Below are 55326 nucleotides of genomic sequence, written 5' to 3' on the forward strand. Positions count from 1 at the left end.
TGCACGCCGGCCACAAGGCGGGCATCGTCGGCTCCAACGGGGCCGGCAAGTCGAGCCTGTTCAAGCTGCTGCTCGGCGAGCTGGCGCCGGATCGCGGCGAGGTGGAGATGAGTGGCGGCCAGCGCATCGCCCATATGGCCCAGGAGGTGGAGGCGCTGGACCGCTCGCTGCTCGATCATGTCCTCGATGGCCACGCCGAGCTGCGCCGGGCCGAGGCGGCCCTGGCGGCCGCCCGGGAGGCCGGCGACGACCATCGCGAGGCGGAGCTGCACGGCGTCATCGAGGCGCTGGACGGTTACAGCGCGCCGGCCAAGGCCGCCCAGCTGCTGGTGGGGCTGGGCTTTTCACAGGGGGATCTCGAGCGTCCACTGTCGTCCTTCTCCGGGGGCTGGCGGATGCGCGTCAATCTGGCGCGGACCCTGTTCATGCCCTCCGACCTGCTGCTGCTCGACGAGCCCACCAACCACCTCGACCTCGATGCCCTGCTGTGGCTCGAGCAGTGGCTGACGCGCTACCCGGGGACCCTGCTGCTGATCTCCCACGACCGCGACTTCCTGGACGCGGTGTGCGACTGCATCGTGCACTTCGATCGCCGTGCCCTGGTGCTCTATCGCGGCAACTACACCACCTTCGAGCGCACCCGGGCCGAGAAGCTGGCGCTGCAACAGGCCGAGGCCGCCAAGCAGCAGGCGCGTCGCGAGGAGATCGAGCGCTTCGTGGCGCGCTTCCGCGCCAAGGCCACCAAGGCGCGCGCGGCCCAGAGCCGCCTGAAGATGCTCGAGCGCATGGGCGATATCGCCGTGGCCCACGCCGACTCGCCCTTCCACTTCACCCTGCCCGCCGCGGAGAAGACCTCCCACCCGCTGCTGGTGCTGGACGAGGCGCGGTTGGGCTATCGCACCGGGGGGGGCGAGCCGGGTGTGGAGAAGGTCCAGCTCGACAACGTCAGGCTGACCCTGCTGCCCGGGCAGCGCATCGGCCTGCTGGGCCCCAACGGCGCCGGCAAGTCGACCCTGATCAAGTCGCTTATCGGCGAGTTGCCGCTGCTCGCCGGGAAGCGGGTGGCGGGCGAACACCTCAAGGTCGGCTACTTCGCCCAGCACCAGCTGGAGGGGCTGGACCTCGCCGCCACACCCTTCATGCATGTGCAGCGCCTCTCGCCTACCGCCAGCGACCAGGAGATCCGCAACTTCCTGGGCGGCTTCGGCTTCCCGGGTGACGACGTCTTCGGCGAGGTGGGGCGCTTCTCGGGCGGCGAGAAGGCGCGCCTGGCGCTGGCCCTGGTGGCCTGGCAGAAGCCCAACCTGCTGCTGCTTGACGAGCCCACCAACCACCTGGACCTGGAGATGCGCGAGGCGCTCACCGAGGCGCTGGCGGCCTTCGAGGGCACCGTGATCCTGGTCTCCCACGACCGCCACCTGTTGCGCGCCACCGTGGACGAGTTCTGGCGCGTCGCCGACCATCGGGTGGAGCCCTTCGACGGTGACTTGGAGGACTACCGGGCCTGGCTCAAGGCGCGCCTCGAGGGGGCGCGCCGCGAGGCCCGTGACGACAAGGCCGAGCAGGGGGCGCCGAAGGAGGATCGCAAGGCGTCGCGCCGCGCCGCCGCCGAGCTGCGCGAGAAGCTGCGCCCGCTGAAGAAACAGCGCGATCGCGCCGAGCAGGCCATGGAGAAGATCCAGGCCGAGCTGGCCGGGGTGGAGGAGGCGCTTGGCGATGCCGAGCTCTACACCGACCCCGCCCGCAAGGAGGCGCTCACCGCGACCCTGGCCCGCCAGGGCGAGCTCAAGTCGCGCCTCGACGACCTGGAGGCGGAGTGGCTCGCCGCCGAGGAGGCGCTGGAAACCATGGCGGCCGAGCTCGGCGGCTAGCTCTCCAGCAAGAAGGTCACCGGCCCATCGTTGACCAGCGCGACCTGCATGTTGGCGGCGAACTCGCCGCTGGCGACCTTCGGCCAGGCCGCTTCGGCGCGCGCCAGCAGCCTATGGAAGAGGCGGTCGCCATCGGCGGGCGGGGCCGCGCTGGAGAAGCTGGGGCGCAGCCCCTTGCGGGTATCCGCGGCCAGGGTGAACTGGGAGACCAGCAGCAGGCCGCCTTCCACCTGCTGCAGGTTGAGGTTCATCTTGCCCTCGGCATCGCTGAACACCCGGTAGTGCAGCAGCTTGTGCAGCAGGCGTTCCACGGCGGTCTCGTCGTCTCCCTTCTCCACCCCGACCAGGGCCAGCAGGCCGTGGTCGATGGCGCCCACGGTGCGCCCCTCCACCTCCACGCTGGCGCGGGTCACGCGCTGGATCAGTGCCTTCATGCTGGGTCTCCCGGCGATCTCGAACGCGGCAGGGTAGCATGCTCGCGGCTCAGCGGCGCCCCAGCAGGGCGTCGCGGAACGCCTCCTTGAGCGGTGAGTCACCCAGCCAGATGGCGAAGAGCGCGTTGGCCAGCTCGGGATCGTCGCCTCGATAGAGCGTCTCGCCGTTCAGCGCCAGGCTCAGGCCGTCGCCACTCCAGGTGAGGGCGTAGCGGTCACCGGGCTCGACGCTGCGATAGGCGCGGGTGAAGGCGTTGAGGGAGGGCAGCAGCTCGCGGTAGGCCGACTCGCCCCGGGCCTCGCGGACCCGGTCTCGGGTCACCCCGGCGAAGTCGTCGGCTGCGATGGCGTGGAAGTACTCCAGCTCCAGGCGCCGCGGGATCTCCTCGAGGGGCGCGGGCGTCGAGGCGCCGGGCGCCTGGTAGTAGGCCCCGGCGTAGGCGTCCCAGATCATGTAGCGGAACAGGCCGTGACCGACCAGGCGGAAGGCCTGATCCTGTGTCTCCAGCTCGCCGGCGAAGCGTGCGCCGTTGACCTCCACAGGCTCGCTGGCCTGGGCGCTGGCCGCGGGGGCAAGCAGCAGGATCATCAGCAGGGGGATAAGGGGAAACAGACGCATGGCAGTGCCTCCACAGGAGAGAATCCTCCTGTACAGACAATGCCATCACGTATAGGTTCTGTCTACTTATTGTCCGCTACGCCTGGTTCGCTACTTTTTGTTTCGCTACCAGGCACGGCACAGCATGATGTCGCAGTGAGGCTCGGCCAGCAGCGATTCGGTGATCTGGCTGTGGCGGCCCAGCTGGCCGCGGCTGCCCAGCGCCAGCAGGTCCGGCGGCTGACGCCGCAGGCGGTTCATCAGCACCTCCAGAGGCGCGCCCTGCTCCAGCACCAGCTCCACCTCCGGCACGTCGTCCAGCTCGGCCATCAGGCGCTCCACCTCGGCCTCCAGCTGGCTCTGCAGCCGCGCCACCTCGCGGTCGCGCCAGCGGGCGAAGTCGCCGCGGGAGCCCAGCTCGCGCTCGCCGGGGATGTCCCAGGCGTGGAGCAGGGTCAGGCGGGTGTCGGGGAAGCGGCGCAGGGTCTCGCGCAGGGTATGGCGGGAGGTGAGCGAGAAGTCCATGGGCAGCAGGATCTCCTCCCAGCCCTGGTTGGCGGTGTGGCTTACCGAGAGCACCGGGCAGGGGGCGCTGCGCAGCACCCGGGCCAGGGTGGTGCCGGACACCAGGTCGGGCTGGCCCCGCTTGCGGTGGGCCCCCAGCACGATCATGTCCACCTCGCGCTCGTGGGCCTCGCGGATGATCTCGGCATAGGGAGAGCCGGTGACCGTCTGCATCAGCACCCGCGGTTCGGGCAGGGCATAGTCCTCGCGGATATCGGTGAGGGTCGCCTGCATGTCGGCCACCACGGCCTCCTCCAGGTCGTGGAGCACCCGGCGCGGCAGGTAGGGGTCGAGCACATGGATGACGTCGAGACGGGCGCCCTGCTCGGCCGCCAGGCGCACCGCCCTGGCGAAGGCGGCGCGGTTCTCGGCCGAGAGGTCGCAGGCGAACAGCAGGGTCGGTGTCATGACGGCTCCTTGGCGTGGCGCCACGGCGGTGTAGATCTTCAGCATGGGAGGCGCCGGCCGGGGCTGCAAGGCGAGATGCGCGAAAGGCCGCTACCACCAGGCATGGAAGTGGTGCACCGGCCCCTGGCCACGCCCCACGTCCAGGCGTCGGCTGGCGGCGAGCGCCGCGCCCAGCCAGCGCTTGGCCGCGGCCACCGCCTGCTCCAGGCTGTCGCCCCGGGCCAGGCGTGCGGCGATCGCCGAGGAGAGGGTGCAGCCGGTACCGTGGAGGTTGGTGGTATCCACCCGTGCGCCCTCGATCCAGCTGGCCGCCTCGGCGGTGATCAGCAGGTCGGGGCACTCCTCGCCGACCAGGTGCCCGCCCTTGAGCAGGGTGGCCCCGGCGCCCAGCTCGCGCAGCGCCGGGGCCAGTGCCAGCATGCCGGCGCGGTCGGTCGGGGCCGGAGCGCACAGCAGTACCGCCGCTTCGGGCAGATTGGGGGTGATCAGATCGGCCTGGGGCACCAGCACCTCGCGTACCGCGCGGATGCCGGCGTCGTCCACCAGGATATCGCCGCTCTTGGCCACCATCACCGGGTCGAGCACCACCCAGCGCGGCCGGCGTCGCGCCAGGGCGTCGCGGATCACCTCGGCCACGTCGCGGCTGGCCACCATGCCGACCTTCGCCGCATCGAGGTGCACATCATCGAGCAGGGCCTCGAGCTGGGCGGCGATGAAGTCGGCGGGCACCGGATGAACCCCGCTCACGCCACGGGTATTCTGTGCGGTCAGCGCGGTGATCACGCTGGTCGCGTAGGCGCCGAGTGCCGAGAAGGTCTTGAGGTCGGCCTGGATGCCGGCGCCGCCGCTGGGGTCGGAGCCGGCGATGGTCAGGGTGTTGGGTATGGGACGGGAGTGGGCCATCATCGTCACGTCATTGCGGTCGAAGGAGGCCGACAGCCTACTGCAGGGAGGGGGACGGTGCCATGCTGATGCTATTCCTCGTGGCGCTGGCCAGCGCCACCCTGCTGCCCGGTGGCTCCGAGGTATGGCTGGCCCGGCTGTGGTGCCTGGAGCAGCCCGCCCAGGCATTGTGGGCGGTGGCCACCGTCGGCAATACCCTGGGCAGCCTGGTCAACGTGGCGCTGGGACGCTATGCGCGGCACTTCGAGGGGCGGCGCTGGTTTCCCGCCTCCCGACAGGGGCTGGCGCTTGCCGAGCGCTGGTACCTGCGCTTCGGCGAGTGGAGCCTGCTGGCCAGCTGGGTACCGGTGGTCGGTGACCCGCTCACCGTGCTGGCCGGCGTCCTGCGCCTGCCGTGGTGGCGCGCCATCCTGCTGATCACCCTGGCCAAGGCGGCGCGCTATGCCCTGGTGCTGTGGCTCGCCGAAGCCTGGCTGGCGCCGCTATGCCAGTGACCGCCAGTCCCTGGGTGCTGCAAACGCAAGGGGGGCCGCCCGAAGGCGGCCCCCCTTGTCGGAGTAGCAACGGCCTCAGTTGCCGGTGCTCTCCTCCGGGTTGCGGGCGTTGTAGTAGGCCTGCTCGGAGATGGTGTGGTAGTTGACCACCTTGTCCTGGAAGGCGCGGTAGGACTCGTGGATGCGCGTGGAAAGCTCGCTCTCCTCGGCGAGTTCGGCGACCACGTCGGCGGAGTGCTCCTTGGCTTGGGCCAGGACGTCGTCCGGCAGACGGCGCAGCTCAACCCCATGCTCGTTGACTAGGGTCTCCAGGGCATCGTTGTTGCGGGCGGTGTACTCGTCCAGTACATCGGCATTGATGTCGCGCACCGCGGTGCGCAGGATCGCCTGCAGGTCGGCGGGCAGCGAGGCATAGGCCTCCTCGTTGATGATCGCCTCGAACATCACGGTCGGCTCGTGCCAGCCCGGATAGTAGTAGTAGTCGGCGGCCTGGTGCAGGCCGAAGGCCAGGTCATTGTAGGGGCCAATCCACTCGGTGGCGTCGATGGCACCGGACTGCAGCGACGTGAAGATCTCGCCACCGGGCATGTTGACGATGGCCACGCCCATGCGCTCCATCACCTCGCCGCCGAGGCCCGGCATGCGCATCTTCAGGCCGTCCAGGTCGGCGGCGGAGTTGATCTCCTTGTTGTACCAGCCGCCCATCTGCACGCCGGAGGCACCGGCGACCAGCACATCTACGCCGAAGTCGTCATACAGCTCGTTCCACAGCTCGAGGCCACCGCCGTAGTGCAGCCAGGCGTTCATCTCCTGGGCATTCATGCCGAAGGGCACGGCGGCGAAGAACTGGGCGGCCGGGGCCTTGCCCTTCCAGTAGTAGGAGGCGGAATGCCCCAGCTCCGCGGTCCCCTCGGAGACGGCGTCGAACACCTCGAAGCCCGGCACCAGCTGGCCGGCCCCGAACACCTCGATGGTCAGGCGTCCGTTGGACATCTCCTCGACCAGTTCGGACAGGCGCTCGGGTCCCTGGCCAACGCCCGGAAAGTTCTTCGGCCAGGAGGTGACCATCTTCCACTCGAAGGTGTCCTGGGCCTGGGCGGTGTTTTCCAGCGCGGATATGGCGACCAGGCCGCCGGCGGCGGTGGTCATGGCGATGGCGGTAGTGAGCGTTCTGAGCTTCATGCATTGCCTCGTTGTGGCGTTATGTTGGCGTTGTATCGGCCCGGCAGGCCGAGTGGCGGCACGGGGCCGTCACGGACCGGGTGACTATAGCCCTCCGGCCATCGGGGGGAATAACGCTGCACTCACGCTCGTGTTCAGAACGCCTCGGGTAGCCAGGTAGCCAGCTCCGGGAACCAGGCCAGTGCCAGCAGCATGCACAGCTGCAGGACGATGAACGGGATCACCCCCTTGTAGATCGCCGAGGTGGGCACCGATTCCGGCGCCACGCCGCGCAGGTAGAAGAGCGCGAAGCCGAAGGGCGGTGTCAGGAAGGAGGTCTGCAGGTTGATGGCGATCATGATGCCCAGCCATATGGGGTCGAGCCCCATGGCCAGCAGGATCGGCCCGACGATGGGCACCACCACGAAGGTGATCTCGATGAAGTCGAGGATGAAGCCGAGCAGGAAGATCACCAGCATCACGATGAGGGTTGCCCCCACCACCCCGCCGGGCATGCCCTCGAACAGCTCGGTGACCAGTTCTTCGCCGCCGTAGGCACGAAACACCAGCGAGAAGAGCGCGGCACCGATCAGGATCATGAACACCATGGTGGTGACGTGGGTCGTCGAGCGCAGCACCTCCTTGAGGGTCTGCAGGTCCAGGCGGCGATAGGCCAGGGCCAGGATCATCGCCCCGAAGGCCCCCACCGCCGAGGCCTCGGTGGGGGTGGCGAAGCCGCCGAGGATCGAGCCCAGCACGGCCACGATCAGCACGATGGGTGGCACCAGTCCCTTGAGCAGCAGCCACCCCAGGCCGCCCTCGTGGCCCAGTTCCGCCATCAGTTCCTGGCGATCGGCGGGTGGGGCGGATTGCGGCCTGAGCCAGGCGACCACCGCGACATAGGTGATGTAGAGAACCACCAGGATCAGCCCCGGCACCAGGGCACCCATGAAGAGGTCGCCCACCGAGACGGTCTTGGGGCTGAAGATGCCCATCGAGAGCTGGGCCTGCTGATAAGCGGAGGAGAGCACGTCACCGAGCAGCACCAGGGCGATGGAGGGCGGGATGATCTGGCCCAGGGTGCCGGTGGCACAGATGGTGCCGGTGGCCAGCGGCATGCTGTAGCCGCGCTTGAGCATGGTCGGCAGCGACATCAGGCCCATGGTCACCACGGTGGCGCCGACGATGCCGGTGGAGGCGGCCAGAAGCATGCCCACCAGGGTCACCGAGATGCCCAGGCCGCCGCGCAGCGAGCCAAACAGCATGGCCATGGCGTCGAGCAGGGTCTCGGCGACCTTGGACTTCTCCAGCAGCACGCCCATCAGCACGAAGAGTGGCACTGCCAGCAGGGTCTGGTTGGTCATGATGCCGTAGAGGCGGTTGGGGAAGGCGCCCAGGTAGCCGCTGTCGAAGGGGGCATCTATCCCCAGCGACTCGAGGCCCAGCCCCAAGCCGGCGAAGGCCAAGGCGGTGCCGGCCAGTGACAGGGCGACCGGATAGCCAGCCATCAGCACCATGCAGATGACCAGGAAGAGCACCAGGGGCATGAACTCCAGCATTACAGGCGCTCCTCGGCATGGTCGTGGTCGTTAGCAGGGGGATTCATGCGCCCGGTGAGGTCCAGGAAGTGGCGGCTCGCCTCCACCAGCGCCTGGAGGATCATCAGTCCGGCGAAGAGCGGGATCAGCGTCTTGAGCAGGAAAACGCCGGGGATGCCGCCCGAATCGGGAGAACCCTCGAGGATGCGCCAGGAATTGCCCACATATTTCGTGCTCGACAGGAGCACGAAGATCATCACCGGCAGCAGCAGGAAGAGGGTGCCGCAGAGGTCGACCAGTGCCTTGCGTTTCGGCGTCATGGCGCGATAGAAGATATCCACGCGCACATGGCCGTCGTGCTTGAGGGTCCAGGCCGCGGCCAGCATGAACACCACGGCATGCATGTACATCACCGACTCCTGCATGGCGATGCTGTTGAAGTTGAAGACGTAGCGCAGCACCACGATCAGGAACTGGATGAGCATCATCGCCAGGACAAGCCAGGAGAGGCTCCTGCCGAGCCATTCGGAAGCACGGTCGAGCCATACGATGGCGCCTGGCAGCGCGCGGGATTGGGCCATGGGGTAGGTCTCGTTGTTCAGTCTTCGCGTCTGATGGGTCGGTATGGTCGCACATCGGTGCCCCGGCGGCAGCCACCCGGTCCAACGTTGACTATACGCTCTGCCCGTGTGGCGGTGGTCAGCGCTGGCGTCGGGTCTCGCCCCGGTTAGTCGCCAGGCAGGCGTCCAGGCAGGCCGGTGGCAGGCGAATATCCACGGCAATCGGCAGGTGGTCGGAGAACAGGTGGTCGAGCACGCGGACCTCGTCGGCCTCCAGCGAGTCGGAGAGCAGGATATGGTCCAGGGCGCGGCGCGGCTGCCAGGAGGGATAGCTGAGTGGCGGCCGTACCGGGTGCAGCGGCAGCGCGGCGCTGAAGCGCTGGTGGCCGTGGAGCTGCTCGGGGGTACAGTTGAGGTCGCCCATCACCACCACGTGACGTAGCGGCTGGATGATCTCCGAGAGGTAGTCGAGCTGGCGCACCCGGCCGCGATGGCTCAGCGCCAGGTGGGCGACGAACAGGTGGAGGGCGTCGGGGCCCTCTCCGAAGCGGGCATGAATGGCGCCACGCCCGGGCAGCGTGCCCGGGAGCTGGTACTCATCGATGCGTGCTGGGGGGAGCCGCGACAGCAGGCCATTGCTGTGCTGGGCGATGCGGCCCAGGTTGCGATTGAGTTGCTGGAAGTGGTGAGGGAAGCCGCCGTGGGTGGCGAGGTACTCCACCTGGTTGACGTGGCTGGAGCGGAAGCTGCCACCATCGGCCTCCTGGAGGCCGACGATGTCGAAGCGTCCCAGCACCTCGCTGACCATGTCCAGGCGGTGCTGTCGCCGCGGGTGAGGCAGCAGATGCTGCCAGCTACGGGTCAGGTAGTGGTGGTAGGCCGAGGTCTGGATGCCCACCTGCAGGTTGAAGGTGAGCAGCTTGAGGTGGCCGCCCTCCAGGGGCGGCATCCTTGCCTCGGCCAGGTGAGACATCTCAGTCCTCACGCTCCTCGCGGACCTTCCCGACCAGCGCCTCGGCGATCTGCGGCATGTTCGCCAGGCTGCCGGCGCTGCTCGGACTCACCAGGTAGCGGCCGTCGACGATCAGCGCGGGCACGCCCATCAGGCGCATCTTGCGCATGCGGGAGTTGGCCTGGTTGACCTGGCTCTTCACCGCGAAGGAGCCCAGCGCCTGCTGCGCCTCCTCCTCGCTCACGCCGTAGTCGCTGAAGAACTCGGCGATGGCGCCGTTCTCGGTCAGGCTGCGACCCTCCTCGTGGATGGCGTGGAAGAAGTCGTCATGGATGGCGTCGAGGATGCCGAGCTCCTCGGCGGCGTAGAAGGCCAGGGCGTGCTGGTTCCAGTCGCCGCCCATGGTGGCCGGCATGCGCTGGAAACTGACGTCCTCGGGCTGCTCGGCGACCCAGGCATTGAGCGGCTCCTCCAGGTTGTAGCAGTGGGGGCAGCCGTACCAGAAGGCCTCGGTGACCTCGATCTGGCCGTCGTCGACGCGGGTCTCCACGGGCTCGGGCAGCACCTCGTAGTGCTCACCCTCCACCAGGTTCTGGGCGCTGGCCAGGCCCGGCAGGGCGAGGCCGGCGAGCACGAGCATCAGGGGCTTCAACATGGGCATCTCTCTCCTTGGGATGAATCGCGTCCCGGCGAGTCCGGGTGTCGCTGCCTTTGAGCGCGTCGTCGGGCTCGGGTTCCCCGCGCACGCTACGGCAAATATGCCAGGGGCGGCCCGAAGGCCGCCCCGACTGAGTGCAGGTACGCTGACCGAGAAGGACTCAGTGCAGGCCCAGCACGTAGTTGGCTACGGCTTCCATGTCGGCATCGCTCATCTTGGAGGCGATATCGCGCATGATATTGGCCGGGTCGTTGGCCCGCTCGCCGGCGGCGAAGGCCTGCAGGGTGGCCACGGTGTACTGGGCATGCTGGCCGGAGAGCGCCGGATAGACGGCGCTGCCGATGCCCTGGCCGGTCGGTGTGTGGCAGGCGGCACAGGCCGGGATGCCCTTGGCCATGTCGCCGGCGCGATAGAGTTCGCGACCGCGCTCGACCAGCAGCTCGTCGGGGTCCGCCTGGCCCAGGGCCGCGTCCTTGTCGGCATAGAACTTGGCCACGTCCCAGGCGTCCTGGTCGGAGAAGTTGTCGACCTGACCGGCCATCTGGGGAACCATGCGGTTGCCGTCGCGGATATCCATGATCTGCTTGGCCAGGTAGGAGGCCTGCTGGCCCGCCAGGTTGGGGAAGGCGCCGGTGGGGCTGATGCCCTCCTGGCCGTGGCATGCCGCGCAGGCGGCGGCCTTGTCACGGCCCGCTGCCGCATCGGCATCGGCCTCGAGGTCTGCGTGGGCGGCGCCGACGGCGCCCATGGTGATTGCCAGGCTTGCCAGTAACTTTCTCATCGCTAATCCACTATGCCGTTACGTTGTTGACCGGTACGTACCCTGGGTGTCGCCCGGATCGCGACGCCGGCCAGCCTCTGGGTTCTCGAGCGGGCCAATCGCGGACGTCGTGGGCGCGGTGGTACACTAGCGTGCCCCGGGTCGCAGACAAAAGACACTGTATTATACCGAATCACCCTGCCGGCGGGAATGCAAGCCGCCAGCCCCTTGTTCAATGTCAGGAATCCTCGCCCATGGCGCGACTCGACTCTCGTCTCAACTATCAGACCGCCCGCTTCCTTATCAGCGCTCCGACCCTGGCCAAGTGCCCGGAGGACGACGGTGCCGAGGTGGCCTTTGCGGGCCGCTCGAATGCCGGAAAATCAAGCGCGATCAACACCTTGACCCGGCAGAACGCGCTGGCGCGGATCTCCAAGACGCCCGGGCGCACCCAGCTGATCAACTTCTTCACGCTGGGTGACAACCTCGACCGGCGCCTGGTGGACCTGCCCGGTTATGGCTATGCCAAGGTGCCCGAGGCGGTCAAGCTGGAGTGGCAGCGCCACCTTTCCGACTATCTGCAGCGCCGCTCCTCGCTCAAGGGCCTGGTGCTGGTGATGGATGTGCGCCACCCGCTCTCCGAGTTCGACCAGACCATGCTGGGCTGGGCCGATGCCCAGGAGATGCCGGTGCATATCCTGCTGACCAAGGCCGACAAGCTCAAGCGCGGCCCCGCGGCGAGCGCCCTGCAGCAGGTGCGCTCGCGGCTGCGCGAATGGGAGGACCTGGTGACCATCCAGCTCTTCTCGTCGCTCAAGGGGCAGGGCGTCGAGGAGTTGGAGGCACGCCTGGATGGCTGGCTGCTAGGGCCCACAGAAGCGTAACTTTCGATCGGAACTTTCCCGTGGACAGCCCTCTTCGGCTCGTCCACGGCGCCCCTTGCCGGGGGTCAGCTCCGTGCTTCCAGCCAGCGAATCAGCTCCGGCAGCTCGCGCACATGCGCCAGGCGATGGATGCCCTGGGGCATCGGGCGGTCGTCGGGGCCGATCCATGCCGCCAACATGCCCAGGCGACGGGCGGGCAGGGCATCCTCCTCCCAGGAGTCGCCCACGTGGAGGGATCGCGCGGGGTGCGCGCCAAGGCGCGACAGCGCCAGCAGGAAGGGGCGCGGGTCGGGCTTGGGGGCGAGCAGCTCGCCGGCGGCGACGGCCACCGGGAAGTGGCGCCCCAGCGGCAGCCGGGCGACCTCGACGTTGCCGTTGGTGATGCTGGCCAGCCGATAGCGCCTGCCCAGCGCCTCCAGCAGCCCCTCCACCTCCGGATGGGGCTCGACCTCGTGGCGCAGCGCCATGAAGCGCTCCATGGCTCGCGCCGCCCACTGCTCGGCGTGTTCATTCGCCAGTCCGTACTCCCCCAGCAGCTCGGCCAGCGCCCGGCGGCGCAGCCAGGTGAAGTCGCCGCGCCGCGGCGGGTGGGCGGCGGCCAGTGTCTGGCGGCGTGCCACGAAGGCTTCCAGCGGGAAGCGAGCGGCGAAGCGGCCGGCGGGGGCCACGGCCGCCCGCTCGGCCAGCGCCGCGTCGAGCCAAGCGTAGTGGTCGTGCTCGGTGCGGCGCATGACGCCGCCGTTGTCCCACAGGGTATCGTCCAGATCGAAGGTGATCGCCGCGAGGTTCATGTCGGGGTCTCGTCGCTGGGTCGACGCCGCGCCCGCGGGTGGGCGGCGTCGTAGCTGGCCGCCAGGTGCTGCCAGTCGAGGTGGGTATAGACCTGGGTGGTGGAGAGATTGGCGTGGCCCAGCAGCTCCTGCACGGCGCGCAGGTCCTGGCTCGACTCCAGCAGGTGGCTGGCGAAGGAGTGGCGCAGCCGGTGCGGGTGGAGATGCTCGTCGAGCCCGCGGCGCCGGGCGATCAGCGCCAGGCGCTGCTGGATGGCGCGATGGCCCAGCCGCGTCCCGCGGTTGCCGACGAACAGCGCGGACTCGCCGGGGGCGGCCATGGCCGCGCGCACGCCGATCCAGGCCTGCAGTGCCTGGCGGGCCCGCGACCCCACCGGGACCTGGCGCGGCTTGCCGCCCTTGCCCAGCACCCGCACCCGCTCGTCGCGCAGGTCGGCGAGGTCCAGCCCGGTCAGCTCGGCGAGGCGCAGGCCGCTGGAGTAGAAGAGCTCGAGCATCGCCTGGTCGCGCACCGCCAGGGGCGAGCCGTCGTGGGGCGTGTCCAGGAAGTTCGCCAGGCGGTCCACGTCCACCGGGCGCGGCAGGTGGCGGGGCTGACGCGGGCTGCGCACCAATGCCACCGGGTTGTGGTCGAGGTGGCCCGCGGCGAGCAGGTGGTCGGCCAGGCGCGAGCAGGCCGAGCGGCGCCGGGCCAGGCTGCGTGGCGCCAGGCCCCGGGCCCGCTCGCCGCCCAGGAAGCGGCGCATCAGGCCGGCATCCAGCTGGCGCCATGCCGTCACCTCCTGCTCCTCCAGGAAGTCGAGCAGGCGGGTCAGGTCGCGCCGGTAGGCGTCCAGGGTGGCGAGACTGGCGGTGCGCGCGAGCCTGGCCAGGAAGGCCTCCACCTCGGCGACGAGCGGTCCGGGGCTAGGCATGCTCGGGGCCGAGGCGTATCAGCAGCCGTGCCACCACGTCGCCCACATATTCGGTGAACAGGGTGTCCATGCTGGCCCGGAAGTGGTCGGGATCGGGGCTGGCCAGGACCAGGTACCCCAGCGGCTCGCCCAGGCTCAGCCGGGTAATGGCACAGGAACCCGAGCGACGCGGTGCGCTGGTGTGAGGCAGCAGGCGCTTCCAGTCGGTAGGTGTCAGTCGGGTACAGCGGCTGGTGCGGCCGTCCAGCAGCGCCGCCAGGCGTGACCCGGCATGCTCGTCGAGCACCTGGCGTGGCGCCTGAGGCGGGTGCGGCTCGGGGTCGGAGAGGCTGGGCGGGCACCACAGCGCCACCGCGGGCGTGGCGAAGTGCTCGGCGAGGTGGGTGGCCAGCGCCTGCCCCAGGGCGTCGCGGTCCTGGGCCTCCACCAGCGCCAGTACCAGCTCGCGGGTGCGCCGGTACTGGGCCTCGTTGTGGCGCGCCGACTCCAGCAGCTGCTCCAGGCGCCACTCGGCCTGCTCGGCGCGGGTTCTCAGGTCGTGGACCAGGCGCTCGAGCAGCGAGGTGGCGCCGCGCGCCTCGGGGTGGGGCACCTTGAGCTGCTGCAGCAGGCCTTCGCGGCCGACGAAGAAGTCGGGATGGGTGGCCAGCCATTCGGCGACCCGGTCCGGGTCGAGGGTCTTGCGCGGTTCTGGGGCGGCTCGTGACATGCCATCTCCTCGCGGGGTCGCGAAATCGGGTTAGCTCTCTCAGTAAAGCACCAGGCGGCCATCGAAGACGCGCTCGGCGGGGCCGGTCATGAACAGGGGGTGGCCAGGGCCGGCCCACTCGATGGTCAGCTCGCCCCCCGGCAGATGCACGTTGACCGGGCTCTCCAGCACTCCCTGGCGGATGCCGCTGGCCACCGCGGCGCAGGCGCCGGTGCCGCAGGCCAGGGTTTCGCCGCTGCCCCGCTCGTAGACGCGCAGGCGGATCTCGTGCGCCGACACGACCTGCATGAAGCCGGCGTTGACGCGTCTCGGGAAGCGCGGGTGGGCCTCGATGGCCGGCCCCAGACGCTCGACGGGAGCCATGTCGACGTCGTCGACCCGCAGCACCGCATGGGGGTTGCCCATGGAGACCACACCCACCTCTAGGTGCTCTCCGTCCACGTCCAGGGCGTGCAGCACGCGGTCTTCGGTCGCCTCGAAGGGCAAGGCCTCGGGGGCGAAGCGTGGCTCGCCCATGTCGACGCGGATGCGGCCGTCGTCCTCCACCTTCAGTACCAGGGGGCCACCGGCGGTCTCGACGTGGATCTCGCGCTTGTGGGTGAGGCGCTGGTCGCGTACGAAGCGGGCGAAGCAGCGCGCGCCGTTGCCGCAGTTCTCCACCTCGCTGCCATCGGCGTTGTAGATGCGGTAGCGGAAGTCCATGTCCGGGTCCCGGGGCGGCTCCACCACCAGCAGCTGGTCGAAGCCGACGCCGAAGCGGCGGTCGGCCAGGCGGCGCACCTGGTCCTCGGTGAAGTGGGCGCGCTGGGTCACCAGGTCGACCACCATGAAGTCGTTGCCGAGACCATGCATCTTGGTGAAGTGCAGCAGCATCAGCGGGGGTCCTCCGCCAGCGGTGCAGCCGGATGTGAGTCTGCCGGCAGCAGGGCCTCGCCCGCCCAGAGGTCGGCCAGCCGCTCGCGGCGACGCACCAGGTGGGTCTTGTCGCCGTCCACCATCACCTCGGCGGGGCGGGGGCGGCTGTTGTAGTTGGAGGCCATCACGAAGCCGTAGGCCCCGGCGGAGCGCACCGCCAGCAGGTCGCCGGGGGCGATGGCCAGTTCGCGCTCCTTGCCCAGGAAGTCACCGGTCTCGCAGACCGGGCCCACCACGTCGTAGACGGCGCTCTGGCGCGGGTGGCGCGTGTCCACCGGCAGGATCGCCTGCCAGGCCTGGTAGAGCGCGGGGCGGATCAGGTCGTTCATGGCGGCGTCGACGATGGCGAAGTTCTTCGTCTCGCCGGGCTTGAGGAACTCCACCCGGGTCAGCAGCACCCCGGCATTGGCGGCGATGGAGCGGCCCGGCTCGAAGAGCAGGGTCAGCCGCTCGCTGCCGGGCCAGCTCGAGAGCCGCTCGAGCAGGGCGGTGGCGTAGTCGAAGGGTGCCGGCGGATGCTCGTCGCGATAGGGCACGCCGAGGCCGCCGCCCAGGTCCAGGTGCTCCACCTCGATGCCGCGCTCGCGCAGGGTCTCGAGCAGCACCAGCAGGCGGTCCAGGGCGTCCAGGAAGGGCGCGAGCTCGGTGAGCTGGGAGCCGATATGGCAGTCCAGCCCGGCCACGCGCACGTTGGGAAGCGCGGCGGCCAGCTCGTAGACGGCCAGCGCCTCGTCCACCGGGATGCCGAACTTGTTGTCCTTGAGCCCGGTGGAGATATAGGGGTGGGTGCCGGCATCCACGTCCGGGTTGACCCGCAGCGACACCGGGGCGACCTTGCCGAGCCGGCCGGCCACCTCATTCAGGCGCTCGAGCTCGGGGCGCGACTCCACGTTGAAGCACTTGATGCCCACTTCCAGCGCCCGGGCCATCTCCGCCTCCTGCTTGGCGACGCCGGAGAACACCACCTTGGCCGGGTCGCCGCCGGCGACCAGCACCCGCTCCAGCTCGCCCACCGAGACGATATCGAAGCCGGCGCCCAGCCGGGCGAGAAGCCCCAGCACGGCGAGGTTGGAGTTGGCCTTGACCGCGTAGCAGATCAGGTGCGGATGGCCGCCCAGCGCCTCGGTGTAGGCGCGGAAGTGGCGCGCCAGGGTGGCCTTGGAGTAGACGTAGCAGGGCGTGCCGAACTGCTCGGCGACGCGGGTCAGCGGGACCTCCTCGCCATACAGCACGCCGTCGTGGTAGTTGAAGTGGTCCATGGCTACTCTTCGTCCTCCCGGGGTTCGGCGTCGTCGCGTTCGGTACTCTCCTGCTCGCTCTGCTCTTCACCCTGCTGGGCATCGCGGGGGCCATACTGCTCGGCGGCCTGCTCGTCGTCGGGCAGGTAGAGCGGCCCCTTCTGGCCGCAGCCGGCCAGCCCTTGCGCCAGGCCCAGGGCAAGCATCAGGGCCAGGGCGACGGGAACCAGACGCTCCATCAGGCGCCTCCCGCCAGGGCGGCGAGGGCCTCGCGGGCCCGCTGGGCCGCGGCGCGCACCTGGTCCGGGGCGGTGCCGCCGATATGGTTGCGTGCGGCCACCGAGCCCTCCAGGGTCAGCACCTCGAAGACATCCTGCTCGATGGTGTCGGAGAACTGTCGGAGCTCGTCGAGGGTCATCTCGGAGAGGTCCTTGCCTTCGCGGAGACCGAAGGCCACCGACTCGCCGACGATCTCGTGGGCGTCGCGGAAGGCCACCCCCTTGCGCACCAGGTAGTCGGCCAGGTCGGTGGCGGTGGAGAAGCCGCGGCGGGCCGCCTCGGCCATGCTGGCCTTCTTCGGCTCGATGGCCGGCACCATGTCGGCGAAGGCCTTGAGGCAGTCCTTGACCGTGTCCACGGCGTCGAACAGCGGCTCCTTGTCCTCCTGGTTGTCCTTGTTGTAGGCCAGCGGCTGGGACTTCATCAGGGTCAGCAGGCCCATCAGGTGGCCGTAGACCCGGCCGGACTTGCCACGCACCAGTTCCGGCACGTCGGGGTTCTTCTTCTGCGGCATGATCGAGGAGCCGGTGCAGAAGCGGTCGGGCAGGTCGATGAAGTCGAACTGGGCACTGGTCCACAGCACCAGCTCCTCGCTCATGCGCGACATGTGCATCAGCAGCAGGCTGGCGAAGGCGGTGAACTCGATGGCGAAGTCGCGATCGCTGACCGCGTCGAGGCTGTTCTCGGCGGGGCGCTCGAAGCCCAGCAGCTCGGCGGTGACGTGGCGGTCGATGGGGTAGGTGGTGCCGGCCAGCGCCGCGGCGCCCAGCGGCATCACGTTGACCCGCTTGCGGCAGTCGAGCAGGCGCTCGTGATCCCGGGCCAGCATCTCCTGCCAGGCCAGCAGGTGGTGGCCGAAGGTCACCGGCTGGGCGGTCTGCAGGTGGGTGAAGCCGGGCATGATGGTGTCGGCCTCGCGGTCGGCGAGCTCGATCAGCCCCGCGCGCAGGCGGGCGAGCTCCAGGGCCACCTGGTCGATCTCGTCGCGCAGGAACAGGCGGATATCGGTGGCCACCTGGTCGTTGCGCGAGCGACCGGTGTGCAGCTTCTTGCCGGTGATGCCGATCTTCGCGGTCAGCCGCGCCTCGATGTTCATGTGCACGTCCTCGAGCTCCACCGACCAGGGGAACTCGCCGCGCTCGATCTCGCCGCGCACCTCGTCGAGACCCGCGACGATGGCGTCGCGCTCCTCGTCGCTGAGCACGCCGACCCTGGCCAGCATGGTGGCGTGGGCGACGGAGCCCTGGATGTCGTGGAACGCCAGGCGGCGGTCGAAGGCCTCCGAGGCGGTGAAGCGGGCGACGAAGGCGTCGGTGGGCTCGCTGAAGCGGCCACCCCAGGACTGGTTGGTGCCGGGGTTGGAAGAGTTCGAGGTCATCGGCTTGGGATCCTGCATGACGGGTTGCGGTTGGCTGGGGGCGGGTGCCCCCCGCGGCCGCCGGGCTCGCGGCGGCAGGCGCGACATGGCAGGAGTGTACCAGAGTCGCCGGGGCAGGCGAGGGGCGCCTGGCCGCCCGGGGCGTGGATTTTTCCTCCCTGGCCGGGTGCTTTATGATGAGGGCAACCGTGCGTCCACGCATGCCAACTTCGCCGGGTGTCGGCGCTGGCTCGCCGCCAGCAAGGGAACCGGTACAGGGAGAACTTCGTGCAACCCATCACCAAGCTGCGTATCGCCACGCGCAAGAGTCAACTGGCCATGTGGCAGGCCGAATATGTCCGCGACCGTCTGCTGGCCCTTCATCCCGGTCTCGAGGTGGAACTGGTGGCCATGGCCACCCGCGGCGACAAGATCCTCGACACCCCGCTGGCCAAGGTGGGCGGCAAGGGGCTCTTCGTGAAGGAACTCGAGGAGGCCATGCTCGACGGGCGCGCCGATATTGCCGTCCACTCCATGAAGGATGTGCCCATGCACTTCCCCGAGGGGCTGGGCCTCTCGGTGATCCTGGCCGGTGCCGAGCCCACCGATGCCTTCGTCTCCAACCACTATACCCGCTTCGATGAGCTGCCCGAGGGGGCCCGGGTAGGCACCTCCAGCCTGCGCCGCGGGCTGCAGGTCAGCGAGGCCCGCCCGGACCTCGAGATCCTTAGCCTGCGTGGCAATGTCCAGACCCGTCTGGGCAAGCTCGACGACGGCGAGTTCGATGCCATCATCCTGGCCACCTCGGGCCTGCGTCGCCTGGAACTGGATGCGCGCATCGCCCAGGAGCTGCCGCCCGAGGTGTGCCTGCCGGCCTGTGGCCAGGGCGCCCTGGGCATCGAGTGTCGCCTCCACGACCCCGAGCTGATCAACCTGCTGGCGCCGCTGGATGACCCCGATACCGCCACCCGGGTGCGCGCCGAGCGCGCCATGAATACTCGTCTCGAGGGCGGCTGTCAGGTGCCCATCGGTGGCCATGCGGTGTTCGAGAACGATGGCCAGACCCTGTGGCTGCGCGCCCTGGTGGGCACCCCGGACGGTGCCCGGGTGCTGCGCGCCGAGGGCCGCGGCTCGATCCACGAGCCCGAGGCGCTGGGCATCCGCGTCGCCGAGGAGCTGCTGGAGATGGGCGCCGGTGAGATCCTCGCCGAGGTCTACGGCGCCGGCTGATGGCCAACCCGATGGCGGTGATCATCACGCGTCCCGGAGGGCGCGGTGATGTGCTTGACGCGGCCATTACCGCGCGCGGCTTGCCGGTAGCGCGCCTCGAGGCGATGCGCCTCGAGGCGCTGCCCGAGACGCCCGAGCAGCGCGCCGCCTGGCTCGATTTCGACCACTTCCGTCGCGTGGTGGTGGTCAGCCCCTTCGCCGCCGAGTGCCTGGCCGAGGCCCTCGACCGATTCTGGCCCCAGCTGCCGCTGGGCATCGACTACTACGCCGTGGGGGCGGCCACCGCCGCGGTCCTGCATCAACGACTCGGCGTGCGGGTCCATGTGCCGCCGGCGGCCGCCGGCGAGGACACCAGCGAGGCGCTGCTGACCCTGGGCTCCCTGCGCGCGCTTCACGACGAGAAGATCCTGCTGGTGGCCGGCGAAGGCGGACGCACCCTGTTGGCCGAGACGCTCGCCGAGCGCGGTGCCCGGGTGACCCGCCTGGCCCTCTACCGACGCACCCTCCAGCCCCCCGAACCGGCCATGGCCGAATGCCTCGCGGCGGGCGACTTCCGTGCACTGGTGGTCAGTAGCGGAGAAATCCTCGAATATCTGGCAAGATGGTGTTCAGGGGCCGCCTTGAACCAACCGCTAATCGTTTCCAGCGCCCGGTTGGCTACACTGGCCGGCAAGCTGGGGTTTCGCGACTCCGTTGTGGCGCGTGGCGCCACCCCCGCGGCGCTGGCAGCGGCCGTGGCCGAGGCCTGTGACCAGCAGGAAGCCGATGTCGATCAAGACGATCTCGAAAAGGGCTAGCGACAAGATGAGCAAGCAACCACACGAGCAGGAAGAGCAGAAGGCGTCTGACGGCGCACAATCGGCGACCTCGGGCGACGAGGCGAACAGAGGCAGCGCCTCCGGCAGGCGCCGTTCACGCCGGCATGACAAGTCCAGCCAGGGCGGCGGCACCGCCGGGAGCGAGGCCGCCAAGCCCGCCGCGAGCCAGGCGCCCGCCGAGCCGCCGGCCTCAGGCCAGGCCTCGGGGGGCACGCAGGCGGCCGCCAAGCCGTCTGCCGACAAGCCCGTGGGAGCCAAGCAGGAGGCCGCCAAGCCGTCTGCCGACAAGCCCGTGGGAGCCAAGCAGGAGGCCTCCAAGTCGGCTGCCGACAAGTCAGGGTCGAGCCAGGCACAGTCGCCCCCCTCCGGGAACGGCAAGTCCCGGCCGGCCGGGTCGTCTGGCGCCGGCGGCGCCTCCCGCCCGACCGGCGGCGACGACGACGGCGGCAAGGGCGGCGTGGTGGCGATCGTGCTGGTCATCCTGCTGGCCATCGCTGCCGGCCTGTTCGGCTGGCAGGCGTGGCAGAAGCTAGATGCCCAGCAGGCGCGCATCGCCGAGCTGGAGGCCCGCACCAGCCAGGCCGCCACCGCCAGCGACCTGAACCAGCTTCAGTCACGCTTCGAGGAGGCCGAGGCCGAGCGCCAGGCGGCCCTCGAGGAAGCCGTCGCCTCCCTCGAGGGCGACTTCACCGACTATCGCAGTGAGGTCGACGAGACCCTCGACCGCGTGCTGGCCGAGCTTGCAAGCGAGCAGGAGACCGATGAGCGCGACTGGCTGCACGCCGAGGCCGCCTACCTGCTGCGCCTGGCCAACCAGCGCCTGCAGCTGGAGCGTGACGTGGAGGGTGCCGCGGCGCTGCTGCGCACCGCCGATGCGCGCCTGAAGGAGGCCGACAACCCGGCGCTGGTGCCGGTGCGTCGCGAGATCGCCAGCGAGCTGGGCGCCCTGGAGTCGGTGCCCGAGGTCGACCGTACCGGCCTGTGGCTGGCGCTCAACGCCCAGCAGGAGCAGATCGCCGGGCGTCCGCTCTCCCAGGATGTGGACGAGATCACCGCCAGCTCCGGCATGCAGGAGGCGCCCAGCGGCTCCTGGCAGCAGCAGCTGTCGAGCTTCGGCCAGGAACTCAAGGACCTGGTCACCGTGCGCAAGCACGACGAGGCCCTGGAGGCGCTGATCTCGCCGGAGCAGGAGTCCTACCTGCGGCAGAGCGTGCGCCTGGTGATCGAGCAGGCCCAGCTGGCCCTGCTCAAGGAGGAGGAAGCGCTCTTCGAGGCCAGCCTCGACAAGGCGATCACCCTGATCGAGGGCTACTACGACACCGACGACAGCGGCGTGCAGTCGGTGCTCGCGCGTCTGGGCGAGCTGAAGGGTGAGGCGGTGCGTCCCGAACTGCCCGATATCAGCGGCTCCCAGCAGGCCCTGGCCACCTTCATCGAGCGGCGCTTCGAGTCGCGCCAGGGAGATGAGGCATGAGAAAGCTGATACTGATCATCGTCCTGGGCCTGGCCGTCGGTGCGCTGTTCGGGCAGCTGATGATGTCGGTGCCCGGCTACTGGCTGGTGCGTGTCGGGGACACCTCCTTCCAGACCTCCTTCTGGTTCGGCCTGGTACTGCTGCTGGCGGCCTTCCTGGTGCTGCACTTCGCGCTGCGCCTGCTGATGCGGCTGTCGCGCCCGGTGTCCCGCTTCAAGGTGTGGAACAGCCGCTCGCGCAACCGCAATGCCATGAAGCGCACCGTGCGCGGCCTGGTGGCCCTGGCCGAGGGGCGCTGGAAGAAGGCCGAGAAATCGCTGGTCAAGGCGGCGGACGACTCCAGCACCCCGCTGGTCAACTACCTCTCCGCGGCGCTGGCGGCCCACTATCAGGGTCGCTTCGAGCAGGCGGATACCCTGCTCAAGCGGGCCCATCTGAGCACCGAGGGCGCCGATACCGCGGTGGGCATGATGCAGGCTCAGCTGATGCTGGACCGCCAGCAGTACGAGGAGGCGCTGGCCATCCTCACCCGCCTCGACCGCCAGCTGCCCAACCACCCCCAGGTGCTCAAGCAGCTCAAGCAGGCCTACCTCAGCGTCAGTGACTGGGATGGCCTGCGCCGCCTGATGCCGCGTCTGGGTGCCCAGCAGCTGATCTCCCGCGAGGAGCGCGACCAGCTCGAGCGTCGCGCCTATCGCGAACTGATCGTGCGCGAGGCCCGCGAGGGCAGCGATATCGAGACGGTACGCAGCCTGTGGGCCGACATGCCCGACCATCTGCGTGGCGACGTCGAGCTGATCGTGCTCTACGCCGAGGCGCTGGTGCGCGGCGGCCAGGAGCCCATCGCCGAGCGACTGCTGCGCCACTCCCTCAAGGAGGGCTGGGACAGCCGCCTGGTGCTGCGCTATGGCCTGCTCGACGTGGATGCCTCGCGTCAGCTGGTCACCGCCGAGAAGTGGCTGCAGGAGCGGCCCAACGACCCGGACCTGCTGCTCACCCTGGGTCGCCTGGCGCTGCGCAACGCCTACTGGGGCAAGGCCCAGGAGTACTTCGAGGCGAGCCAGCGCCAGCGCCCGAGTGGCGTGGTGTGCGCCGAGCTGGCACGGCTCTTCGCCAACCTGGGCGAGCACCAGAAGAGCCAGCTCTACTACCGTCAGAGCGTGGAGCTGCTCGACAAGTCGCTGCCCTCCCTGCCTCAGCCCAGCGAGGACAAGGACGTGCTCGGCGAGAAGCAGGAGAAGAAGAAGGCCTCCTGATGGCGGCCTGAGCCTTCACCACCTCGGTCGTGTCCACGACCCAAGGGGGCGCCTCGGCGCCCCCTTCGCGTATCCGAAGCACGAAGATGGTTGAGCAGTAAAGATAAGGGTAATCGCAGAAGCAGCCTCGTGGGAACCCGGCCTCCCACCACTGCTGCCTGTCCGCCCGTGAAGTGCCGGCCGCTCATGAATCCTGTCGAACTGGCTCACGCCAGTCTGTGATGCACCGAAAAGCAGCGGGGCCGCCCGAAGGCGGCCCCGCTGTGTGACGTGCACCGGCGGCGCTGGGCTCAGGGCTCGTCCACGTCGTCGCCACTGGGTTTCTGGTGGTCCTGATCGACAGTCTGCTGGATGCCATGATCGGGAGCGTCGCGGTGTGTCTCCGCGGCGGGCTTGCGCGCCGCCCGGGACTCCAGCACCCGCACGTTGGCGGCCGGCGAGCGCCCCGCCTTGTCCTCGCCGAAATAGAGGGTGGTGTGCGGGAAGGGGATCTCGATGCCGGCCTCGTCGAAGCGCAGCTTGACCAGGCGGTTGTAGGCGCGGCCCACCGCCCACTGGTCCCCGGGCGTGGTCTTGATCACCACCCGGATGTTCACCGAGCTGTCGGCCAGGGCGATGACGCCGGCCACGTTGAGTGGCTCCAGCAGCTTGTAACCGTGCTCCTCGCTGGCCTTGAGATCCTCGAAGGCGAGCTGGAGCTGCTCGATGGCCTCGTCGATGCTCTCGCGATAGGCGATGCCGTACTCGCCGACATGGTTGCCGAACTCGCGCATGTAGTTGGATACGGTGTCCACGCTGGAGAAGGGCACGATGTGATAGGTGCCGGAGAGGTCACGGATGCCCACCGAGCGGATGCTGAGCTTCTCGGCGGTGCCGGTGACGCCGCCCACGGTGACCACATCACCGGTGTTCATGGCGTTCTCCACCTGGATGAAGATGCCGGTGATGATGTCCTGCACCAGCTTCTGGGCGCCGAAGCCGATGGCCAGGCCCAGCACGCCGGCACCGGCGATCAGCGGCCCGATATTGATGCCGATCTCGGCCAGCACGATCATCGCCGTCATGGTGATCAGGGCGATGGCCAGGGCGTTGCGGAACAGGGCCAGCAGGGTCTGGGCCCGGGCCGAAGGCACGCCGCCGCCGGTCTCGGGGTTGAGCTTGTGCTCGATCAGGCTGGCCAGCGCCAGCCATACCATGACCGCGATGGCCAGGATCACCGCCACGCTGACCGACTTGCCGACCAGGCCGCGGCCCGCCTCGGAGGCGTACCAGGCGGCGAGGTCGAAGGCGCCCCAGGCATTGAGTACCACCATCACCACCAGCACCACGATGACCGTGCGGATGACCCGCAGGGCGTTGGGCACATAGCTGTTGAGGCGCGGCTCGAGCAGCGGCAGCTTGCGGCGCAGGTCGTCGGAGAGCGAGATGCGCCGGCCGATGGTCTGGGTCAGGAAGGCGGATAGCAGCAGGCCCACCACCACCGCGGCGATGGTCTTGAGGGTGGCGAAGAGCACGTAGGGCAGGGCGTCGGCCGGCCGCGTCAGGGTCAGCACCAGGACCATCACGAAGTAGGCCAGGGCGAACAGGTGCCAGGTGCGTGCGAACAGCTGCAGCGAGACCCGGCTGGCCGCCATGGTGGTCTGGTTGGCCTTGGCGTTGATGGCATCGCGCAGGCGCTTGCGGTTCTTGAGCACCACCACCACGGCGTAGAGGAAGGCGCCGATCATGATCAGGGTGCCCAGGCCCTGGCCCACCGCGGGGGCCACGTAGGCGTTGACCAGCGGCACCACCACCATCAGGCCGTAGCCCACCAGGCCGATCAGCCGGGCGATCCAGCGGTTCCAGTAGGAGGCCTCGCCGGAGGTGATGGGCAGCAGGCGCAGGCCCTCGTAGCGGGAGGCGAACAGCATGCGCACCCCGGCCTTGAGCAGCTCGATCACCAGGAAGGCGTTGAGGAACAGCGAGGCGCGGGTGGAGAGCTCACCGGTCTCGCCGATGGCGAAGGTGGCGATCAGGTTGCCGCCCAGGTAGGCGAAGGCCACGATCAGCACGTCCACCACGGCGGCCAGCGCCACGCAGATGATCAGGCGCAGGATCGGGGTCATGCCGCTGCCGTTGAGCGACCACTGGCTGATACCCGTGAACAGCCGCCGGGCCAGGCGCCGCACGATGGCGAACATCACGAAGGTCGCCAGGATCACCAGGCCCAGGTTGATGGCGGCGCTGGTGAAGGCCGCCATGTCGAAGGTGCTCTCCAGGTCGCTTGCGAACATGCCGCCGATGGCCGAGGCGATGGCGTCGAACTGGCTGCCGATGTCGCCGGCGACGCGGCTGGTCAGCTCCGCCAGCTGGCGCGGCAGGGAGGGGGTGGCGGCTTCCTCGGCGGGGGCCGATTCGGCCACGCCACCGGCCATGCCGCGCAGCTGGTCGATCAGCTCCTGGCGGGTCTGCTCGTTCTCGAGCAGGTCGGCCAGGGTGGAGTAGGCCGGCGGTTCGCTTCCGCTGCCTTCCTGCTGTGCCTGGGCGGGGCCCGCCAGCACCAGCAGTGCCAGCAGCAGCCAGCCGAGCATCAGGGGTAGGGCTCGCTTGGGGTTCACGCGGTGACCTCCGTCTCTTGGCGTGTGGGGCGATGGATCTTGGGACCCGTCATGATACGGGCTTTGTCGTGAGGCCACGACCCCGGGGCCTGTCACGGCACATTCATGTACATTAATTGTACATATCATTTGGTGTGTGTCATATTCTCCCCGTCGGCGGCGCCTCCTGCCGTCGGCGCGGCAAGCATGCGATACTCTTTCGCCACCCTCGGGTGGCTTTTTTCGTTTCAGGGAGGCGGCCAGGCATGCTGGAACTGCTGTCGGTACTGCTCGGCGGGGGGCTGGGAGGCATGGCACGCCTGGCCCTCGGCAACGCCGTGGGCCGGCGGCTGGGGCCCCACCTCCCCTGGGGCACCCTGGCGGTCAACCTGAGCGGTGCCCTGGCCATGGGGCTGCTGGCCGGTGCGCTCGGCCTTCCCGCCACGGGGGCGTCGGATACCGCCTGGTCGCTGCTCGCCATCGGCCTGCTGGGTGGGTACACCACGGTGTCGTCCCTCAGCCTGCAGACGCTGTCGCTATGGCAACAGGGCCGCGCGGCGGCGGCCATCGGCTATATGGCGATGACTCTGGTCGCCGGTGTCGCCGCCCTGTCGCTGGGCGCCTGGCTGACCGGAGGCCTGGCATGAACGCCTGGCGGGCCTACGCCGCGGTCGGCCTGGGCAGCGGACTGGGCAGCACGCTGCGCCATCAGCTCGGCCTGTGGCTTGCGCCCCCCGACTTTCCCTGGGCGACCCTGGCGGTGAACCTGCTGGGCTCCGGCCTGATCGCGCTGTTTGCCGCCTATGCGGCGGGCCGGACCCACGGCCGGGTGGCGCGCTGGCAGCCCTTCCTGGTCGCCGGCTTCTGCGGCGGTTTCACCACCTTCTCGCTGTTCGGCCTCGAGACCCTGGCGATGCTGACCCAGGGCCACCCCGGGACGGCCCTCGGTTATGTGGCGCTGAGCCTGGTGGCCTGGCTCGGCGCCGCCTGGGTGGGGCATCATGCCGGGCGGCGACTGGGCGAGCGGCGCACCTAGTCCGGGAGGTGCCAGGTAGCCGGGCAGGCGTCGCCGGGGAAGAGCCGCTGGGCTGTCGTGGCGCTGCATTGTTCGGCGACGATCGGCATGTCGCCGCTCAGCGCCTGCAGCAGGCCGTCGCCGGGATGGCGTACGGTCAGCAGGGTCAGCCCTTTCTGGCACTCGACCCGGTAGTCCCCTCGCAGGTCGGCCAGCAGCGCGGCGCATCTTTCGGGGTCGTCATCGATGGCCAGGCGCAGGCGCATCGCCTCGCACGCCAGGAAATTGGCATGCAGCCCGTGGCGCGCCAGGCGGGCGAGCACATCGCCCAGGCAGGCCTCGTCCATGAAGCGGAAGTCCTCGGGGCTGATGTCGAGCAGGCGCTGGTCGTCGCGCAGGATGCAGGCGGGGCGGCGGTCGCCGTCGCCGGGCTCGGGGCCGATACGGCTGGGCGTGGTCCCGGGCTCCAGGAAGGAGCGCACGGTAAGCGGGATCCCCTTGCGTTGCAGCGGGGCCAGGGTGCGGGGGTGGATCACCTTGGCGCCGTGCCAGCTCTGCTCCACGGCCTCGGCGTAGCTCAGGCGCTCGAGCTGGCGGGCGTTGTCGAAGCGCCTGGGGTCGGCGTTGAAGACCCCGGTGACGTCCTTCCAGATGGTCAGCCCCTCGGCATCCAGGCAGTGGGCCAGGATGGCGCCGCTGAAGTCGGAGCCCTCGCGCCCCAGGGTGGTCATGGCGCCGTCCGCGGTGGCGCCGATGAAGCCCTGGATCAGCAGCAGCGCCTCCTCCCGGGCGGCCAGCGACCGCAGGCGGCCGCAGGTCTCGCCCCAGTCGATCCCGGCGGCCCGGTGGCGGTCGTCGGTGACGATCAGCTCCCGGGCATCACACCAGCGGGTGGGCAGGCCGATCTCGTTGAGCCAGGCGGCCACCAGGGTGGTGGAGAGCAGCTCGCCGAAGCCCACGGTCTGGTCGTAGTGAAAGGCCAGGGACGCCTCGCGGTGGGTGCGGTGGGCGATGTCGAGGGCCTCGAGCAGCCGCTCCAGGTTCTCCGCGGTGGCGGAGCCCGCACCGAACAGCGCCTGGGCCACGCCGAGGTGATCGTCGCGGATTGCCGCCAGCCGCTGCTGGTAGAGGCTCTGCTGGTCCCCGCGGGCGGCATCGAGCAGCGCCTCCAGGGCGTTGGTGGTCTTGCCCATCGCCGAGACGACCAGGGCGCGCGGATGGAGGTCGTGGCGGGAGAGCAGCTCGCCGAGGCGACGGATGGCCTCGGCATCCTGGATCGAGGCGCCGCCGAACTTGTAGATCTCGGACATCACGGGCTCCCTGTGGCAGTGGCTTTCCCTCACCTTAGAGCCCGCGGCGTCGGCGGTGAAGGGCCGGCGCGTCGCGCCGGCACGAAAAAGCCCCCATGGGGGGCTTCGCGAGGCGGATGGCAGGGCGGGAAGGCTCAGCTCAGCCGTTGCATGTAGTCCACATAGCCGAAGGTGCGCACCGTGCGTACCGCGCGGCTCGTCGCGTCGATGCGGCAGATCGAGGGCAGGCGAATGCCGTTGAAGGTGGTGGTCTTGACCATGGTGTAGTGGGCCATGTCGGTGAACACCAGGCGGTCGCCGATGGCGAGGGGCGCGTCGAAGCTGTACTCGCCGACGATATCGCCGGCCAGGCAGGTCTGGCCGCCCAGGCGGTAGCTGTGGGCCTTCGCGCCGGGCTGGCCGGCACCGATGATCTCCGGCCGGTAGGGCATCTCCAGCACGTCGGGCATATGCGCGGTGGCCGAGGTGTCGAGGATGGCGATGGGGCCGTCGTTGTCGACGATATCCAACACCGTGCACACCAGGTAGCCGGTATTCAGCGCGATCGCCTCGCCCGGCTCCAGGTAGACCTCGAGGTGCGGATGGCGTGCCTTGAAGTCGCGGACCACCCGCACCAGCCGCTCGACGTCGTAGTCGTCGCGGGTGATATGGTGGCCGCCACCAAGGTTCATCCACCGCATGCCGGCGAGGTACTGGCCGAACTTCGCCTCGAAGGCCGCCAGGGTCGCCTCCAGGGCGTCGCTGTTCTGTTCGCACAGGGCGTGGAAGTGCAGCCCCTCGAGGCCCTCCAGGTCCCCGGGCTCGAGGTCCGCGGCGCGGGTTCCGAGCCGCGAGCCGGGGGCGCAGGGGTCGTAGAGGGGCACGTCGCCGGTGGAGTGCTCCGGGTTGACGCGCAGGCCGCAGGAGACCCGGCGCGGCGCCGCCGCGATCGTCTCGCGGAAGTGCCGCCACTGGCCCGGGGAGTTGAAGCTGAGGTGGTCGGCGTAGCGCAGCACCACGCTCATCTCCTCCTCGGTGAAGGCCGGCGAGTAGCAGTGCACCTCGCCGCCGAAGGTCTCGGCGCCCAGGCGCGCCTCGTCCTGGCCACTGGCCGTGGTGCCCACCAGGTACTGGCGCACCAGCGGGAAGGTGTCCCACATGGCGAACCCCTTCAGCGCCAGCAGCACCTTCGCGCCGCTCGCCGCCTGGACCCGGCCGAGCAGCTCCAGGTTGCGGCGCAGCAGGGCGTCGTCCACCACATAGGCGGGCGAGGGGCAGGCCCTAACGTCGAAATCGAGCTCGCCGTCCAGGCCGTGGGTGAGTGCCTTCGCCATGACTCAGGCCAGCGGGTCGTGGTCGGGGTCGAGCTCGACCATCTGCCACGGCAGGCCCATCTCGCCGATGCGCTCCATGAAGGGGTCGGGGTCGAGCTGCTCGACGTTGAACACGCCATCGCCCTTCCAGATCCCTTCCAGCATCAGCATGGCGCCGGTCACCGCCGGCACGCCGGTGGTGTAGGAGATCGCCTGGGATTGCACCTCGCGGTAGCAGGCCTCGTGGTCGCAGATGTTGTAGATGTACACCTTGCGGCGCTGTCCATCCTTGATGCCGTCGAGGATCACGCCGATGTTGGTCTTGCCCTTGGTGCGCGGCCCCAGCGACGCCGGGTCGGGCAGCACCGCCTTGAGGAACTGCAGCGGCGAGATCTCGCAGCCGTTCACCTCGATCGGCTCGATGCGGGTCATGCCGACGTTCTCGAGCACCTTCAGATGGGTGATGTACTTGTCGGAGAAGGTCATCCAGAAGCGGATGCGCTCCAGGCCCTTGATGTTGCGGCTGAGGGACTCGAGCTCCTCGTGGTAGAGCAGGTAGAGGTCCTTCTCGCCGATGCCGTCGAAGTCGAAGGTGCGCTTCTCGGCCAGCGGCGCGGTCTCCTTCCACTCGCCCTTCTCCCAGTAGCGGCCATTCGCGGTGATCTCGCGAATGTTGATCTCCGGGTTGAAGTTGGTGGCGAAGGGGTAGCCGTGGTCGCCGCCGTTGGCATCCAGGATATCGATGCGCTGTATCTCGTCGAACAGGTTCTTCTGGGCGTAGGCGCAGTAGATGTTGGTCATGCCCGGGTCGAAGCCGCAGCCCAGGGTGGCCATGTTGCCGGCCTTGGCATAGCGATCCTGGAAGGCCCACTGCTCCTTGTACTCGAACTTGGCCTCGTCGGGGTGCTCGTAGTTGGCGGTGTCCAGGTAGGGCACGCCGGTGCGCAGGCACGCCTCCATGATGGTCAGGTCCTGATAGGGCAGGGCCACGTGGATCAGCACGTCGGGCTGGAACGACTCGATCAGCGCGACCAGTTCATCGACGCTGTCGGCGTCCACCCGGGCGGTCTGGATCGGGCGATCCAGCTGGGCGGCGATCGCCTTGCACTTCTCTTCGTTGCGGCTGGCCAGCAGGATCTCGCTGAAGACCTCGGGATGCTGGGCGCACTTGTGAGTGACGACACCGCCGACGCCGCCGGCGCCGATAATCAGGACTTTGCTCATGGGTAGGAATCCAGAACGGGAAATGTCAACAGTAGGGTCTTATCGGTAGTGGGCCGCCACAGCGCACCCCGACCCGATGCCACCCCGGTCTTGGCCTCGCCCGGCCGCCCCGCAGAGGGGCTGGCGAGTGGGTGCCGATGATGGCGCCCCTTGAGGCTGGCCGCAAGCGGTTTTCGCGTCAAGCCTGCGACCTTGGTCGTAGCGTTGCTGCCGATGCCTTCGAGGCTTCTCTGCCCGCCGTTTTGCGTGAAGAAGCCGTCCATAGCAAGGCGCCACGGGGCGGAATCGCCCCGTGGCGCAGCGGGTGCCGAGCCTCAGCCCTGCTTGGGCAGGTAGCCCTCGGTGAGGGCCACCCAGTAGGCCGCGCCGATGGGCAGGATCTCCGGGTTCAACACGTACTCCGGGTGGTGGACGAAGGGGGTGTCGCCGTTACCCAGGAAGCAGTAGGTGCCCTTCTGCTGCTGCAGCATGAAGGCGAAGTCCTCGGAGCCCAGGTAGGTGGGGCCCTCCTCGAACACCAGCTCCTCGCCGAAGGCCTCACGGGCGATGGCGGCCGCCTTGCGGGTCTCCTCGGGGTCGTTGGTGAGCACCGCACCCGGCACGCCCTCGCGGATCTCGGAGGTGCAGCCGAAGGATTCGCTCTGCTGCTGGATCAGGCGGCGGATGTTGCCCAGCACCATCTCGCGATCCTCTGGGGTGGTGGTGCGGATCGAGAGGCGCAGGATGGCGCTGTGAGCGATCACGTTGCCGGCCTGGCCAGACTGGAAGGCGCCCACGGTGACCACGGCGCGGTGGGCGGGGGCCACGTTGCGGGCGACGATGGTCTGCAGCGCCATCACCAGCGAGGAGCCGGCGACCACCGGGTCGATGGCATGCTCGGGGAAGGCGCCGTGACCGCCCTTGCCGGTGATCTCCACCTCCCAGTTGTCCACCGCGGCCATGGTGTCGCCTTCCGTGAAGTAGAGCTTGCCGAGCTCCAGTCCGGGCATGTTGTGCATGCCGAACACGGCGTCCATCGGGAAGCGCTCGAACAGGCCGTCGGCGATCATCGCCGGGCTGCCCTCCATGGTCTCCTCCGCCGGCTGGAAGATCAGGTGCACGGTGCCGTCGAAGTTGCGGGTCTCGGCCAGCTGCCTGGCGGCGGCCAGCAGCATGGTGGTATGGCCGTCATGGCCGCAGAGGTGCGAGACGCCGGCGGTTTCCGAGCGATAGTCCAGGTCATTGCTTTCCTGGATCGGCAGGGCGTCGAAGTCGGCGCGCAGCCCGATGGCTCGGTCGCTGTCGCCGACCTTCAGCGAGGCGACGATGCCGTGCTTGCCGACGCCGGTCTCGATCTCATAGGCGCCCAGGCTGCGCAGGGTCTCCTCGATGTACTTGGCGGTCTGTGACTCCTGCATGGAAAGCTCGGGGTGACGGTGGAGATGCTCGAACCACTCGCGGAGCTGGGTTTCGTTCTGCTTGATTTCCTTGACGATGGCATTCATGTCTCTTTCCTCTTCGATCTATATTCGATTGAAGCAACAGTCGGTTGATGCTCGCCGGCCGCTCGGCCGGCGGGCAGAGGTGTCAGGCCTTGTCCGCCGGGCGACCCTTGGGGATGGTCAGCACGATGGAGGCGATGGCGACCAGCAGCATGATCAGCATGACCAGCAGGGCGAAGAAGGCGCCTTCCCGCGAGGCCAGGTTGGCCTGATTGCCGACGAAGCTGATCACCCCTTCGATCCAGCGCACGCCGGCGTTGTTGCCCGCGATGGCGGTGTAGATCGCCGAGGCGATCGCCACGCCGAAGGAGGCGCCCATGGAGGAGGCCATCTTGTAGATGCCGGCGCCGGCACCGGACTGGTCGGCGGGCAGGTTGGAGAGCGCGGCATCGGTGGAGGGGGTGGCGTAGAAGGCCAGGCCGACGCCGAACAGCGAGAAGGCGATCACGGCGAGGATCTTGTAGCTGCCCAGCATCAGGTTGGTGGGCATCAGCAGCACGATGGCCATGCCGACGATATAGCAGCCCCACAGCATCGGCTTGCGCGGGCCGAAGCGCTGCAGCAGCTTCTCACCGACGCGGATGAAGGCGAGGATGGAGATCGCGTAGCCCAGGGTCAGCAGGCCGGCCTGCTGGGCCGAGATACCGCCGCCCTGCTGCAGGACCAGCATGGCGACGATGATGATGCCCGCGGTGGCATTGAGCAGCATGTTGGAGATGGTAGCGCCGGTGTAGGTGCTGTTGCGGAACAGGCGGAACTGGACGAAGGCATTGGGATTGCCGGCTTCGACCTTGAAGAAGATGGCGCCGAACACGAAGACGATGGCCATCAGGCTCAGCGAGGCCATGCTGGTCCAGCCGAACGCGCTGCCCTGGGTGGCGAGCACCTGGAGCGCGACCATGGTCACCATGAAGGTGATCACGCCCACCAGGTCGAACTTGTAGGCGCCCTTGTTCTCGGCCTTGGACTCCGGGGTGCCACGCACCATCAGCATGCCCACCACGGAGAGGGCGGCGGCGATGATGAAGATCCAACGCCAGCCCACATTCTGCGCCATCAGGCCGCCGAACAGGGCGGCAAAGCCGGAGCCGCCCCAGGAGCCCATGGACCAGTAGGAGATGGCGCGCTGGCGGCCGGCGCCTTCCCAGTACTCCTTCACCAGCGCCAGGGACGCCGGCATGATGAAGGCGCCAGAGAGGCCCTGGCAGACGCGACCCACCATCAGGAAGCTGCTGCCCAGCGAGCCCGAGGGGGCCAGGCCGATCAGCAGCGAGCCGACGATGGAGAAGATGAAGCCCCACATCACCGTCTTGACGCGGCCGATGCGGTCGGCGAGGCCGCCGACGACGACGATGAAGATGCCCGAGAAGAGTGCCGTGATCGACACCGCGATATTCATGAGATTCTGTTCGACCCCCAGGTCGGCGGCCATGGTGGGGGCGATATTGAGAGTGGTCTGGGCGAACAGCCAGAAGGCCAGGACGCCCAGGATGATGCCGAACAGCAGTCTGTCGGTACCCTGGTAGGTGGTAGCGGGTTGGGTCATGACGACGATCCTCGATTGGCTCGCTCAAGGCTGTGCCGGTGCCGGTACAGCCACGAAGGAGCAGTGAAGGGAGCGAGTCGGGTGTTTCGGCTCGAACCGGGCTGCTCTTGGGATCAGATTAAGATAGTTGCCGATTGAGAGCATTGACATGGGTCAATTAACCCGCAGGCCACTATGCCTATCATAGGCAGTATCCATACGATGCGCCGCACGCTGCCAATGTGGACATCGCCATGTCGCGAGTGTCGTAAAAAAAGATCGAGGAGGAAGGGGGTGGAAAAGCCATTCAGTCGCGAGAGGTTGACCTTTCGTCTAGATATTCTGGCCCAGGAGGCGATTCGCGCCAACGATGATATCTTCCAGGCCCGTGCAGGCCTCAAGGTTCACGAGGTGCGGGTGCTGCGGATCATCGGCCAGCACCCGGGCATCACCTTCGTCGAGCTCTCCCGTCAGGCCCGCATGGAGCGCAGCCTCACGTCACGCATCATCCAGCGGCTGATCAAGCAGGAGCTGGTGAGGCGTGAGAACGACCCGGCGGATGCGCGTCGCTTTCGCCTCTTCACCACCCCGGAGGGCGACGCCAAGCGCGAGGTGGCCAGGCGGCTATCGGACGACCTCGAGCAGGTGCTGCTGGCCCCCCTTGAGACCACCGAGGCGCACCAGCTGGATGCTCTGCTGGAGCGCCTGGCGGCATGGATTCGCTCGGAGGCGTACGAGCAGAAGCTGGCGGCCTTCGAGAGCGGCGTCGATGGCGAGCCTGGCCACCAGGATGGCGCGATGCGTGGTGGGTCCCGAGGCAAGCCAGGCTCGGTGGACTGATGATATCGCCAAGTATCATATCTAAGTAGAGCTTTCTTGATGAATGTCATGGCTATTCCCCGGCAGGCTGTTACCTTCTGCGTATTCATCGATTCGGCGTTATGAGCATGCGCGCTGGCGCATGCCGACTTTGTGTTGGCTGACCTGTGAGGGGGCAATATGGCAGAGGTCAAGAGCGAGAACGAAACGGGCTCCGGTGGCAAGCGGCGAGAGTGGCTGGCCTTTCTGTTCGTCACGGCGGTCGTCGTGCCACTGCTGACCATTGCCGTCGTGGGCGGCTATGGCTTCGTGGTGTGGATGCTGCAGGTCTTCGTGCTGGGCCCGCCCGGACATGGCGGTTAAGCCCCTACTGAACAAGAGAGACGAGTCATGAAGATCCTTGCAACGCTGTGGAACACCCTGAAGAAACCCCCTGTGCATATCGGCCTGGGGGTCATCATCATTGTCAGCTTCTTCGCCGGCATCGTGTTCTGGGGCGGTTTCAATACCGCCATGGAGTACACCAATACGGAGGAGTTCTGCGTCAGCTGCCACGAGATGGAGGACAACGTCTACCAGGAGCTGCAGAGCACCGTGCATTGGTCCAACCGCACCGGGGTGCGGGCCATCTGTTCCGACTGTCACGTGCCCCATGGCTGGACCGCCAAGATCGCCCGCAAGATGCAGGCGAGCAAGGAGGTCTGGGGCGCCATCTTCGGCACCATCGATACCCCCGAGAAGTTCGAGGAGAAGCGCCTGGAGCTGGCCCAGCACGAGTGGGCGCGGTTCAAGGCCAACGGCTCCCTGGAGTGCCGCAGCTGCCACGACTACAACAGCATGGACTGGGACCAGATGTCCGACGAGGCGCGGCGTTTCATGGAACCCGCCGCCGAACGTGACCAGAGCTGCATCGACTGCCACAAGGGCATCGCCCACAAGCTGCCGGAGCAGATGGGCAGCGAGGACCCCATGCTGGCCCGCCTGGTACGCGAAGCCACCTCGGTCAGTGTGGATGAGGGGGAGACCTACTACAGCGCCAAGTCCGTGGATCTGTTCCGGGATGCCGAGCTCACCGAGCGCGCCGGCGTCCTGCAGGTGGCCACCGAGGTCCATATCGTCGATACCCAGGGTGACAGCGTGAAGCTGGAGATCCCGGCGTGGCGCAAGGAGAAGGGCTTCGGCCGCGTGCTCTACGAGGACTTCGGCCAGAATATCAGCAGCGCCGTGCTGAACAAGGACGTCGCCCAGGATGATGCCCTGATCGAGGTCCAGGAGACCGATGTGGTCGATGAGATGACCGGCCTGCCCTGGGGCAGGGTGACCCTGGAGCTGTGGGCCGAGAAGGGGGTCTATCTCGAAACCCGCGATGCCCTCTGGGAGACCGCCGGACAGACCTACCGCGATGGCTGTAGTGTCTGCCACACCGAACCGGCACCCGAGCATTTCGATGCCAACACCTGGCCGGCGATGTTCTCGGGCATGGTGGGGTTCACCAACATGAGTGCAGGCACCCAGGAATTGGTACTGAAGTACCTGCAGATGCACTCCTCCGATTATGCCGACGGTGCCCACTGATGCTGCCTAAGGAGCTCTCATGACTATCAGCCGTAGAAGTTTCCTCAAGGGAGCCATGGCCGGCTCCGCCGCCTCACTGATCGGCCCAGGGCTGCTCACCGGCACCGCCGCCGCCGGGGTGACCGAGCAGGGCGTCTGGAAGACGGCCGGCTCCCACTGGGGGGCCATGAACGCCCTGGTGAAGGGGGGCAAGGTGGCCGAGGTGAAGCCGTTCGGCGCCGACCAGTACCCCACCGAGATGCTCAACGGCATCAAGGGGTTGATCTACAACCCGTCGCGTATCCGCTACCCCATGGTGCGCCTGGAGTGGCTGAAGAACCGCCATAACGGCGATCGCACCACCCGGGGTGACAACCGCTTCGTGCGCCTGACCTGGGATGCGGCCCTGGACCTCTTCCACGAGGAGCTGGAACGCATCCAGACCGACTATGGCCCCTGGGCGCTCTACGCCGGGGCTACCGGCTGGCGGCAGACGGGGCAGGTGCACAGCTGCGGTAACCACATGCAGCGTGCGGTGGCCATGCATGGCGACTTCGTCAAGAAGGTGGGGGATTACTCCACGGGTGCCGGGCAGGTGATCCTGCCCTACGTGCTCGGCTCCACCGAGGTCTACAGCCAGGGCACCTCCTGGCCGCTGATCCTGGAGAACAGCAAGACCGTGGTGCTGTGGGGCAACGACCCCTACAAGAACCTGCAGGTGGGGTGGAACTGCGAGACCCACGAGTCCTATGCCTACCTGGAGCAGCTCAAGGCCAGGGTGGCGGAAGGCAGCATCCGCGTGATCAGCGTCGACCCGGTGCGCACCAAGACGCAGAAGTACCTCGGTTGCGAGCAGCTGTATATCAACCCGATGACCGACGTGGCCTTCATGCTGGGCATGGCGCACACCCTCTACAACGAGGGGCTCTACAGCCAGGAGTTCATCGACGCCTATGCGCTGGGCTTCGACGACTTCATCGCCTATGTCCAGGGTGAGGCCGACGACGGCGAGGCCAAGACGCCGGAGTGGGCCGAGGCCATCTGCGGCGTTCCCGCCGAACAGATCCGCGAGTTCAGCCGCCTGCTGGCCGCCGACCGCACCCAGCTGCTGTTCGGCTGGGCGATTCAGCGCCAGCAGCACGGCGAGCAGCCCTACTGGATGGGGGCCGTGCTGGCCACCATGCTGGGACAGATCGGCCTTCCCGGCGGCGGCATCAGCTATGGCCACCACTACAGCTCCATCGGTGTGCCCTCCTCGGGGGCGAGCGCCCCGGGCGCCTTCCCGCGCAACGTTGACGCCGGCAAGACCCCCGAGCATACCAACACCGATTTCCAGGGGGCCGCCTCGACCATTCCGGTGGCGCGCTGGATCGACTGCCTGCTCAACCCCGGGGAGACCATCCAGTACAACGGCGCCGAGGTCACCTTCCCCGATATCCGCATGTGCGTCTTCAGCGGCTGCAACCCCTGGCACCACCACCAGGACCACAACCGCATGAAGCAGGCCTTCCACAAGCTCGAGACGGTGGTCACCGTCGACTATGCCTGGAACGCCACCTGCCGCTTCTCCGACCTGGTGCTGCCGGCCTGCACCCAGTTCGAGCGTAACGATATCGATATCTACGGCTCCTACTCCAATCGCGGCGTGCTGGCCATGCACAAGCTGGTGGATCCGCTGTTTCATTCGCGCAGCGACTTCGACATCTTCACCGACCTGTGCCGGCGCTTCGGACGCGACGAGGAATATCGCCAGGGCCTGGACGAGATGGGCTGGGTCAAGAAGCTCTACGACGAGTGTCGCGAGGCGAACAAGTCGTTCGTTCCTGCCCCCACCGGCGACCAGTCGACCTCCTCCATGCCGGAGTTCGCGGAGTTCTGGAAGGAGGGCTATGTCGATTTCGGTCCCGGGGAGAACTGGGTGCGCCACGCCGACTTCCGGCAGGCCCCCGAGGTCAATGCGCTGGGGACGCCATCCGGCTTCATCGAGATCTCCAGCCGCAAGATCGCCCGCTATGGCTATGATGATTGCCGCGGCCATCCGACCTGGATGGAGAAGGCGGAGCGCTCCCACGGTGGCCCCAACTCCGACCGTTACCCGCTGTGGCTGCAGTCGGTGCACCCCGACAAGCGGCTCCACTCGCAGATGTGCGAGTCCGAGGAGCTGCGTGCCACCTATGCGGTGCAGGGGCGTGAGCCGATCTTCATCAGTCCCCAGGATGCCGCGTCGCGGGGGATTCAGGATGGCGACCTGGTGCGGGCCTACAACGACCGTGGCCAGCTGCTGGCCGGGGCCGTGGTGTCCGACGATTTCCCGCCCGGCGTGGTGCGCATCCAGGAGGGCGCCTGGTACGGGCCGGTGGGGCCGGAAATCGGCGCCCTGGATACCTACGGCGATCCCAACACCCTGACCCTCGACGTGGGCACCTCCCAGCTGGCCCAGGCGCCGAGCGCCAACACCTGCATCGTGGAGATCGAACGCTTCGAGGGTGATGCGCCCGCGGTGACGGCCTTCGGCGGACCGACCATGGTGGAGATATGAGCCAGCAGACCCCGTATCTGGCCGCTGCCCGCCGGGAGGCGGGCGGCTCGTCGATCGACTGGGAGTCCGAGAGCCTGCTGTGCCGCTGGCTGGCGACCCTGCTCGGCGCCGAGCTGGATGAGCCGACGCTGGCGCGCTACCGCGGGGGGGAGGCCGCGCCCTTCCTCGACTTCCTGGGCGATGCCCATGGCATGTCCAGTGAGCTCTCGCGTCTCGACCAGGCGCTGTCGCGGCTGGTGATGTTCACCACGCCCCGGCTCGAGCTGGCGGCCGACTTCGCCGAGCTCTTCCTGGCGGATGCCCGCACCGGGGCGCCGCCCTATGCCTCGCTGTATCTCGATGACCGCCCGGGCTTCATCGGTGCCCCGGCGCAGCGCATGGAGGCGCGGCTGGCGCAAGCGGGGTATACGGTCAGGCGCGAGGTGGGCGAGCCCGCCGATCATCTGGCCGTGATGCTCGATTACCTCGCCACCCGCGTGACGGTGCTTGCCGAGGCACGGGGCCCCGAGGCCGAGGCGCTGCGCCAGGATATCGAGTCATTCCTAGAGCATGAGCTCTGCGCCTGGCTACCCAAGCTGGTGGCCAGGAGCGCCGGGGTGAAGACGGCCAGCGATTTCTATCCCGCCCTGCTGGCATTGACCGATGCCTACTGTCGCCGCCTGGCAGGGCGTGTAAGGTCGGCGTGAAGGTCCAGGACGTCGCAGAGATATTGATTGGCAAAGAAAAAGGCGCCCTTAGGCGCCTGATTCTTTTGGGGTTTGGTGGAGGCGGCGGGAATTGAACCCGCGTCCGCCAGCACGCGCCCATTGGCTCTACATGCTTAGATTCCGTCATTTGATTTAACGTCTCTGGCTCCGACGGTCAGGATCCAGCGACGCGATTCCTCTTAAGTTTAACGACCGGCATGAGGACGCTACCGATTGCGATCCCATCATTCTTGGCTCGTATCCCCTCCGTGATGAATGGGCACATCACTTCGGGGCCGGACTAGAAGCTAACAGCTATTAAGCTGCCAGCGCGCCCTGAGCGTAGTTGTCGTCGTTTGCGACTATTTAGTCGTGATGTTGGATTTACGAGATACATCACGCTCTCGGCATGCACCGCAGGGGTTGTCACCGGCGTCGAAACCATGTCGCCCCCTTAACTGGCATCCTAACAGGATGTCCGAACTTATGACAGATCAGGCGCGGTTTTGTTCCCGCATGATGCGCCCCTTCTGGCGCTGCCAGTCGCGGTCCTTCTCGGTGGCGCGCTTGTCGTGCAGCTTCTTGCCGGTCACCAGCGCCAACTCGCACTTCACCCGGTTACCCTTCCAGTAGAGCTTGAGCGGCACGCAGGTGTGGCCCTTGTCCTGGGTGCGCGAGAAGATCCTGGCGATCTCCTTCCTGTGCAGCAGCAGCTTGCGCGTGCGCGTGGGGTCGGCCACCTCGTGGGTGCTGGCGGTGTTGAGCGGCAGGATATGGCTGCCCAGCAGCCAGGCTTCGCCGTTCTTGACCAGGATGTAGGTGTCGGTCAGCTGGGCCTTGCCCGCACGCAGGCTCTTGACCTCCCAGCCGGCCAGCACCAGGCCGGCCTCGAAGCTCTCTTCGATGTGGTATTCGAAGCGCGCCTTCTTGTTCAAGGCGATGACGTTGCTGCCGGGGCCCTTGCCCTTGCCTTTCTTGTTGGCCATGAAACCTCGTATCGTGTCCTTGCCCGTGGCGGCTCCCTCCGAGATGGGGGGAAGCGTGGTACCATTCAAGGCCTGAAATGACGGCCCATGATACGCCCTGGGCACCGTGAAGTCAGCGAGGAGCGCAATGCCAACGGTCAACCGAACCGCCATGGTGCGGCATACCCCCCAGGAGATGTTCGATCTGGTCAACGATTTCGAACGCTATCCCGAGTTCCTGCCGGGCTGCCGTCGTGCGCGCCTGGTGGAGCGCGACGAGTCTCACCTGATCGGCGAGATGACCCTGGGGCGTGCCGGCATCGAGCAGAGCATCATGACCCGCAACGACCTGATCGAGCCCGAGCGCATCGAGATGTCGCTGGTCAGCGGGCCCTTCAAGCGCCTGCGTGGCCGCTGGCTGTTCACGCCGATGGGCGAGCAGGCCTGCAAGGTGAGCCTGGAGATGGAGTTCGAGTTCGCCAATCGTCTGCTCGGCATGGCCTTCGGCAAGCTGTTCCAGCAGGTGGCCGGCCAGCTGGTCGACTCCTTCACGCGCCGCGCCAACGATCTCTACGGGCGCTGAGGGATGGCCACGATCGATATCGAGGTGGCCTTCGCGCGGCCCGACAGGCAGCGCGTCATCAGCCTGCGGGTGCCGCTCGGCACCACCGCCCGCGAGGCCGTGGCGCTGGCCGACCTGCCGTCACACTTCCCCGAGTTGCCCGCCGACACCTTCAGCGACCCCGACCTGGGCCTGTTCGGCAAGCGCTTGCGCGAGCCGGAGGATTACCGCCTGCGCGCCGGTGACCGTGTCGAGGTCTACCGTGCGCTGATCATCGACCCCAAGGCGGCGCGTCTGGCGCGCGCCAACAACAGAGACTGACGCCCCGCCGGGCTGGTGCGCGGCGGGGCGTCGGTTGGCCATGCTGTCAGGGGGTGCTGGCCGCCGTCAGCGCTGGTCGGCGGGCGCCGCGTTGGGCGTCACCAGCGGCGCAGAGGTGCTACCCTCCGGCAGCGGGCCGCCTTCGCTCTGGCGCATCTCGATCGCCTCGTCGAGGTCGCCCTCGCGCTGGATGTCCACCAGGCGATTGCCATCGAAGGTCAGGGTCACCCGGCGCCGTTCGATGTCCTCGTAGGCCTTGTCCAGATAGAAGACGTAGTCCCACTGGCTGGCGTCGAAGGGTGCCTCCAGCAGCGGGCTGCCCATCACGTAGACGACGTCGTCGCGGGTCATGCCCGTGCGCAGCTGTTCCACCATCCCGGCGGTCACCAGGTTGCCCTGGGGGATGTCGCGCTTGTAGACACCGAAGTAGCTGCAGCCGCTGGCCATCAGCAGGGCCGCGAAAAGGGTGATGATTCTGGTCAACTTTTGCATTTGCGCCTGTTCTTCACTATCGTGGTTTCGGTCGATCATACCCGACCCTACCCGTTACTGCGAAGAGCAACCATGGCCGACCAGAACCATGAATTACGCAAGGCCGGTCTGAAGGTGACCCTGCCGCGCGTCAAGATTCTGCAGATCCTCGAGAGCGCTCAGGGCGAGCACCACATGAGCGCCGAGGATGTCTACAAGACGCTGCTGGATGCCGGTGAAGACGTGGGCCTGGCCACCGTCTACCGCGTGCTGACCCAGTTCGAGACCGCGGGCCTGGTGGTTCGCCACAACTTCGATGGCGGCCACGCCGTGTTCGAGATCTCCCAGGAGGAGCATCACGACCATATGGTGTGCCTGGAGAGCGGCGAGATCGTCGAGTTCTTCGACGAGGTGATCGAACGCCGTCAGCAGGAGATCGCCGAGGAGCATGGCTACGAGCTCGTCGATCACGCCCTGGTGCTCTACGTGCGCCCGCGTGGTTCCAGCGTGACCCGACAGGATGGTCCGCCGCGCAAGTAGCCGGTGGCGCCAGCCAGCAACACGACGGCCCCGATCATCGATCGGGGCCGTCGTCGTATGGGGACTCGCCAGGGCTCAGTGATGGGGGCGCTGGCTGGCGTCGAGCATCTCCCGCGCATGGGCCAGGGTGCGGTCGGATAGGTTGACACCGCCCAGCATGCGCGCCAGTTCCCCCACGCGTCCGGCCTCGTCGAGCAGCGCCATGCGGGTCAGGGTGGTATCGCCCTCGGCCTGCTTCTCGATATGCAGATGGCGATGGGCCTGGGCGGCCACCTGGGGCAGGTGGGTCACGGTCAACACCTGGCCCGACTCGCCCAGCCGGCGCAACAGCTGGCCGACGATCTCGGCGGTGGCGCCGGAGACCCCCACGTCGACCTCATCGAACACCAGGCTGGGGATGGTGGAATGGCGCGCCGCCACCACCTGGATCGCCAGGCTGATGCGTGACAGCTCGCCACCCGAGGCGACCTTGGCCAGCGGCCGTGCCGGCTGACCGGGGTTGGCCGCGATCAGGAAGCGTATTGCGTCGAGCCCCTCGGCGGCGGGCGCCTCGCGCTCGCTGACCTCCACCTCGAAGCGCGCCTTGCCCATGGCCAGGAAGGCGAGCTGCTCCTGCACCGCCTCGCCGAAGCGGTCGGCGGCCTGGCGACGGGCCTCGCTCACCTCGCGGGCCAGGCGCTTCCAGCGCTCGCGCAGCGCCTCGACCTCGGCGGAGAGGGCGTCCAGGTCCTGGTCGCTCCCCTCCAGCGTCGCCAGCTCGGCATGCAGGCGCTGGTGAAGCACCAGCAGCTCCTCGGGCATCACATGGTGCTTGCGCGCCAGGCGGTGCACGGCGCCCAGGCGCTCGTCCACCCAGGCCAGGCGCTCCGGGTCGAGTTCGGTGTCCGCGGCGAAGTGGGCCAACTCGCGGGCCGCCTCCTCGACCTGGATGCGCGCCTCGCCGAGCATGGCCAGCGCCTCCCCCAGGCGGCCTCGCTCGCAGCCGGGCAGCGCCTCGAGTCGGCCGATCGCCTGGGTGAGCAGGCCGATGGCGCCGCCCTCGTCGTTGTCGCAGCAGTCGCTGGCGAACTGCGTCTCGCGCAGGCGCTCCTCGGCATGGGCCAGCTCCTCCTGCTCCTCCTCCAGGGCCTTGAGTTCGCCCTCGGCGAGCCCCAGCTGGTCGAGCTCCTCGACCTGGTAGTGCACCAACTGGCGGCGGGCGCACAGCTCGTCGCCATCCTCGGCCAGGCGCTTGAGCCGGCGGCGGGCGGCCTGCCAGGCGCGGAAGGTCTCGGCCATCTCGCCCACCGCCTCGCGGTGGCCGGCGAAGTCGTCGAGCAGGCGCAGGTGGGTCTCCTCGCGCAGCAGCTGCTGGTGGGCGTGCTGGCCATGCACCTCGATCAGGTGCTCGCCCAGGGCGCGCAGGTCGGCCACGGTGGCCGGCTGGCCGTTGATCCACGCCTTGGAGCGGCCGCTGGCACTGACCACCCGGCGCAGCAGGCAGTCGTCGTCGGGCAGCTCCCGGGCGGCCAGCCAGGCGCGGGCCTGGGGCAGGGCGGCGATATCGAAGCGTGCGCAGAGATCGGCGCGATCGCGGCCATGGCGCACGCTGGCGGCGTCGGCGCGCTCGCCCAGGCACAGGCCCAGGGCCCCGAGCAGGATCGACTTGCCGGCGCCGGTCTCGCCGGTGATGGCGGTCATGCCGCCGGCGAGCTCCAGCTCCAGATGATCGACGATGGCGAAGTCGCGAATGGCAAGTTCCGTCAGCATGCTGCCTCCCCGGTCGGGCCTGATATCGGCTGCCTGGTTATTCATACATGATGTGAGTGTTTATACAGTAGTCCAGGATTTCCGACAATGCACGGTCGACTCGCCACGCACGATGCCTTGAGTTCCGTCGAGGCGTCCCCATATAGCGGACATAATCAATTCACGTCCACATTCATGTTACGTCGGCGGCCCCTGGCCGCCGCATCCGCATTTCACAGCAGAGCTTCAGGAGAGACCCCATGGCCAAAGATCCCCAGACCCCGCTGGACGAGGAGCTCAAGCGCCAGGAAGAGGAGGCGGAGCCCCAGGCCGAGCCCCAGCCCGTGGAGGGTGAGCTGGAGGAGGTTGCCGAGGCCGCCGATCAGGCCGATCGGGCCGCCGCGTCCGGCGACAACCCCGAGGCCGAGGTGCTGGCCGCCCGTGTCGAGGAGCTCGAACAGAGCGTGGCCGAGGCCAAGGACCAGGCGCTGCGCACCGCCGCCGAGGCGCAGAACGTGCGCCGCCGCGCCGAGCAGGAGGCCGAGAAGGCCCGCAAGTTCGCGCTGGAGAAGTTCGTCAAGGAACTGCTGCCGGTGGTCGACAGCCTGGAGAAGGCGCTGGAGGCGATGGAAGCCGAGGCCAGCGAGACCCATCGCGAAGGCGTCTCCATGACCCTCAAGATGCAGCTCGACGTGCTCGGCAAGTTCGGCGTCGAGGTGGTGGACCCCGCCGGCGAGCCCTTCGACCCGCAGTACCACGAGGCCATGGCCATGGTGCCCAACCCGGAACTCGACCCCAACAGCGTGATGGAGGTGGTTCAGAAGGGCTACCTGCTCAACGGCCGCCTGGTGCGCCCGGCCATGGTGGTGGTCAGCCAGGCCGCCGGCTGAACGGCAACAATTCCGGGGCGCGGGGCTTGAAATGCTTCCCGCGGCCCCCAGATAGAAGGCAACTCCGCGGCGAAGGCCGCTGAACACGACTCCTGAATACACCACACGACTTCGAGGATTTCCTATGGGACGCATCATCGGAATTGACCTTGGCACCACCAACTCCTGCGTCGCCGTGCTCGACGGCGACAGCGCCAAGGTGATCGAGAACGCCGAGGGTGCCCGCACCACGCCCTCCATCATCGCCTACACCGAGGACGGTGAGATCCTGGTGGGCCAGGCGGCCAAGCGCCAGGCGGTCACCAACCCCGAGAACACCCTGTACGCCATCAAGCGCCTGATCGGTCGTCGCTTCAAGGACGACGTCGTCCAGAAGGACATCAAGATGGTGCCCTACACCATCGCCGAGGCCGACAACGGCGACGCCTGGGTGGAAGTAAAGGGCAAGAAGCTGGCACCGCCCCAGGTCAGCGCCGAAGTGCTGAAGAAGATGAAGAAGACCGCCGAAGACTACCTGGGTGAGGAAGTCACCGAGGCGGTCATCACTGTGCCGGCCTACTTCAACGACAGCCAGCGTCAGGCCACCAAGGACGCCGGCCGCATCGCCGGCCTCGAGGTCAAGCGCATCATCAACGAGCCGACCGCGGCGGCGCTGGCCTATGGCATGGACAAGTCGCGTGGCGACAAGACCATCGCGGTCTATGACCTGGGCGGCGGCACCTTCGACATCTCCATCATCGAGGTGGCGGACGTCGACGGCGAGACCCAGTTCGAGGTGCTGGCCACCAACGGCGACACCTTCCTGGGTGGCGAAGACTTCGACATGCAGCTGATCAACTACCTGGTCGATCAGTTCAAGGCCGACAGCGGCATCGACCTCTCCGGCGACAACCTGGCCATGCAGCGCCTCAAGGAAGCCGCCGAGAAGGCCAAGATCGAGCTCTCCAGCGCCCAGCAGACCGACGTCAACCTGCCGTACGTCACGGCGGACAACACCGGTCCCAAGCACCTCAACGTGAAGGTGACCCGCGCCAAGCTGGAGTCACTGGTCGAGGAGCTGGTCAAGCGATCCCTGGCACCCTGCAAGACCGCGCTCAAGGATGCCGGCCTGTCCGCCTCCGAGATCGACGACGTCATCCTGGTCGGCGGCCAGACCCGTATGCCCATGGTGCAGAAGTCCGTGGCCGACTTCTTCGGCAAGGACGCCCGCAAGGACGTCAACCCGGACGAGGCCGTGGCCGTGGGCGCCGCCATCCAGGGCGGCGTGCTGGGCGGCGACGTCAAGGACGTGCTGCTGCTCGACGTCACCCCGCTGACCCTGGGTATCGAGACCCTCGGCGGTGTGATGACCCCGCTGATCGAGAAGAACACCACCATCCCGACCAAGAAGACCCAGACCTTCTCGACCGCGGATGACAACCAGACGGCCGTGACCATCCACGTGCTGCAGGGCGAGCGCAAGCAGGCGGGTGGCAACAAGTCGCTGGGCCGCTTCGACCTGGCCGACATCCCGCCGGCACCGCGCGGCGTGCCGCAGATCGAGGTCGCCTTCGATCTGGACGCCAACGGCATCCTCAACGTGTCCGCCAAGGACAAGGCCACCGGCAAGGAGCAGTCCATCGTCATCAAGGCCTCCAGCGGTCTCTCCGATGAGGAGATCGAGCAGATGGAGCGCGACGCCGAGGCCCACGCCGACGAGGACAAGAAGTTCGAGGAGCTGGTGCAGCTGCGCAACCAGGCCGATGGCATGGTCCACGCCGCGCGCAAGACCGTGGAAGAAGCCGGCGAGCACGCCAGCGACGAGGAGAAGGAAGCCATCGAGAGCGCCGCCAAGGAGCTCGAGGAGGCGATCAAGGGTGACGACAAGGACGACATCCAGGCCAAGCTCGACAAGCTGACTGAAGCCTCCGGCAACCTGGCGCAGAAGATGTACGCGGCCCAGGCTGAAGCTGGCCAGCAGGCTGGCGGCGAGGCAGGCGACGCCGGTGCCAAGCCCGAAGATGACGTGGTCGACGCCGAGTATGAAGAAGTCAACGACGACCAGAAGAAGCAGTAAACCACGCATCTGAACTACGCATCTAAGCCATGGATGACACCAGCGCGGGGGCCTGACTCCCGCGTTGGTGTTTCCGAGGGACCGCGACGGAGGCGGACAGACCCATGTCCAAGCGCGACTATTACGAGGTACTGGGCGTAGAGCGCGGTGCCGATACCAAAGAGATCAAGAAGGCCTACCGCCGGCTCGCCCAGAAGTTTCACCCCGACCGCAATCCGGATGACGACAGTGCGGCGGAGAAGTTTCGCGAGGTCTCCGAGGCCTACGAGGTGCTCAGCGACGGCGAGAAGCGTGCCGCCTACGACCAGTTCGGCCATGCCGGCGTGGATGGCCAGGCCGGCGGCTTCGGTGGCGGCGGTTTCGGCGGAGGCGCCGGGGCCGGTGGCTTCAGCGATATCTTCGGCGATGTGTTCGGCGATATCTTCGGCGGCGGCGGTGGCCGGCGTCATCCCAACGCTCCGGCCCGCGGCAGCGACCTGCGCTACAACCTCGAGCTCGACCTCGAGGACGCCGTGGCCGGCACCAGCGTGGATATCCGCGTGCCGCGCCACGTGGAGTGCGAGCGCTGCGACGGCGAGGGCGCAGAGCCGGGCTCCAGCAAGGAGACCTGCCCGACCTGTAACGGCATGGGCCAGGTGCGCATGCAGCAGGGCTTCTTCGCCGTGCAGCAGACCTGCCCGACCTGTCATGGCTCCGGCCAGCACATCAAGGTGCCGTGCCACAAGTGCCATGGCGAGGGCCGGGTGCGCGAGACCCGCACCCTGTCGGTGAAGATCCCGGCCGGGGTGGATACCGGCGACCGCATCCGCTTGAACGGCGAAGGCGAGGCCGGCATCAACGGCGGTCCGCCGGGGGATCTCTACGTCCAGGTGCACCTCAAGTCGCACCCGATCTTCCAGCGTGACGGCCGCAACCTGCAGTGCGAGGTGCCGATCAACTTCGTCGACGCGGCGCTGGGTGGCGAGCTCGAGGTGCCCACCCTGGGCGGACGGGTCAAGCTGAAGATCCCGCCCGAGACCCAGACCGGCAAGCTCTTCCGCCTGCGCGGCAAGGGCGTGAAGCCGGTGCGCGGCGGCGCCCCGGGCGACCTGATCTGCAAGGTGGTGATCGAGACCCCGGTGAAGCTCAAGGAGGAGCAGAAGGAGCTGCTGCGCCAGTTCCAGGAGAGCCTGGGCGGCACCAACAGCGCCCACCACTCGCCCAAGAAGAGTGGCTTCTTCGACGGCGTGAAGAAGTTCTTCGAGGACATGAAGCCCTAAGCGGCATCACGCCTCGAGGGCGGCACGACAGGGCCCCGGCATCGCCAGATGCCGGGGCCCTGCCGTATCTACGGCGGCCTCATCGCTGAAGGTGGTCGAGCCGCCAGGCCAGGGCGTCGCGGTCGGGCTGCCAGCGCGGATCGCGGGGCAGTACCAGCGGATGGCCGTCGAGTTCGCATAGCCAGCGGCTGTCGGGTACCAGGGCATCCACAGTGGGGCTCACATGCCAGCGATGATCCGGCCCCGGGGCGATCAGGTGGTTGTCCATGGCCCAGTGCAGGTTGGGCGTGAGTGCCAGGCCGTTGGTGGGGCGGTCATCCTGGCTCTCGGCGAAGGGCACCAGGTGCGCCGCCTCCACGAGGTAGCGGTAGTCGGGGGTGATGTAGCGCAGTCGGCTCGCCGCACAGCGGTAGTCGTAGGCCTCCAGCACCAGGGAGCGGAAGGCGGCGGAGCGGGCATATCGCTGGCTCTCCTCTTTCACACCGCCTGCGAGGCGCTCGGGGTGCCGCTCGTAGCTGCCACTCTCCAGCGTTATGGCCAGGTAGGCATGCAGGTCGTCGTGAGCTTTCGGGTTGGCTGAGAAGTATTGCGTGACCAGAAGGGCGCAGCCCTCCCTTGAGTTCCGGTCGTTCTGCAGTGCCTTGAATAGCGTTGAGTCCAGCAGGGCCGTGTTGAAGCGCTCATGGATCTGCGCCATGGACCTTGGTTGGCCGAGCTGTGCCTCCAGGGCGCCAAGATTCCCCATGAACTCAGGCGACCAGAGAGGTCCGGCTGGACCCTGATCATTTCTCAGATGCCAGAGGGGAAGCTGAGGGTTGGCAGACTGTCGGCTCCCCGTGGCGGCCTCATAGAGGTCGTGGTAGCGGCCGATCAGGCGGTCATCTATGGCGACCCGGGGCGAGGTGATATGTCCCGCCTGGATCTCGCAGATGATGGCCAGCATCAGGCAGGGCTTGTTGGGGGCGGCTCTTCCCCTGCTATGCCCTACCCTCAGCCGTGTCAGGCATGCCAGCGTCTCTTCCATGCGCTTCCCTCCTTCGTCCCGGTGTCGACCCTGGCAAGGTAGCATGTCGCCCGTCGCCTGGGCTCAGGGTTGAAAGATGGTGCTTGGCGGCGGCGGGGGCAGTCGCATAGTCTGGAGGCCTGACATTCCTGCAGGAGATTCGCGTCATGCCCATTTCTCGCGCCGAGCTGCTCGCCGACGATGCGGCGGCCCTGATCGACCAGCTGTGTGAGCGCTGGTCGGATGCCAAGGAGGTGGATCGCGCCGGCGACCCGGTGCGCGTCGAGTTCGATAACGGGACTTGCTATCTGCAGGCCAAGCCGGACAGACTGCTGGTGGTGGTCGAGGCGGTCGACGATGATCACCACAATACCCTCGAAGGCCAGGTCGACAACGCGCTGGACGAGCTCAAGGGCGTCGAGCTGGATATCGTCTGGGAGGCGTGAGCCAGGGCATTACCTCTCGCGGTGCCCACCTCGGCATGCTGCTGTGGGCGGCACTGGTGGGGCTCTCCTTCCCCGTCGTGGGGCTGATGAGCGAGCTGCCGCCGCTTTTGCTCACCGCCCTGCGCTTCGCCATCGCCTGCGCCGGCCTCTTCGTGCTGGCCAGGCGCTCGCCCGACTTCCTGCCCCGCGGGCGGAATCTGCCGCTCTATGCGCTGATGGGGCTCTGCCTGGCGGGCTTCTTCGCGGCCATGTTCTGGGCCGCGCACCACGCCACGGCGCTCTCCATGGCCACCCTCTTCGTCACGGTGCCGCTGCTGGCCTTCCTGCTGGGGCTGGGCTTCGGCGTGGAGCGGCTGGCCTGGCGGCTGCCGCTGACCCTGGGGCTGGGGGCGACGGGGGCGCTGGGCCTGGCCTTCGCCGAATCCCTGGTCCAGGGCGGGCGCCTGCAGTTCGGCATCGGCGAGGCGGTGTTCTTCCTGGGCTGCCTCTCCACGGCGCTCTATCCGGTGCTCAGCCGCTGGGGGCTGGCCAGTGGCCGCCTGCCGGAGTCGGCGGCGGTGCGTACCTTCTGGAGCCTGGGCCTGGGGGGCGTGCTGGTTGGCCTGGCCGGCCTCGCCATCGAGCCGGTGGGACGCCTGGCGACCATGCGCCCCCTCGACCTGGTGCTGCTGGTCTATCTGGGGTTGTGCTCCAGCGCGCTCACCTTCTGGCTGATGCAGCGGGCCACCGCGGCGCTGACGCCGGGGACGGTCACCGCCTACGGCTACCTGGTGCCCTTCGTCTCCATGCTGCTGCTCTTCGCCGGCTCCCCCGAGCGGATCGGCTGGGTGTGGCTGCCCGGCAGCCTGGCGGTGCTCCTGGCCATGGCGCTGCTGATGCGCGGTAGCGGGACGAGCGGCTGACGGCGGCTCGCCTCTGGTATACTGCTGCGCATTGTCGAGTCGCTACCGTTTCTACAGGAGTCCTCATGACCCGTATTGCCATCGTCGGCGTCGCCGGCCGCATGGGCCGCACCCTGGTCAACGCCGTACAGCAGGATGACGGCGCCACCCTGGCGGGGGGCATCGTCGAGCCGGGCAGTACGCTGGTCGGCGCCGATATCGGCGAGCTGGCAGGGGTCGGCCGGGTGGGCGTGAGCGCCGTGGATGCGCTGGATGCCATCGTCGATGACTTCGATGTGCTGATCGACTTCACCGCGCCCCGGGTCACCCTCGCCAACCTGGCGTTCTGCGCCGCCCACGGCAAGCGCATGGTGATCGGCACCACTGGCCTCTCCGACGAGGAGCTGGCCGAGCTCGACGCCTTCCGCGAGCAGCTGCCCTTCGTCTTCGCCCCCAATATGAGCGTGGGGGTGAACCTGACCCTCAAGCTGCTGGAGACCGCGGCCAGGGCGCTGGGCGACGAGGGCTACGACATCGAGGTGATCGAGGCCCACCACCGCCACAAGGTGGATGCCCCCTCTGGCACCGCGCTCAAGATGGGCGAGGTGGTGGCCGAGAGCCTCGGCCGCACCCTCAAGGAGCATGGTGTCTTCGAGCGGGTGGGGCAGTGCGGGCCGCGCAGCGACAAGGAGATCGGCTTCGCCACCGTGCGCGCCGGGGATATCGTCGGCGAGCACACCGTGATGTTCGCCACCGAGGGCGAGCGCATCGAGATCACCCACAAGGCGTCGAGCCGCATGACCTTCGCCAAGGGGGCGGTGCGCGCCGCACGCTGGGTGGCCGGCCAGGGCAACGGCCGCTACGCGATGCAGGATGTGTTGGGCCTCACAGGCTCGGGCTCTGAGCCTCGGGGGTAGCCGCTGGGCGGCGTTTCCTGTAATATCCCGAAAATTTTGGCCGGGCGCCTGGGCGAAAGCCCCTTCTCAGCGCTTGTTGCTTCGGCCCTTTGTTCTGAGCGAACCAGTTCCGAGCGAATGACAACAAGCGGGATGAAACCGGTCACCATCGGGTTTCGTCCCGCTTTTTTGCGGGCCGGCCACCGGTAAGCAGTATGCCTTGACGAGCTGTCTCGATAGCTCTCTCTAAAAACCTGGGAGGACGTTGCATTGAACAGACCCGCGATACTGGCCCTGGAAGACGGAAGCGTATTTCACGGCACGGCCATCGGTGCCGATGGACAGACCAGCGGTGAGGTGGTGTTCAATACGGCCATGACCGGCTATCAGGAGATCCTGACCGATCCCTCCTACACCCGACAGATCGTCACCCTCACCTATCCGCATATCGGCAACACCGGCGTCAACGCCGAGGACGTGGAGTCCGGCGCCATCGCCGCCGCCGGCCTGGTGATCCGCGACCTGCCGCTTACGGCCAGCAGCTTCCGCTGCGAGCAGACCCTCTCCGACTACCTCAAGAGCCAGAACGTGCTGGGCATCGCCGAGATCGATACCCGCCGCCTGACCCGCATCCTGCGCGACAAGGGTGCCCAGAACGGCGCGATCCTGGCCGGTTCGGATGCCGAGGGCGAGGACGCCGTGGAGCGCGCCCTGGCCGCTGCCCGGGCCTTCCCGGGCCTCAAGGGCATGGACCTGGCCAGGGTGGTCTCCTGCCAGAGCCCCTACGAGTGGAGCGAGGGCGAGTGGGCCCTGGGCGCAGGCTATGCCGACACTACCCAGCATGAGCGCCCCTTCCACGTGGTCGCCTACGACTTCGGCGTCAAGCGCAACATCCTGCGCATGCTCGCCTCCCGCGGCTGCCGCCTGACCGTGGTGCCGGCCCAGACCCCGGCTTCCGAGGTGCTGGCCATGGCCCCCGACGGCATCTTCCTGGCCAACGGCCCCGGCGACCCCGAGCCCTGCGACTACGCCATCCAGGCGATCCGCGAGATCCTCGAGACCGAGATCCCGCTGTTCGGCATCTGCCTGGGCCACCAGCTGCTGGCACTGGCCAGCGGGGCGAAGACGGTGAAGATGGGCCACGGCCACCACGGTGCCAACCACCCGGTGCAGGACCTCGATACCGGTAAAGTGATGATCACCAGCCAGAACCACGGCTTCGCCGCCGACGAGGCGAGCCTGCCGGCCAACCTGCGGGCCACCCATCGCTCGCTGTTCGACGGCACCCTGCAGGGGATCGAGCGCACCGACCGCCCGGCCTTCGGCTTCCAGGGTCACCCGGAAGCGAGCCCCGGGCCCCGGGACGTCGCGCCGCTGTTCGATCGTTTCGTCGAGATGATGCGCACCCGCCAGGCCTGAGCCCGGGGGAAATCGCCACCGTCACGTCGCCACTCGTCACCCTTTTCAGCGGGAAGCACCATGCCCAAGCGTACCGACATCCAGAGCATCCTGATCATTGGCGCCGGCCCCATCGTCATCGGCCAGGCGTGCGAATTCGACTACTCCGGCGCCCAGGCCTGCAAGGCGCTGCGTGAGGAGGGCTACCGGGTCATCCTGGTCAACTCCAACCCGGCCACCATCATGACCGACCCGGCCATGGCCGATGCCACCTACATCGAGCCGATCACCTGGCAGGCGGTGGAGAAGATCATCGAGGCCGAGCGCCCCGACGTCATCCTGCCCACCATGGGCGGCCAGACCGCGCTCAACTGCGCCCTGGAGCTGGACAAGCACGGCGTGCTGGCCAAGTACGGCGTGGAGATGATCGGCGCCAACGCCGATGCCATCAACAAGGCCGAGGACCGCGACCTCTTCGACCAGGCCATGAAGCGCATCGGCCTGGAGTGCCCCAAGGCCGAGGTGGCCCACAGCATGGAAGAGGCCTGGCGCATCCAGGGGGACCTGGGCTTCCCGGTGATCATCCGCCCCTCCTACACCATGGGCGGCTCCGGCGGCGGCGTGGCCTACAACAAGGAGGAGTTCGAGGAGATCTGCCAGCGCGGCTTCGAGCTCTCCAACAACCATGAGCTCTTGATCGACGAGTCGCTGCTGGGCTGGAAGGAGTACGAGATGGAGGTCGTTCGTGACAGGAACGACAACTGCATCATCGTCTGCGCCATCGAGAACTTCGACCCCATGGGCGTGCACACCGGCGACTCCATCACCGTGGCCCCGGCCCAGACGTTGACCGACAAGGAATACCAGATCATGCGCGACGCCTCGCTGGCGGTGCTGCGCGAGATCGGCGTCGAGACCGGCGGCTCCAACGTGCAGTTCGGCATGGATCCGAAGACCGGGCGCATGGTGGTGATCGAGATGAACCCGCGGGTGTCGCGCTCCTCGGCGCTGGCCTCCAAGGCCACCGGCTTCCCGATCGCCAAGATCGCTGCCAAGCTGGCGGTGGGCTACACCCTGGACGAGCTGCAGAATGACATCACCGGCGGGCGCACCCCGGCGTCGTTCGAGCCCTCCATCGACTATGTGGTCACCAAGATCCCGCGCTTCACCTTCGAGAAGTTCCCCCAGGCCAACGACCGCCTGACCACCCAGATGAAGTCGGTGGGCGAGGTGATGGCCATCGGGCGCACCTTCCAGGAGTCCCTGCAGAAGGCGCTGCGCGGCCTGGAGACCGGCAACGACGGCCTCGACCCCAAGGTCACCCGCTTCGACGCCGACGGCATGGCGCATATCAAGGGCGAGCTGCAGGCCGCCGGCGCCGAGCGTATCTTCTTCATCGCCGATGCCATGCGTGCCGGCATGGGTCGCGACGAGATCTTCGCGCTGACCAACATCGATCCGTGGTTCCTGGTCCAGCTCGAGGACCTGGTCGCCACCGAGGCCGAGGTGGCCCGGCGCTCGCTTTCCGAACTCGACAAGCGTGAGCTGTTCCGCCTCAAGCGCAAGGGCTTCAGCGATGCCCGCCTGGCCGCGCTGCTCGGCGTCTCGGAGAAGGAGTTCCGCAAGACCCGCCAGAAGGCCGGCATCCGCCCGGTCTACAAGCGCGTCGACACCTGTGCGGCGGAGTTCGCCTCGGATACCGCCTACATGTACTCCACCTACGAGGAAGAGTGCGAGGCCCAGGTCTCCGACCGCCAGAAGATCATGGTGCTGGGCGGCGGGCCCAACCGCATCGGCCAGGGCATCGAGTTCGATTACTGCTGCGTCCACGCCGCCTTCGCCATGCACGATGACGGCTATGAGACCATCATGGTCAACTGCAACCCGGAGACCGTCTCCACCGACTACGACACCAGCGACCGCCTCTATTTCGAGCCGGTGACCCTGGAGGACGTGCTGGAGATCGCCGACAAGGAGCAGCCGGTCGGCGTGATCGTGCAGTTCGGCGGCCAGACCCCGCTGAAGCTGGCCCGCGAGCTGGAGGCCGCCGGCGTGCCGATCATCGGCACCACCCCGGACGCCATCGACCGCGCCGAGGACCGCGAGCGCTTCCAGCAGATGATCGACAAGCTGGGCCTCAAGCAGCCGCCCAACGCCACCGCGCGCAGCTTCGAGGAGGCCTTCGCCAAGGCCGAGACCATCGGCTATCCGCTGGTGGTGCGCCCCAGCTACGTGCTGGGCGGGCGTGCCATGGAGATCGTCTACGACGCCTCCGAGCTCGAGAACTACATGACCCATGCGGTCAAGGTCTCCAACGACTCGCCGGTGCTGCTCGACCACTTCCTCAACGCCGCCATCGAGATCGACATCGACGCGGTCAGCGACGGCAAGGAAGTGGTGATCGGCGGCATCATGCAGCACATCGAGCAGGCCGGCGTGCACTCCGGTGACTCCGCCTGCTCGCTGCCGCCCTACTCGCTGCCCGCCGAGGTGCAGGACGCGATGCGTGAGCAGGTCCGGCAGATGGCGGTGGAGCTCGGCGTCAAGGGCCTGATGAACGTGCAGCTGGCCTGGCAGGACGGCGAGATCTACATCATCGAGGTCAACCCGCGTGCCTCGCGCACCGTGCCCTTCGTCTCCAAGTGCATCGGTACCTCCCTGGCCCAGATCGCCGCGCGCTGCATGGCCGGCACCAGCCTCGCGGAGCAGGGCTTCACCCGCGAGATCGTGCCGCACTTCTTCAGCGTCAAGGAGGCGGTCTTCCCGTTCAACAAGTTCCCGGGGGTCGACCCCATCCTGTCGCCGGAGATGAAGTCCACCGGTGAGGTGATGGGCTCGGGCGACACCTTCGCCGAGGCCTTCTACAAGGCGCAGCTGGGCGCCGGCGAGGCGATTCCGCCGCTGTCCGGGCCGCGCAAGGCGTTCCTCTCGGTGCGCGAGCCGGACAAGGCGGGTGTTATCGAGGTGGCCCGTTCTCTGGTAACATTGGGCTTTACGCTGTGCGCGACCCGCGGTACCGCCGCGGCCCTCGAGGCCGCCGGTATCGACGTCGAGGTCGTGAACAAGGTCTTCGAAGGCCGCCCGCATATCGTCGATCTGCTCAAGAACGACGAGATCGCCTAC

At 68.0% G+C, this 55326-nt stretch carries 51 protein-coding genes, 1 other RNA gene and 1 pseudogene (2 of these 53 running past the window's edge); 25 read left to right on the plus strand and 28 right to left on the minus strand.

The window, feature by feature from the left end:
• On the plus strand, window positions 1-1871 hold the 3' portion of the coding sequence (locus RAN53_RS07690) for an ATP-binding cassette domain-containing protein (protein ID WP_305796230.1). 70 nt of this gene lie to the left of the window's left edge; 1871 of the gene's 1941 nt are visible here — the last part of the coding sequence; its start codon lies beyond the left edge, outside the window; the stop codon is at window positions 1869-1871.
• On the opposite strand, the gene dtd is transcribed toward RAN53_RS07690, so the two are convergent.
• From dtd to thiD, 4 genes are all read right to left on the minus strand, one after another.
• Complete coding sequence (gene dtd / locus RAN53_RS07695) at window positions 1868-2305, minus strand: D-aminoacyl-tRNA deacylase (protein ID WP_305796231.1); 438 nt, start codon at window positions 2303-2305, stop codon at window positions 1868-1870. The two genes, RAN53_RS07690 and dtd, sit on opposite strands and share 4 nt — an antisense overlap.
• Before the next feature lie 49 nt (window positions 2306-2354).
• Entirely contained in the window at window positions 2355-2924 is a 570-nt protein-coding gene (locus RAN53_RS07700; protein ID WP_305796232.1) for a chalcone isomerase family protein, read from the minus strand.
• A 105-nt stretch (window positions 2925-3029) separates the two neighbouring features.
• Complete coding sequence (locus RAN53_RS07705) at window positions 3030-3875, minus strand: universal stress protein (RefSeq protein WP_305796233.1); 846 nt, start codon at window positions 3873-3875, stop codon at window positions 3030-3032.
• Between the two features lie 90 nt (window positions 3876-3965).
• Window positions 3966-4778 carry a bifunctional hydroxymethylpyrimidine kinase/phosphomethylpyrimidine kinase gene (gene thiD / locus RAN53_RS07710; RefSeq protein ID WP_414842965.1) on the minus strand — a complete coding sequence of 271 codons (813 nt, stop codon included), beginning with the start codon at window positions 4776-4778 and terminating at the stop codon, window positions 3966-3968.
• Between the two features lie 62 nt (window positions 4779-4840).
• Between thiD and RAN53_RS07715 the strand changes: the two genes are divergently transcribed.
• Entirely contained in the window at window positions 4841-5272 is a 432-nt protein-coding gene (locus RAN53_RS07715; RefSeq protein ID WP_305796235.1) for a YqaA family protein, read from the plus strand.
• Window positions 5273-5347: 75 nt separating this feature from the next.
• On the opposite strand, the gene RAN53_RS07720 is transcribed toward RAN53_RS07715, so the two are convergent.
• From RAN53_RS07720 to RAN53_RS07745, 6 genes are all read right to left on the minus strand, one after another.
• Window positions 5348-6454 (minus strand): TRAP transporter substrate-binding protein, encoded by a 1107-nt coding sequence (locus RAN53_RS07720; RefSeq protein WP_305796236.1) that lies wholly within the window; start codon window positions 6452-6454, stop codon window positions 5348-5350.
• Between the two features lie 134 nt (window positions 6455-6588).
• The gene (locus RAN53_RS07725; protein ID WP_305796237.1) at window positions 6589-7992 is read right to left on the minus strand and encodes a TRAP transporter large permease; all 1404 of its coding nucleotides are present in this window, start codon (window positions 7990-7992) and stop codon (window positions 6589-6591) included.
• On the minus strand, window positions 7992-8552 hold the full coding sequence (locus tag RAN53_RS07730; RefSeq protein ID WP_305796238.1) for a TRAP transporter small permease subunit: 561 nt from the start codon (window positions 8550-8552) through the stop codon (window positions 7992-7994). Before RAN53_RS07730 ends, RAN53_RS07725 begins: the two co-directional genes overlap by 1 nt.
• A 118-nt stretch (window positions 8553-8670) precedes the next feature.
• Window positions 8671-9504: an endonuclease/exonuclease/phosphatase family protein gene (locus tag RAN53_RS07735; RefSeq protein ID WP_305796239.1), complete on the minus strand. Its 834-nt coding sequence runs from the start codon at window positions 9502-9504 to the stop codon at window positions 8671-8673.
• A gap of 1 nt (window position 9505) precedes the next feature.
• Window positions 9506-10138, minus strand: a complete 633-nt coding sequence (locus RAN53_RS07740) for a thiol:disulfide interchange protein DsbA/DsbL (RefSeq protein WP_305796240.1) — start codon at window positions 10136-10138, stop codon at window positions 9506-9508.
• Window positions 10139-10301: 163 nt separating this feature from the next.
• Window positions 10302-10922 carry a c-type cytochrome gene (locus tag RAN53_RS07745; RefSeq protein ID WP_305796241.1) on the minus strand — a complete coding sequence of 207 codons (621 nt, stop codon included), beginning with the start codon at window positions 10920-10922 and terminating at the stop codon, window positions 10302-10304.
• A gap of 233 nt (window positions 10923-11155) precedes the next feature.
• Here RAN53_RS07745 and yihA point away from each other — a divergent pair, with 233 nt between their 5' ends.
• Window positions 11156-11785, plus strand: a complete 630-nt coding sequence (gene yihA, locus RAN53_RS07750; RefSeq protein ID WP_305796242.1) for a ribosome biogenesis GTP-binding protein YihA/YsxC — start codon at window positions 11156-11158, stop codon at window positions 11783-11785.
• A gap of 65 nt (window positions 11786-11850) precedes the next feature.
• Here yihA and RAN53_RS07755 read toward each other — a convergent pair whose 3' ends face one another.
• The 7 genes and pseudogenes from RAN53_RS07755 to argH all read right to left on the minus strand — a co-directional run bounded on the left by RAN53_RS07755 (window position 11851) and on the right by argH (window position 18009).
• Complete coding sequence (locus RAN53_RS07755) at window positions 11851-12576, minus strand: HAD family hydrolase (protein ID WP_305796243.1); 726 nt, start codon at window positions 12574-12576, stop codon at window positions 11851-11853.
• Complete coding sequence (locus RAN53_RS07760; protein WP_305796244.1) at window positions 12573-13490, minus strand: tyrosine recombinase XerC; 918 nt, start codon at window positions 13488-13490, stop codon at window positions 12573-12575. The genes RAN53_RS07755 and RAN53_RS07760 overlap by 4 nt, the downstream gene beginning before the upstream one ends.
• Window positions 13483-14199 (minus strand): DUF484 family protein, encoded by a 717-nt coding sequence (locus RAN53_RS07765; RefSeq protein ID WP_305796245.1) that lies wholly within the window; start codon window positions 14197-14199, stop codon window positions 13483-13485. The genes RAN53_RS07760 and RAN53_RS07765 overlap by 8 nt, the downstream gene beginning before the upstream one ends.
• Before the next feature lie 39 nt (window positions 14200-14238).
• A complete protein-coding gene (gene dapF / locus RAN53_RS07770) occupies window positions 14239-15072 on the minus strand; it encodes a diaminopimelate epimerase (RefSeq protein ID WP_305796246.1) in 834 nt (277 codons plus the stop codon).
• Window positions 15072-16373: a diaminopimelate decarboxylase gene (gene lysA / locus RAN53_RS07775; RefSeq protein ID WP_305796247.1), complete on the minus strand. Its 1302-nt coding sequence runs from the start codon at window positions 16371-16373 to the stop codon at window positions 15072-15074. Before lysA ends, dapF begins: the two co-directional genes overlap by 1 nt.
• Before the next feature lie 89 nt (window positions 16374-16462).
• Window positions 16463-16558: pseudogene (gene lptM, locus RAN53_RS16345) on the minus strand (LPS translocon maturation chaperone LptM); the annotation flags it as partial.
• Between the two features lie 32 nt (window positions 16559-16590).
• Window positions 16591-18009 carry an argininosuccinate lyase gene (gene argH / locus RAN53_RS07785; RefSeq protein WP_305796249.1) on the minus strand — a complete coding sequence of 473 codons (1419 nt, stop codon included), beginning with the start codon at window positions 18007-18009 and terminating at the stop codon, window positions 16591-16593.
• A gap of 267 nt (window positions 18010-18276) precedes the next feature.
• Between argH and hemC the strand changes: the two genes are divergently transcribed.
• Genes hemC through RAN53_RS07805 form a run of 4 tightly spaced genes read left to right on the plus strand, consistent with a single transcriptional unit; the run spans window position 18277 to window position 22766 of the window.
• A complete protein-coding gene (gene hemC / locus RAN53_RS07790; RefSeq protein WP_305796250.1) occupies window positions 18277-19218 on the plus strand; it encodes a hydroxymethylbilane synthase in 942 nt (313 codons plus the stop codon).
• The gene (locus RAN53_RS07795) at window positions 19218-20015 is read left to right on the plus strand and encodes a uroporphyrinogen-III synthase (RefSeq protein WP_305796251.1); all 798 of its coding nucleotides are present in this window, start codon (window positions 19218-19220) and stop codon (window positions 20013-20015) included. Before hemC ends, RAN53_RS07795 begins: the two co-directional genes overlap by 1 nt.
• Before the next feature lie 7 nt (window positions 20016-20022).
• Window positions 20023-21510: a uroporphyrinogen-III C-methyltransferase gene (locus RAN53_RS07800; RefSeq protein ID WP_305796252.1), complete on the plus strand. Its 1488-nt coding sequence runs from the start codon at window positions 20023-20025 to the stop codon at window positions 21508-21510.
• A complete protein-coding gene (locus RAN53_RS07805; RefSeq protein ID WP_305796253.1) occupies window positions 21507-22766 on the plus strand; it encodes a heme biosynthesis HemY N-terminal domain-containing protein in 1260 nt (419 codons plus the stop codon). Before RAN53_RS07800 ends, RAN53_RS07805 begins: the two co-directional genes overlap by 4 nt.
• A gap of 290 nt (window positions 22767-23056) precedes the next feature.
• On the opposite strand, the gene RAN53_RS07810 is transcribed toward RAN53_RS07805, so the two are convergent.
• Complete coding sequence (locus RAN53_RS07810) at window positions 23057-25363, minus strand: mechanosensitive ion channel domain-containing protein (RefSeq protein WP_305796254.1); 2307 nt, start codon at window positions 25361-25363, stop codon at window positions 23057-23059.
• A 245-nt stretch (window positions 25364-25608) separates the two neighbouring features.
• On the opposite strand from RAN53_RS07810, the gene RAN53_RS07815 reads away from it, so the two are divergent.
• Window positions 25609-25989: a fluoride efflux transporter FluC gene (locus RAN53_RS07815; RefSeq protein ID WP_305796255.1), complete on the plus strand. Its 381-nt coding sequence runs from the start codon at window positions 25609-25611 to the stop codon at window positions 25987-25989.
• A complete protein-coding gene (locus tag RAN53_RS07820) occupies window positions 25986-26378 on the plus strand; it encodes a fluoride efflux transporter FluC (RefSeq protein ID WP_305796256.1) in 393 nt (130 codons plus the stop codon). Before RAN53_RS07815 ends, RAN53_RS07820 begins: the two co-directional genes overlap by 4 nt.
• Here the strand turns inward: RAN53_RS07820 and RAN53_RS07825 are convergent.
• From RAN53_RS07825 to RAN53_RS07845, 5 genes are all read right to left on the minus strand, one after another.
• A complete protein-coding gene (locus RAN53_RS07825; protein ID WP_305796257.1) occupies window positions 26375-27667 on the minus strand; it encodes an aspartate kinase in 1293 nt (430 codons plus the stop codon). The genes RAN53_RS07820 and RAN53_RS07825 overlap by 4 nt on opposite strands.
• A gap of 134 nt (window positions 27668-27801) precedes the next feature.
• On the minus strand, window positions 27802-28980 hold the full coding sequence (gene nspC / locus RAN53_RS07830; protein ID WP_305796258.1) for a carboxynorspermidine decarboxylase: 1179 nt from the start codon (window positions 28978-28980) through the stop codon (window positions 27802-27804).
• Window positions 28981-28983: 3 nt separating this feature from the next.
• Entirely contained in the window at window positions 28984-30183 is a 1200-nt protein-coding gene (locus tag RAN53_RS07835; RefSeq protein WP_305796259.1) for a saccharopine dehydrogenase family protein, read from the minus strand.
• Window positions 30184-30497: 314 nt separating this feature from the next.
• Complete coding sequence (locus tag RAN53_RS07840; protein ID WP_305796260.1) at window positions 30498-31667, minus strand: M20 aminoacylase family protein; 1170 nt, start codon at window positions 31665-31667, stop codon at window positions 30498-30500.
• A gap of 82 nt (window positions 31668-31749) precedes the next feature.
• Window positions 31750-33210, minus strand: a complete 1461-nt coding sequence (locus RAN53_RS07845; protein ID WP_305796261.1) for an MFS transporter — start codon at window positions 33208-33210, stop codon at window positions 31750-31752.
• Between the two features lie 273 nt (window positions 33211-33483).
• Here RAN53_RS07845 and RAN53_RS07850 point away from each other — a divergent pair, with 273 nt between their 5' ends.
• From RAN53_RS07850 to torD, 5 genes are all read left to right on the plus strand, one after another.
• Entirely contained in the window at window positions 33484-34029 is a 546-nt protein-coding gene (locus RAN53_RS07850) for a MarR family winged helix-turn-helix transcriptional regulator (RefSeq protein WP_305796262.1), read from the plus strand.
• 159 nt (window positions 34030-34188) lie between these two features.
• Window positions 34189-34371 carry a periplasmic nitrate reductase, NapE protein gene (locus RAN53_RS07855; protein ID WP_161431809.1) on the plus strand — a complete coding sequence of 61 codons (183 nt, stop codon included), beginning with the start codon at window positions 34189-34191 and terminating at the stop codon, window positions 34369-34371.
• 27 nt (window positions 34372-34398) lie between these two features.
• Window positions 34399-35583, plus strand: a complete 1185-nt coding sequence (torC, locus tag RAN53_RS07860) for a pentaheme c-type cytochrome TorC (RefSeq protein WP_305796263.1) — start codon at window positions 34399-34401, stop codon at window positions 35581-35583.
• A 19-nt stretch (window positions 35584-35602) separates the two neighbouring features.
• A complete protein-coding gene (gene torA, locus RAN53_RS07865; RefSeq protein WP_305796264.1) occupies window positions 35603-38101 on the plus strand; it encodes a trimethylamine-N-oxide reductase TorA in 2499 nt (832 codons plus the stop codon).
• Complete coding sequence (gene torD / locus RAN53_RS07870; RefSeq protein ID WP_305796265.1) at window positions 38098-38787, plus strand: molecular chaperone TorD; 690 nt, start codon at window positions 38098-38100, stop codon at window positions 38785-38787. The genes torA and torD overlap by 4 nt, the downstream gene beginning before the upstream one ends.
• A 73-nt stretch (window positions 38788-38860) precedes the next feature.
• On the opposite strand, the gene ssrA is transcribed toward torD, so the two are convergent.
• Window positions 38861-39241, minus strand: a transfer-messenger RNA (tmRNA) gene (gene ssrA / locus RAN53_RS07875).
• A 40-nt stretch (window positions 39242-39281) separates the two neighbouring features.
• Entirely contained in the window at window positions 39282-39773 is a 492-nt protein-coding gene (smpB, locus tag RAN53_RS07880; RefSeq protein ID WP_305796266.1) for an SsrA-binding protein SmpB, read from the minus strand.
• Window positions 39774-39900: 127 nt separating this feature from the next.
• Between smpB and RAN53_RS07885 the strand changes: the two genes are divergently transcribed.
• Window positions 39901-40335, plus strand: a complete 435-nt coding sequence (locus RAN53_RS07885) for a type II toxin-antitoxin system RatA family toxin (protein ID WP_305796267.1) — start codon at window positions 39901-39903, stop codon at window positions 40333-40335.
• Window positions 40336-40338: 3 nt separating this feature from the next.
• On the plus strand, window positions 40339-40635 hold the full coding sequence (locus RAN53_RS07890; protein ID WP_305796268.1) for an RnfH family protein: 297 nt from the start codon (window positions 40339-40341) through the stop codon (window positions 40633-40635).
• Window positions 40636-40701: 66 nt separating this feature from the next.
• Here the strand turns inward: RAN53_RS07890 and RAN53_RS07895 are convergent, their stop codons facing one another.
• Window positions 40702-41127 (minus strand): outer membrane protein assembly factor BamE, encoded by a 426-nt coding sequence (locus RAN53_RS07895; RefSeq protein ID WP_305796269.1) that lies wholly within the window; start codon window positions 41125-41127, stop codon window positions 40702-40704.
• A 72-nt stretch (window positions 41128-41199) separates the two neighbouring features.
• On the opposite strand from RAN53_RS07895, the gene fur reads away from it, so the two are divergent.
• Window positions 41200-41646, plus strand: a complete 447-nt coding sequence (gene fur, locus RAN53_RS07900; RefSeq protein ID WP_305796270.1) for a ferric iron uptake transcriptional regulator — start codon at window positions 41200-41202, stop codon at window positions 41644-41646.
• Between the two features lie 75 nt (window positions 41647-41721).
• Here fur and recN read toward each other — a convergent pair whose 3' ends face one another.
• Window positions 41722-43395, minus strand: a complete 1674-nt coding sequence (recN, locus tag RAN53_RS07905) for a DNA repair protein RecN (RefSeq protein ID WP_305796271.1) — start codon at window positions 43393-43395, stop codon at window positions 41722-41724.
• 239 nt (window positions 43396-43634) lie between these two features.
• On the opposite strand from recN, the gene grpE reads away from it, so the two are divergent.
• The 3 genes from grpE (at window position 43635) to dnaJ (ending at window position 47579) form a co-directional block, all read left to right on the plus strand.
• Window positions 43635-44264, plus strand: a complete 630-nt coding sequence (gene grpE / locus RAN53_RS07910) for a nucleotide exchange factor GrpE (RefSeq protein WP_305796272.1) — start codon at window positions 43635-43637, stop codon at window positions 44262-44264.
• Window positions 44265-44388: 124 nt separating this feature from the next.
• Window positions 44389-46320: a molecular chaperone DnaK gene (gene dnaK, locus RAN53_RS07915; RefSeq protein WP_305796273.1), complete on the plus strand. Its 1932-nt coding sequence runs from the start codon at window positions 44389-44391 to the stop codon at window positions 46318-46320.
• 104 nt (window positions 46321-46424) lie between these two features.
• Complete coding sequence (gene dnaJ, locus RAN53_RS07920; RefSeq protein WP_305796274.1) at window positions 46425-47579, plus strand: molecular chaperone DnaJ; 1155 nt, start codon at window positions 46425-46427, stop codon at window positions 47577-47579.
• 79 nt (window positions 47580-47658) lie between these two features.
• On the opposite strand, the gene RAN53_RS07925 is transcribed toward dnaJ, so the two are convergent.
• Window positions 47659-48603 carry an HNH endonuclease gene (locus tag RAN53_RS07925; RefSeq protein WP_305796275.1) on the minus strand — a complete coding sequence of 315 codons (945 nt, stop codon included), beginning with the start codon at window positions 48601-48603 and terminating at the stop codon, window positions 47659-47661.
• A 146-nt stretch (window positions 48604-48749) separates the two neighbouring features.
• On the opposite strand from RAN53_RS07925, the gene RAN53_RS07930 reads away from it, so the two are divergent.
• The 5 genes from RAN53_RS07930 to carB all read left to right on the plus strand — a co-directional run.
• Window positions 48750-49028 carry a DUF2218 domain-containing protein gene (locus tag RAN53_RS07930; protein ID WP_305796276.1) on the plus strand — a complete coding sequence of 93 codons (279 nt, stop codon included), beginning with the start codon at window positions 48750-48752 and terminating at the stop codon, window positions 49026-49028.
• The gene (locus tag RAN53_RS07935; protein WP_305796277.1) at window positions 49025-49930 is read left to right on the plus strand and encodes a DMT family transporter; all 906 of its coding nucleotides are present in this window, start codon (window positions 49025-49027) and stop codon (window positions 49928-49930) included. The genes RAN53_RS07930 and RAN53_RS07935 overlap by 4 nt, the downstream gene beginning before the upstream one ends.
• Window positions 49931-49995: 65 nt before the next feature.
• Window positions 49996-50826 (plus strand): 4-hydroxy-tetrahydrodipicolinate reductase, encoded by an 831-nt coding sequence (dapB, locus tag RAN53_RS07940; RefSeq protein ID WP_305796278.1) that lies wholly within the window; start codon window positions 49996-49998, stop codon window positions 50824-50826.
• Between the two features lie 249 nt (window positions 50827-51075).
• The gene (carA, locus tag RAN53_RS07945; RefSeq protein ID WP_305796279.1) at window positions 51076-52224 is read left to right on the plus strand and encodes a glutamine-hydrolyzing carbamoyl-phosphate synthase small subunit; all 1149 of its coding nucleotides are present in this window, start codon (window positions 51076-51078) and stop codon (window positions 52222-52224) included.
• Window positions 52225-52284: 60 nt separating this feature from the next.
• On the plus strand, window positions 52285-55326 hold the 5' portion of the coding sequence (gene carB, locus RAN53_RS07950) for a carbamoyl-phosphate synthase large subunit (protein ID WP_305796280.1). The gene runs 189 nt beyond the window's last position; 3042 of the gene's 3231 nt are visible here — the first part of the coding sequence; its start codon is at window positions 52285-52287; its stop codon lies beyond the right edge, outside the window.

The sequence above is a fragment of the Halomonas sp. SSL-5 genome (genome assembly GCF_030708455.1).
In the GTDB taxonomy this organism is placed as follows: domain Bacteria; phylum Pseudomonadota; class Gammaproteobacteria; order Pseudomonadales; family Halomonadaceae; genus Halomonas.

Coding starts and splice junctions, on each gene's coding strand:
- dtd (WP_305796231.1), bottom strand. CDS start 2,305: ATGAAGGCACTGATCCAGCGCGTGACCCGCGCCAGCGTGGAGGTGGAG.
- RAN53_RS07700 (WP_305796232.1), bottom strand. CDS start 2,924: ATGCGTCTGTTTCCCCTTATCCCCCTGCTGATGATCCTGCTGCTTGCC.
- RAN53_RS07705 (WP_305796233.1), bottom strand. CDS start 3,875: ATGACACCGACCCTGCTGTTCGCCTGCGACCTCTCGGCCGAGAACCGC.
- thiD (WP_414842965.1), bottom strand. CDS start 4,778: ATGGCCCACTCCCGTCCCATACCCAACACCCTGACCATCGCCGGCTCC.
- RAN53_RS07715 (WP_305796235.1), top strand. CDS start 4,841: ATGCTGATGCTATTCCTCGTGGCGCTGGCCAGCGCCACCCTGCTGCCC.
- RAN53_RS07720 (WP_305796236.1), bottom strand. CDS start 6,454: ATGAAGCTCAGAACGCTCACTACCGCCATCGCCATGACCACCGCCGCC.
- RAN53_RS07725 (WP_305796237.1), bottom strand. CDS start 7,992: ATGCTGGAGTTCATGCCCCTGGTGCTCTTCCTGGTCATCTGCATGGTG.
- RAN53_RS07730 (WP_305796238.1), bottom strand. CDS start 8,552: ATGGCCCAATCCCGCGCGCTGCCAGGCGCCATCGTATGGCTCGACCGT.
- RAN53_RS07735 (WP_305796239.1), bottom strand. CDS start 9,504: ATGTCTCACCTGGCCGAGGCAAGGATGCCGCCCCTGGAGGGCGGCCAC.
- RAN53_RS07740 (WP_305796240.1), bottom strand. CDS start 10,138: ATGTTGAAGCCCCTGATGCTCGTGCTCGCCGGCCTCGCCCTGCCGGGC.
- RAN53_RS07745 (WP_305796241.1), bottom strand. CDS start 10,922: ATGAGAAAGTTACTGGCAAGCCTGGCAATCACCATGGGCGCCGTCGGC.
- yihA (WP_305796242.1), top strand. CDS start 11,156: ATGGCGCGACTCGACTCTCGTCTCAACTATCAGACCGCCCGCTTCCTT.
- RAN53_RS07755 (WP_305796243.1), bottom strand. CDS start 12,576: ATGAACCTCGCGGCGATCACCTTCGATCTGGACGATACCCTGTGGGAC.
- RAN53_RS07760 (WP_305796244.1), bottom strand. CDS start 13,490: ATGCCTAGCCCCGGACCGCTCGTCGCCGAGGTGGAGGCCTTCCTGGCC.
- RAN53_RS07765 (WP_305796245.1), bottom strand. CDS start 14,199: ATGTCACGAGCCGCCCCAGAACCGCGCAAGACCCTCGACCCGGACCGG.
- dapF (WP_305796246.1), bottom strand. CDS start 15,072: ATGCTGCTGCACTTCACCAAGATGCATGGTCTCGGCAACGACTTCATG.
- lysA (WP_305796247.1), bottom strand. CDS start 16,373: ATGGACCACTTCAACTACCACGACGGCGTGCTGTATGGCGAGGAGGTC.
- argH (WP_305796249.1), bottom strand. CDS start 18,009: ATGACCTCGAACTCTTCCAACCCCGGCACCAACCAGTCCTGGGGTGGC.
- RAN53_RS07795 (WP_305796251.1), top strand. CDS start 19,218: ATGGCCAACCCGATGGCGGTGATCATCACGCGTCCCGGAGGGCGCGGT.
- RAN53_RS07800 (WP_305796252.1), top strand. CDS start 20,023: ATGAGCAAGCAACCACACGAGCAGGAAGAGCAGAAGGCGTCTGACGGC.
- RAN53_RS07805 (WP_305796253.1), top strand. CDS start 21,507: ATGAGAAAGCTGATACTGATCATCGTCCTGGGCCTGGCCGTCGGTGCG.
- RAN53_RS07815 (WP_305796255.1), top strand. CDS start 25,609: ATGCTGGAACTGCTGTCGGTACTGCTCGGCGGGGGGCTGGGAGGCATG.
- RAN53_RS07820 (WP_305796256.1), top strand. CDS start 25,986: ATGAACGCCTGGCGGGCCTACGCCGCGGTCGGCCTGGGCAGCGGACTG.
- RAN53_RS07825 (WP_305796257.1), bottom strand. CDS start 27,667: ATGTCCGAGATCTACAAGTTCGGCGGCGCCTCGATCCAGGATGCCGAG.
- nspC (WP_305796258.1), bottom strand. CDS start 28,980: ATGGCGAAGGCACTCACCCACGGCCTGGACGGCGAGCTCGATTTCGAC.
- RAN53_RS07835 (WP_305796259.1), bottom strand. CDS start 30,183: ATGAGCAAAGTCCTGATTATCGGCGCCGGCGGCGTCGGCGGTGTCGTC.
- RAN53_RS07840 (WP_305796260.1), bottom strand. CDS start 31,667: ATGAATGCCATCGTCAAGGAAATCAAGCAGAACGAAACCCAGCTCCGC.
- RAN53_RS07845 (WP_305796261.1), bottom strand. CDS start 33,210: ATGACCCAACCCGCTACCACCTACCAGGGTACCGACAGACTGCTGTTC.
- RAN53_RS07855 (WP_161431809.1), top strand. CDS start 34,189: ATGGCAGAGGTCAAGAGCGAGAACGAAACGGGCTCCGGTGGCAAGCGG.
- torC (WP_305796263.1), top strand. CDS start 34,399: ATGAAGATCCTTGCAACGCTGTGGAACACCCTGAAGAAACCCCCTGTG.
- torA (WP_305796264.1), top strand. CDS start 35,603: ATGACTATCAGCCGTAGAAGTTTCCTCAAGGGAGCCATGGCCGGCTCC.
- torD (WP_305796265.1), top strand. CDS start 38,098: ATGAGCCAGCAGACCCCGTATCTGGCCGCTGCCCGCCGGGAGGCGGGC.
- smpB (WP_305796266.1), bottom strand. CDS start 39,773: ATGGCCAACAAGAAAGGCAAGGGCAAGGGCCCCGGCAGCAACGTCATC.
- RAN53_RS07885 (WP_305796267.1), top strand. CDS start 39,901: ATGCCAACGGTCAACCGAACCGCCATGGTGCGGCATACCCCCCAGGAG.
- RAN53_RS07890 (WP_305796268.1), top strand. CDS start 40,339: ATGGCCACGATCGATATCGAGGTGGCCTTCGCGCGGCCCGACAGGCAG.
- RAN53_RS07895 (WP_305796269.1), bottom strand. CDS start 41,127: ATGCAAAAGTTGACCAGAATCATCACCCTTTTCGCGGCCCTGCTGATG.
- fur (WP_305796270.1), top strand. CDS start 41,200: ATGGCCGACCAGAACCATGAATTACGCAAGGCCGGTCTGAAGGTGACC.
- recN (WP_305796271.1), bottom strand. CDS start 43,395: ATGCTGACGGAACTTGCCATTCGCGACTTCGCCATCGTCGATCATCTG.
- grpE (WP_305796272.1), top strand. CDS start 43,635: ATGGCCAAAGATCCCCAGACCCCGCTGGACGAGGAGCTCAAGCGCCAG.
- dnaK (WP_305796273.1), top strand. CDS start 44,389: ATGGGACGCATCATCGGAATTGACCTTGGCACCACCAACTCCTGCGTC.
- dnaJ (WP_305796274.1), top strand. CDS start 46,425: ATGTCCAAGCGCGACTATTACGAGGTACTGGGCGTAGAGCGCGGTGCC.
- RAN53_RS07925 (WP_305796275.1), bottom strand. CDS start 48,603: ATGGAAGAGACGCTGGCATGCCTGACACGGCTGAGGGTAGGGCATAGC.
- RAN53_RS07930 (WP_305796276.1), top strand. CDS start 48,750: ATGCCCATTTCTCGCGCCGAGCTGCTCGCCGACGATGCGGCGGCCCTG.
- dapB (WP_305796278.1), top strand. CDS start 49,996: ATGACCCGTATTGCCATCGTCGGCGTCGCCGGCCGCATGGGCCGCACC.